This window comes from Leifsonia sp. Root1293 (assembly GCF_001425325.1).
Classification (GTDB): domain Bacteria; phylum Actinomycetota; class Actinomycetes; order Actinomycetales; family Microbacteriaceae; genus Orlajensenia.
In genome coordinates, this window is sequence record NZ_LMEH01000001.1 from 1,206,176 (window position 1) to 1,262,547 (window position 56,372).

The 56,372-nt window shown below is 68.0% G+C and carries 52 protein-coding genes and 1 tRNA gene (2 of these 53 running past the window's edge); 22 read left to right on the forward strand and 31 right to left on the reverse strand.

Annotation, left to right across the window (positions count from 1 at the left end):
• A protein-coding gene (locus tag ASC59_RS05590) for a diacylglycerol/lipid kinase family protein (protein ID WP_055819334.1) crosses the window boundary here: on the reverse strand, positions 1 to 312 show its beginning. It extends 597 nt beyond the left edge of the window; only the first 312 of its 909 coding nucleotides appear in the window; the start codon lies at positions 310 to 312; its stop codon lies off the left edge, out of view.
• A gap of 88 nt (positions 313 to 400) precedes the next feature.
• Between ASC59_RS05590 and ASC59_RS05595 the strand changes: the two genes are divergently transcribed.
• Positions 401 to 1,039: an MBL fold metallo-hydrolase gene (locus ASC59_RS05595; RefSeq protein WP_055819336.1), complete on the forward strand. Its 639-nt coding sequence runs from the start codon at positions 401 to 403 to the stop codon at positions 1,037 to 1,039.
• A 129-nt stretch (positions 1,040 to 1,168) separates the two neighbouring features.
• On the opposite strand, the gene ASC59_RS05600 is transcribed toward ASC59_RS05595, so the two are convergent.
• Positions 1,169 to 2,599 (reverse strand): HNH endonuclease signature motif containing protein, encoded by a 1,431-nt coding sequence (locus tag ASC59_RS05600; protein WP_162243175.1) that lies wholly within the window; start codon positions 2,597 to 2,599, stop codon positions 1,169 to 1,171.
• 444 nt (positions 2,600 to 3,043) lie between these two features.
• Here ASC59_RS05600 and ASC59_RS05605 point away from each other — a divergent pair, with 444 nt between their 5' ends.
• Positions 3,044 to 3,370, forward strand: a complete 327-nt coding sequence (locus tag ASC59_RS05605) for a hypothetical protein (protein WP_055819344.1) — start codon at positions 3,044 to 3,046, stop codon at positions 3,368 to 3,370.
• A gap of 38 nt (positions 3,371 to 3,408) precedes the next feature.
• Here ASC59_RS05605 and ASC59_RS05610 read toward each other — a convergent pair whose 3' ends face one another.
• Together ASC59_RS05610 and ku are read right to left on the reverse strand one after the other, a co-directional pair.
• Positions 3,409 to 4,419: a DNA topoisomerase IB gene (locus ASC59_RS05610; RefSeq protein WP_055819346.1), complete on the reverse strand. Its 1,011-nt coding sequence runs from the start codon at positions 4,417 to 4,419 to the stop codon at positions 3,409 to 3,411.
• Positions 4,420 to 4,486: 67 nt separating this feature from the next.
• A complete protein-coding gene (ku, locus tag ASC59_RS05615) occupies positions 4,487 to 5,476 on the reverse strand; it encodes a non-homologous end joining protein Ku (protein ID WP_055819349.1) in 990 nt (329 codons plus the stop codon).
• A gap of 76 nt (positions 5,477 to 5,552) precedes the next feature.
• Between ku and ASC59_RS05620 the strand changes: the two genes are divergently transcribed.
• The 3 genes from ASC59_RS05620 (at position 5,553) to ASC59_RS05630 (ending at position 9,364) form a co-directional block, all read left to right on the forward strand.
• A complete protein-coding gene (locus ASC59_RS05620) occupies positions 5,553 to 8,027 on the forward strand; it encodes an ATP-dependent DNA ligase (protein WP_055819354.1) in 2,475 nt (824 codons plus the stop codon).
• A gap of 63 nt (positions 8,028 to 8,090) precedes the next feature.
• On the forward strand, positions 8,091 to 8,699 hold the full coding sequence (locus ASC59_RS05625; RefSeq protein ID WP_055819357.1) for an SRPBCC family protein: 609 nt from the start codon (positions 8,091 to 8,093) through the stop codon (positions 8,697 to 8,699).
• Positions 8,696 to 9,364 carry a DUF4166 domain-containing protein gene (locus ASC59_RS05630; RefSeq protein ID WP_055819360.1) on the forward strand — a complete coding sequence of 223 codons (669 nt, stop codon included), beginning with the start codon at positions 8,696 to 8,698 and terminating at the stop codon, positions 9,362 to 9,364. The genes ASC59_RS05625 and ASC59_RS05630 overlap by 4 nt, the downstream gene beginning before the upstream one ends.
• Before the next feature lie 72 nt (positions 9,365 to 9,436).
• Here ASC59_RS05630 and ASC59_RS05635 read toward each other — a convergent pair whose 3' ends face one another.
• Complete coding sequence (locus tag ASC59_RS05635) at positions 9,437 to 11,206, reverse strand: SLC13 family permease (protein ID WP_327063386.1); 1,770 nt, start codon at positions 11,204 to 11,206, stop codon at positions 9,437 to 9,439.
• Here ASC59_RS05635 and ASC59_RS05640 point away from each other — a divergent pair.
• From ASC59_RS05640 to ASC59_RS05665, 6 genes are all read left to right on the forward strand, one after another.
• Positions 11,142 to 12,860 (forward strand): MFS transporter, encoded by a 1,719-nt coding sequence (locus ASC59_RS05640; RefSeq protein ID WP_082513417.1) that lies wholly within the window; start codon positions 11,142 to 11,144, stop codon positions 12,858 to 12,860. The genes ASC59_RS05635 and ASC59_RS05640 overlap by 65 nt on opposite strands.
• Positions 12,857 to 14,380, forward strand: coding sequence for a leucyl aminopeptidase (locus ASC59_RS05645; protein WP_055819366.1), 1,524 nt, complete (start codon positions 12,857 to 12,859; stop codon positions 14,378 to 14,380). The genes ASC59_RS05640 and ASC59_RS05645 overlap by 4 nt, the downstream gene beginning before the upstream one ends.
• Before the next feature lie 4 nt (positions 14,381 to 14,384).
• Positions 14,385 to 15,446 (forward strand): glutaminase A, encoded by a 1,062-nt coding sequence (gene glsA / locus ASC59_RS05650; protein ID WP_082513418.1) that lies wholly within the window; start codon positions 14,385 to 14,387, stop codon positions 15,444 to 15,446.
• A gap of 503 nt (positions 15,447 to 15,949) precedes the next feature.
• Positions 15,950 to 16,750, forward strand: a complete 801-nt coding sequence (locus ASC59_RS05655) for a siderophore-interacting protein (protein WP_055819369.1) — start codon at positions 15,950 to 15,952, stop codon at positions 16,748 to 16,750.
• Between the two features lie 79 nt (positions 16,751 to 16,829).
• A complete protein-coding gene (locus tag ASC59_RS05660; protein WP_055819372.1) occupies positions 16,830 to 17,423 on the forward strand; it encodes a PadR family transcriptional regulator in 594 nt (197 codons plus the stop codon).
• Complete coding sequence (locus ASC59_RS05665) at positions 17,423 to 18,943, forward strand: DHA2 family efflux MFS transporter permease subunit (protein ID WP_082513419.1); 1,521 nt, start codon at positions 17,423 to 17,425, stop codon at positions 18,941 to 18,943. Before ASC59_RS05660 ends, ASC59_RS05665 begins: the two co-directional genes overlap by 1 nt.
• 73 nt (positions 18,944 to 19,016) lie before the next feature.
• Here ASC59_RS05665 and ASC59_RS05670 read toward each other — a convergent pair whose 3' ends face one another.
• The 3 genes from ASC59_RS05670 to ASC59_RS05680 all read right to left on the reverse strand — a co-directional run bounded on the left by ASC59_RS05670 (position 19,017) and on the right by ASC59_RS05680 (position 22,251).
• Entirely contained in the window at positions 19,017 to 20,294 is a 1,278-nt protein-coding gene (locus tag ASC59_RS05670; protein ID WP_055819374.1) for a sugar ABC transporter permease, read from the reverse strand.
• Complete coding sequence (locus ASC59_RS05675) at positions 20,291 to 21,043, reverse strand: ATP-binding cassette domain-containing protein (protein WP_055819377.1); 753 nt, start codon at positions 21,041 to 21,043, stop codon at positions 20,291 to 20,293. Before ASC59_RS05675 ends, ASC59_RS05670 begins: the two co-directional genes overlap by 4 nt.
• A gap of 161 nt (positions 21,044 to 21,204) precedes the next feature.
• A complete protein-coding gene (locus ASC59_RS05680; RefSeq protein WP_235492583.1) occupies positions 21,205 to 22,251 on the reverse strand; it encodes a sugar ABC transporter substrate-binding protein in 1,047 nt (348 codons plus the stop codon).
• Positions 22,252 to 22,793: 542 nt separating this feature from the next.
• On the opposite strand from ASC59_RS05680, the gene ASC59_RS05685 reads away from it, so the two are divergent.
• A complete protein-coding gene (locus tag ASC59_RS05685; RefSeq protein WP_235492584.1) occupies positions 22,794 to 23,015 on the forward strand; it encodes a hypothetical protein in 222 nt (73 codons plus the stop codon).
• 92 nt (positions 23,016 to 23,107) lie between these two features.
• Here ASC59_RS05685 and ASC59_RS05690 read toward each other — a convergent pair whose 3' ends face one another.
• From ASC59_RS05690 to ASC59_RS05705, 4 genes are all read right to left on the reverse strand, one after another.
• The gene (locus tag ASC59_RS05690; protein WP_055819385.1) at positions 23,108 to 24,001 is read right to left on the reverse strand and encodes a DUF808 domain-containing protein; all 894 of its coding nucleotides are present in this window, start codon (positions 23,999 to 24,001) and stop codon (positions 23,108 to 23,110) included.
• Positions 24,002 to 24,191: 190 nt separating this feature from the next.
• Positions 24,192 to 24,263, reverse strand: a tRNA-Gln gene (locus ASC59_RS05695).
• Between the two features lie 108 nt (positions 24,264 to 24,371).
• A complete protein-coding gene (gene gltX / locus ASC59_RS05700; RefSeq protein ID WP_055819388.1) occupies positions 24,372 to 25,889 on the reverse strand; it encodes a glutamate--tRNA ligase in 1,518 nt (505 codons plus the stop codon).
• 41 nt (positions 25,890 to 25,930) lie between these two features.
• Positions 25,931 to 26,848, reverse strand: a complete 918-nt coding sequence (locus ASC59_RS05705; RefSeq protein WP_055822890.1) for a LysR family transcriptional regulator — start codon at positions 26,846 to 26,848, stop codon at positions 25,931 to 25,933.
• A gap of 172 nt (positions 26,849 to 27,020) precedes the next feature.
• Between ASC59_RS05705 and ASC59_RS05710 the strand changes: the two genes are divergently transcribed.
• Positions 27,021 to 28,088, forward strand: coding sequence for an aminotransferase class V-fold PLP-dependent enzyme (locus ASC59_RS05710; protein WP_055819391.1), 1,068 nt, complete (start codon positions 27,021 to 27,023; stop codon positions 28,086 to 28,088).
• Positions 28,089 to 28,171: 83 nt separating this feature from the next.
• Here ASC59_RS05710 and ASC59_RS05715 read toward each other — a convergent pair whose 3' ends face one another.
• The 4 genes from ASC59_RS05715 to ASC59_RS05730 are packed head-to-tail and all read right to left on the reverse strand — an operon-like array spanning position 28,172 to position 31,626.
• Positions 28,172 to 28,942, reverse strand: a complete 771-nt coding sequence (locus ASC59_RS05715; protein WP_055819394.1) for a fumarylacetoacetate hydrolase family protein — start codon at positions 28,940 to 28,942, stop codon at positions 28,172 to 28,174.
• A gap of 53 nt (positions 28,943 to 28,995) precedes the next feature.
• Positions 28,996 to 29,430: a GNAT family acetyltransferase gene (locus ASC59_RS05720; RefSeq protein ID WP_235492585.1), complete on the reverse strand. Its 435-nt coding sequence runs from the start codon at positions 29,428 to 29,430 to the stop codon at positions 28,996 to 28,998.
• A gap of 6 nt (positions 29,431 to 29,436) precedes the next feature.
• On the reverse strand, positions 29,437 to 30,543 hold the full coding sequence (locus ASC59_RS05725) for a branched-chain amino acid aminotransferase (protein WP_055819397.1): 1,107 nt from the start codon (positions 30,541 to 30,543) through the stop codon (positions 29,437 to 29,439).
• A gap of 24 nt (positions 30,544 to 30,567) precedes the next feature.
• Complete coding sequence (locus ASC59_RS05730) at positions 30,568 to 31,626, reverse strand: 3-isopropylmalate dehydrogenase (protein WP_055819399.1); 1,059 nt, start codon at positions 31,624 to 31,626, stop codon at positions 30,568 to 30,570.
• Positions 31,627 to 31,865: 239 nt separating this feature from the next.
• Between ASC59_RS05730 and ASC59_RS17460 the strand changes: the two genes are divergently transcribed.
• Entirely contained in the window at positions 31,866 to 32,027 is a 162-nt protein-coding gene (locus tag ASC59_RS17460; protein WP_200942340.1) for a hypothetical protein, read from the forward strand.
• A 4-nt stretch (positions 32,028 to 32,031) separates the two neighbouring features.
• Positions 32,032 to 32,283 (forward strand): DUF6458 family protein, encoded by a 252-nt coding sequence (locus tag ASC59_RS05735; protein WP_055819403.1) that lies wholly within the window; start codon positions 32,032 to 32,034, stop codon positions 32,281 to 32,283.
• 69 nt (positions 32,284 to 32,352) lie between these two features.
• On the opposite strand, the gene serA is transcribed toward ASC59_RS05735, so the two are convergent.
• A complete protein-coding gene (gene serA, locus ASC59_RS05740) occupies positions 32,353 to 33,945 on the reverse strand; it encodes a phosphoglycerate dehydrogenase (protein WP_055819406.1) in 1,593 nt (530 codons plus the stop codon).
• Positions 33,946 to 34,047: 102 nt separating this feature from the next.
• Between serA and ASC59_RS05745 the strand changes: the two genes are divergently transcribed.
• Positions 34,048 to 34,446 carry a DoxX family protein gene (locus tag ASC59_RS05745; protein ID WP_055819410.1) on the forward strand — a complete coding sequence of 133 codons (399 nt, stop codon included), beginning with the start codon at positions 34,048 to 34,050 and terminating at the stop codon, positions 34,444 to 34,446.
• Positions 34,447 to 34,468: 22 nt separating this feature from the next.
• Here the strand turns inward: ASC59_RS05745 and ASC59_RS05750 are convergent, their stop codons facing one another.
• From ASC59_RS05750 to ASC59_RS05805, 12 genes are all read right to left on the reverse strand, one after another.
• Positions 34,469 to 34,834: a hypothetical protein gene (locus ASC59_RS05750; RefSeq protein WP_055819413.1), complete on the reverse strand. Its 366-nt coding sequence runs from the start codon at positions 34,832 to 34,834 to the stop codon at positions 34,469 to 34,471.
• A complete protein-coding gene (locus ASC59_RS05755; protein WP_055819417.1) occupies positions 34,831 to 35,343 on the reverse strand; it encodes a hypothetical protein in 513 nt (170 codons plus the stop codon). The genes ASC59_RS05750 and ASC59_RS05755 overlap by 4 nt, the downstream gene beginning before the upstream one ends.
• 91 nt (positions 35,344 to 35,434) lie before the next feature.
• Entirely contained in the window at positions 35,435 to 36,166 is a 732-nt protein-coding gene (locus ASC59_RS05760; protein ID WP_055819421.1) for a copper homeostasis protein CutC, read from the reverse strand.
• A gap of 134 nt (positions 36,167 to 36,300) precedes the next feature.
• Positions 36,301 to 37,329, reverse strand: a complete 1,029-nt coding sequence (gene ilvC / locus ASC59_RS05765; RefSeq protein WP_055819425.1) for a ketol-acid reductoisomerase — start codon at positions 37,327 to 37,329, stop codon at positions 36,301 to 36,303.
• A gap of 43 nt (positions 37,330 to 37,372) precedes the next feature.
• Positions 37,373 to 37,882 carry an acetolactate synthase small subunit gene (gene ilvN, locus ASC59_RS05770; protein ID WP_055819429.1) on the reverse strand — a complete coding sequence of 170 codons (510 nt, stop codon included), beginning with the start codon at positions 37,880 to 37,882 and terminating at the stop codon, positions 37,373 to 37,375.
• A 4-nt stretch (positions 37,883 to 37,886) separates the two neighbouring features.
• Positions 37,887 to 39,689, reverse strand: a complete 1,803-nt coding sequence (locus ASC59_RS05775) for an acetolactate synthase large subunit (protein WP_055819431.1) — start codon at positions 39,687 to 39,689, stop codon at positions 37,887 to 37,889.
• 45 nt (positions 39,690 to 39,734) lie between these two features.
• A complete protein-coding gene (gene ilvD / locus ASC59_RS05780; RefSeq protein ID WP_055819434.1) occupies positions 39,735 to 41,429 on the reverse strand; it encodes a dihydroxy-acid dehydratase in 1,695 nt (564 codons plus the stop codon).
• A 126-nt stretch (positions 41,430 to 41,555) separates the two neighbouring features.
• The gene (locus ASC59_RS05785; protein ID WP_055819437.1) at positions 41,556 to 43,781 is read right to left on the reverse strand and encodes a bifunctional alpha,alpha-trehalose-phosphate synthase (UDP-forming)/trehalose-phosphatase; all 2,226 of its coding nucleotides are present in this window, start codon (positions 43,779 to 43,781) and stop codon (positions 41,556 to 41,558) included.
• A 141-nt stretch (positions 43,782 to 43,922) separates the two neighbouring features.
• Positions 43,923 to 45,842 (reverse strand): YhgE/Pip family protein, encoded by a 1,920-nt coding sequence (locus ASC59_RS05790; protein ID WP_055819440.1) that lies wholly within the window; start codon positions 45,840 to 45,842, stop codon positions 43,923 to 43,925.
• Positions 45,839 to 48,751, reverse strand: a complete 2,913-nt coding sequence (locus ASC59_RS05795; protein ID WP_200942393.1) for an MMPL family transporter — start codon at positions 48,749 to 48,751, stop codon at positions 45,839 to 45,841. Before ASC59_RS05795 ends, ASC59_RS05790 begins: the two co-directional genes overlap by 4 nt.
• Before the next feature lie 9 nt (positions 48,752 to 48,760).
• Positions 48,761 to 49,378 carry a TetR/AcrR family transcriptional regulator gene (locus ASC59_RS05800; protein ID WP_055819444.1) on the reverse strand — a complete coding sequence of 206 codons (618 nt, stop codon included), beginning with the start codon at positions 49,376 to 49,378 and terminating at the stop codon, positions 48,761 to 48,763.
• An 85-nt stretch (positions 49,379 to 49,463) separates the two neighbouring features.
• Positions 49,464 to 50,630, reverse strand: coding sequence for an SLC13 family permease (locus tag ASC59_RS05805; protein ID WP_055819448.1), 1,167 nt, complete (start codon positions 50,628 to 50,630; stop codon positions 49,464 to 49,466).
• Positions 50,631 to 50,752: 122 nt separating this feature from the next.
• On the opposite strand from ASC59_RS05805, the gene ASC59_RS05810 reads away from it, so the two are divergent.
• The 5 genes from ASC59_RS05810 (at position 50,753) to ASC59_RS05830 (ending at position 53,598) form a co-directional block, all read left to right on the forward strand.
• The gene (locus ASC59_RS05810; RefSeq protein WP_055819450.1) at positions 50,753 to 50,941 is read left to right on the forward strand and encodes a hypothetical protein; all 189 of its coding nucleotides are present in this window, start codon (positions 50,753 to 50,755) and stop codon (positions 50,939 to 50,941) included.
• A 233-nt stretch (positions 50,942 to 51,174) separates the two neighbouring features.
• A complete protein-coding gene (locus ASC59_RS05815) occupies positions 51,175 to 51,570 on the forward strand; it encodes a hypothetical protein (protein WP_157487926.1) in 396 nt (131 codons plus the stop codon).
• Positions 51,571 to 51,703: 133 nt separating this feature from the next.
• Positions 51,704 to 52,327, forward strand: a complete 624-nt coding sequence (locus ASC59_RS05820) for a biotin transporter BioY (protein ID WP_082513420.1) — start codon at positions 51,704 to 51,706, stop codon at positions 52,325 to 52,327.
• A gap of 3 nt (positions 52,328 to 52,330) precedes the next feature.
• Positions 52,331 to 53,011 carry an energy-coupling factor ABC transporter ATP-binding protein gene (locus tag ASC59_RS05825; protein WP_055819455.1) on the forward strand — a complete coding sequence of 227 codons (681 nt, stop codon included), beginning with the start codon at positions 52,331 to 52,333 and terminating at the stop codon, positions 53,009 to 53,011.
• Entirely contained in the window at positions 53,008 to 53,598 is a 591-nt protein-coding gene (locus ASC59_RS05830; protein ID WP_200942342.1) for an energy-coupling factor transporter transmembrane component T family protein, read from the forward strand. The genes ASC59_RS05825 and ASC59_RS05830 overlap by 4 nt, the downstream gene beginning before the upstream one ends.
• Positions 53,599 to 53,927: 329 nt before the next feature.
• Here ASC59_RS05830 and ASC59_RS05835 read toward each other — a convergent pair whose 3' ends face one another.
• Complete coding sequence (locus ASC59_RS05835; protein ID WP_082513421.1) at positions 53,928 to 55,499, reverse strand: MFS transporter; 1,572 nt, start codon at positions 55,497 to 55,499, stop codon at positions 53,928 to 53,930.
• Between the two features lie 117 nt (positions 55,500 to 55,616).
• On the opposite strand from ASC59_RS05835, the gene ASC59_RS05840 reads away from it, so the two are divergent.
• Entirely contained in the window at positions 55,617 to 56,174 is a 558-nt protein-coding gene (locus ASC59_RS05840; protein WP_055819458.1) for a TetR/AcrR family transcriptional regulator, read from the forward strand.
• A gap of 196 nt (positions 56,175 to 56,370) precedes the next feature.
• On the opposite strand, the gene ASC59_RS05845 is transcribed toward ASC59_RS05840, so the two are convergent.
• Positions 56,371 to 56,372, reverse strand: partial view of a DUF1653 domain-containing protein gene (locus ASC59_RS05845; RefSeq protein ID WP_055819461.1) — a 2-nt sliver only. The gene runs 226 nt beyond the window's last position; a 2-nt sliver of its 228-nt coding sequence is all that appears in the window; its start codon lies off the right edge, out of view; the stop codon is cut by the window's right edge — 2 of its three bases fall inside, at positions 56,371 to 56,372.

A 56,372-nucleotide genomic window follows, 5' to 3' on the forward strand; every position in this document is an offset into this window, starting at 1 on the left:
GAGGCCGCGCGCCATGTCGTTGCCCGTGCCCGCCGCCACGATGCCGAGCGGAAGGCCGGTACCGGCGGCCAGGTTGGCGCCGAGCGAGACCATTCCGTCTCCGCCGACGACGACGAGAGCATCCGTTCCGGCCTCGACGGCATGGGTGGCTTCACGGCGCAGGAGCTCGAAGTTCGGTTCCCGCAGCATCGCCACGTCGTGGCCGGCTCGGAGCAGCGCCTCGACGACCCTGGGCCCGATCTCGCGGTTGCGGCCGAACGACGCGTTGGGGTTGATGGCCACGGTGATCCGCAACGCCGAGGCAGCACTCATACCGCGATTATGGGGGCGTCGGGGCCTTGGTGCCGAAACACCGGTGGTGCGTGTTGCACTGACGCCATCCGGGGTGTTGGCTCGGAGCATGAGACTGACCAAGTTGGAACACGCCGCGCTCGTCCTCGATCAGAACGGCGACAGGCTCTTCATCGACCCTGGTTCCTTCACCACCGCCATCACCGAGTCGTCAGGAACCGTGGCGATCGTCATCACGCACGAGCACCCCGACCACTGGACCCCCGAGCAGCTGAAGCGCATCGTCGATGCGAATCCGGCTGTACGGATCTTCGGCCCGGCCGGCGTCGTCGCTGCGGCGACCGACTTCACGGTCGAGCCGGTGGCCGCGGGCGACACCGTGGAGGTCGGTGCGTTCACGCTGCGGTTCTTCGGAGCGAAGCACGCGGTGATCCACCCGTCGATTCCCGTGATCGACAATGTCGGGGTGCTCGTGAACGACGCGCTGTACTACGCGGGCGACTCGTTCACCATTCCGGAGGGGGTCACCGTCGACACCCTGGCCGCTCCGGCAGGGGCGCCGTGGATGAAGGTGAGCGAGGTCATGGACTACGTCATTGCTCTGGCGCCACGGCACGCCTTCCCCACGCACGAGATGGTGCTCTCACGAGCAGGCAAGGACATGTCGAACGCCCGACTGACCTGGGCTGTCGAGCAGGGTGGTGGAGAGTTCCACGCCCTGGAGCCGGGAGAGTCCCTGGACCTCTGAGCTGGTCCCCCCTGCCCTGACGCTGCTCGCCCGCTCGCTGAGGCCCGGACGCAGTCCGTGGCCGAAGTGCTTCCGTATTCCGGTCGCTGAGGCCCGGACGCAGTCCGCGGTCGAAGCGTGAGCAGAGCTCTACCCCGTGCCGGTGGCAGCCGGTTCGAGCTTGGTGGGGAGGGTGATGGGGTGGGTGATCTCGGCTCTGGTCTTCGGCTTCATCAGGCGGGGTGTTCGGGTGGGGTCGATGTGGGGTGGCGGGATCAGCCAGTACTGGTCGTCGTGATCGCGGGTGATGTCCCAGCCTTCGTTGTGGACGCGGAGGTGGCCTCGGCGGCAGAGGAGGATCCCGTCGGCGACGTCGGTGTTGCCGTGGTCGCGTTTCCAGTGGTTGATGTGGTGGATCTCGGTCCAGGAGGGTGGCCGGTCGCAGTCGGGTTCTCGGCAGCCGCCGTCGCGGATGGTGATCGCGGTGCGTTGTGCTCGGGTGAAGAGGCGTTCGTCGCGGCCGAGGTTCAACGGTTGCCCGGTCGAGGAGAACTGCACGGGCAGATACCCGGCGCACAACCCGCGTTCGACGGTGCCCAGCGAGACAGCGCCCGGGTGCCCTTCGAGGGCTCCGAACCCGGTGCCGGTGGACAGTGCCTGTTCGTTGACGACGATCCGCACCGACGGGGCCTCGGTGTCGAGCAGGCGCATCGGGTTCACTGATGCACCGGCTTTCACCACCTGGATGAGTCCTTCGGCGGCGTGACGTTCCCGGGCAGCCCTGTCGAGGAACGGAGTCCGGGCGGGTGCGGCACCGAAGGGACGTTTCTTCGGGTCAGGGTGCCGTCGGGGGTGGGTGAGTTGATCGTGGACGGTTTGGAGGAGGGCACCGTTCTCGGGGTCGAGGGCGTACTCGCCGCGGTACATGCCGTCGGGGGCGATCCACTGCCGCCAGTACTGCTTCTCCCGCAACACCGCCTCACGCACCGCGACCCCTGAGGTGTCGATGCGGTCCCGCGCCGCCCGGGCCGCAAGCCGGGCTTCGGCAACATGCACCCGGTGAGTGCCGTCGGGGCCGAGGAGGTCGGTGAGCAGATCCACCAGTGCTCCCTGGAGCAGGTCGGCGGTGACAGTATCGGTGGTGTCGCCGACGCCGGCCTGGATCACGTCGGCCACCGGCACCGAGATCCGGCCGGTGGTGACGGCATCCGCCAATCCCGCGTACCAGGGCGCTTCGACCGGAGGCACCATCTCGGCAAGATCCGGGTCAGAGTCCCGGGCGACGGACAGGTCGGTGGCGGCATCGGTGACCGCGATCATCTCGCCCACCCGCGCCAACGAGCGGGCTTCCCCCTTCGATGCCCCGGTCAACGACACCAATAACGTGTCGGCGTCGGCGAACCCTGACCGGCGAGCCAACGACCCCAGACCATGCTCGGGCGTGGAGCGGCGGGCGATCTCCGCAGCCGCCAACGCCGCGAACCGATCCACCTCACGCCGAGCAGCAGCCGCCGCCGTCTGAGTGGCCAGCAGATCCGCATCAGCCAACCCGGCGAACGCCGCCGCACCGGTGCCCGACAAGGCCAAATGCAGCCGCAACCCCGGTGAGCAGATCAACCGGCGCTGGCATGCCTCCATTCTCCCAAAGATGAGGGCCGCTCGGGTCGATCTCGAACAACATTCTGAGATTGGTGACTGGGGAGGAGTCCCGGTCAGGTGGCGATTCCGAAGCCGAGAGAACACCGCTGACGATCGGCTGAAGAGCGGTAGCGTTTGGGGTAGTGACGGTCGGTCTCGATACGCATTCTCGCTGCACTCGACCAACGATTGGCGGGCGGTGCACCCAGGACTCCGAGACGACGAGTTCGTGCCCCTCGGACGTGGGAATTGATGGATTCGCGCTCTCATGACGAGCAAAACGACGGAAATGCTTGCGCTGCCCCCGTTCGGGCGGCATGATTCTCCTGATTGAACCCCCTACTTCATTCACTTCTGCGACCCGAACGCGTAACGAAGGCGAACCGAATGACCGAGTACCTGTACGACCTCTCCGGTGAATGGATCGCCTTCCGGGCGACCACCGAGAGCATGTATCTCTTCGATCCGACAGGCGAGTGGATCGGCTGGTTCCCCTGGGGCGATGCCGAGGCCGTCACGCCCGACGGCGACTACCTGGGCACTGTGATCGATGACCGCCTCGTGCGTGCATACGGGCACGCCTCACGGGGCTACCCCGCGTATCCCGGCGCTCCCGCTTTCCCCGGACTGCCCTACAACCCCGGACAGGCCGCCTTCATCGGCAGCCTCGGTGGCTACGAGGACGCGAACGTCCGGCATTCGCTGAGCGCCTGAGCTGCAGAGCGCCTCGCTGTCCGACGCTCACTCGGCGCTCACTCGTCACTGACCAGCGGCTCCGTGCGCCGAGTCGTACCGGGCTCGGTCCGCTCGTACAGTGCGAGCAGCGCGTTCTCCGGTGAACCCGTGAGGGAGATCGTCTCGCCCGCGAGGTATCGGTCGATGACAGTCGGGTCGATGTAGCTGCCCTTTGCGACGGTCGGCGTGTTTCCGAGCACTTCGGATGCCGCCACCACCGCGGCGCGCACGGCCTGCTTCGCCTGCCTCTCGGTGGCGGCGGGGCCGGCTTCGGCGAGCGCTGTCGCCGCCGCGATGGTGCCGCGCAGGGTGCGGAAGTCCTTGGCCGTGAAGTCCCCTCCTGTGGCCGTACGCACGTAGTCGTTGATCTGCGCACCACCGAGAGCCCGGAAGCGGTCATCGTCACGCCACGCCAGGTAGCGGGAACGAGGCGTGCGTTCCAGCAGCTCCGCGGAGACGGCGGCGAGGGCGGCATCCGTCACCTCGGCCTGCATCTTCTGCCCGCTCTTCGCGGGGAACGCCAGACGCATGATCTCCCCGTCGAGCTTCACGTGGCGCACGAGCAAGGTCGACAGGCCGAAACTCCCGTTCGCCTCGAAGTACGCCTCCGCCCCCACCCTCACGGCAACGAGGTCGAGCAGCCGGAACGATGTCGCGAGAACCCGCTCGCGTGACAGCCCCTCGACGGCGAGATCCCTGGTCACCCGGCGGCGCGCCACGGGGAGGGAGGCCGCCAGTTCCCGCATGCGATCGAACTTGACCGCGTCGCGCGCGGCCGTCCAGTCGGGGTGGTAGATGTACTGCCTGCGTCCGGCGCCGTCGACGCCGACGGCGAGGATGTGCGCGTTCGGGCTGTCGGCGATCCACACGTTGGTCCACGCGGGCGGGATGACGAGAGCCTCGGCGCGTGCGCGCTCCTCGGACTCGAGGGGATTGCCGGCCGCATCCAGGTACCTGTAGCCCTTGCCGGATCGCCGGCGGGTGTAGCCGGTACTGGTGTAGGGCTCGACGCGCTTCAGGCGCGCCATCGTGTCACCTCGCCGTCAGGGGTCAGCGATGTGCCGGTGTACTCCACACCGATCGAGACGCCGGGCTTCACTGCGCCTTCCGCTTCGGGGCGTCGTCAGCATCGGTGTCGGCTTCCGACTTCGAGGATGACTTGGCGGATGCCTTCGTCGACGACTTCGCCGAACCTGAAGCGCTCTTCGTCGCCGTCTTCTTGGCCGGCGACTTCGCTCCCGAGCTCGCGCTCTTCTTCTTCGCCGTCCCCGTCGACTTCGCACCGTCAGCCGACTTCGACCCGCGCGCGCTCTCGACGCTGCGGCGCAGGGCATCCATCAGGTCGATGACCTCGCCGCCCTCCTCCTTCTCGGCCACCTCGCCGAACGTCGCCTCCGTGTCGATCGCATCTCCCTGCTCGAGCTTGCGCTCGATGAGCAGACGGAGCTCCTTCTGGTACTCGTCGACGAATTCGTCGGGCGTGAAGTCGCTGGCGTAGGAATCGACGAGGCTCGACGAGAGCTCCAGCTCCTTGCTCGAGATGCGCACGGTCTCGTCGAGTGCGGGGAATACCGCCTCGCGCACCTCGTCGCTCCACAACAGCGTCTGGAGGACGAGCACGTCGCCGCGAACGCGCAGAGCGGCGAGTCGCGTCTTCTGGCGCAGAGCGAAGCGCACGATGGCCGTGCGGTCCGTCGACTCCAGGGTGCGGCGCAGCAGCACGTAGGCCTTGGGAGAGGCGCCATCCGGCTCGAGGAAATAGCTCTTGTCGAACATGATCGGGTCGATCTGCTCGTTCGGAACGAACTCGACCACCTCGATCTCTCGCGATCGCTCAGCAGGCATCGCGGCCAGGTCGTCGGCCGTGAGCACCACCGTGCGCTCTCCGTCGTCGTAGGCCTTGTCGATGTGGGCGTACGGCACGATCTTGCCGCAGACGTCGCAGCGCCGTTCGTAGTGGATTCGACCTCCGTCGGCGTCGTGCACCTGATGCAGTCCGACGTCGTGATCCTCCGTGGCGCTGTACAGCTTCACCGGCACGTTGACGAGCCCGAACGAGAGCGCGCCCTTCCAGATGGACCTCATCTGATCAGTACACACCCGCAACACCCGTATCGGCTAGGTTTGCCGCGTGGGTTGACAGGCTCGGCTGGAGGGTGAGATGGCGAAGTCATCGGCGTCGCAGCTCGTCAGCGTCGACGGGCATCGTCTGAAGATCTCCAATCTCGACAAGGTGCTCTACCCCGAATCCGGCACGACCAAGGCCGATGTGCTCGGCTACTACGCGGCCATCGCCCCGGTCATGCTCCCGCACGTGATCTTCCGTCCGGCTACCCGCAAGCGCTGGGTGCACGGGGTCGGGACTCCGGATGCCCCCGGGGAGACGTTCTTCCAGAAGGACCTCCCGGCCGGCACGCCCGACTGGGTTCCGCGAGCCGTCATTCCGCACTCCGATCACGACAACACCTACCCCCTCGTGAACAATGCCGCCGTTCTGGCCTGGCTGGCGCAGGCCGCCGCCCTCGAGATCCACGTGCCCCAGTGGCGTTTCACGGCGGAGGGCGCCCGCCGCAATCCCGACCGCATCGTGCTCGACCTCGACCCGGGCGAAGGCATCGGGCTCCCCGAGTGCGCCGAAGTCGCCCGCCTCGCCCGCACCATTCTCACCGGCATGGGCCTCGACCCCCTGCCGGTGACCAGCGGCAGCAAGGGCATCCATCTCTACGCCCAGCTCGATGAGCGACAGACCTCCGACCAGGTGAGCGCCGTGGCCCGCGAGCTCGCCCGGGCGCTCGAGGCCGATCACCCCGACCTCGTGGTCAGCGACATGAAGAAGACCCTGCGCACGGGCAAGGTGCTCGTCGACTGGAGCCAGAACAACGGCAACAAGACCACCATCGCGCCGTACTCGCTGCGCGGGCGGTTCCGCCCGACGGTGGCCGCCCCTCGCACCTGGGAGGAGCTGTCGTCGCCCGACCTCGCGCATCTGGAGTACGGGGAGGTCCTCGCGAGAGTGACGAGAGACGGCGATGCCCTCGCCGCCATCGATGCCGGCGTCGGGCCGGTTCCGGATGCGGGCATCCGTGGTGGGCGTGCGACGGCGGCTGCGGCATCCGGCAGTGATCGGCTCAGCGAGTACAGGGCCAAGCGCGACGCCTCGAAGACACCGGAACCTGTTCCGGATGCGGTGGGCACGCAGGCCGACGGTCGGAGTTTCGTCATCCAGGAGCACCACGCCCGTCGCCTGCACTACGACCTGCGCCTCGAGCATGACGGCGTGCTCGTGAGCTGGGCGGTGCCCAAAGGTGTTCCCGCCGACCCGGGACGCAACCACCTCGCCGTGCAGACCGAGGACCATCCCCTCGAGTACGGGTCGTTCGAGGGGACGATCCCCGCCGGCGAGTACGGCGCTGGAACGATGCGCATCTGGGACTCGGGCAGCTACGAGCTCGAGAAATGGCGCGACGACGAGGTGATCGTGACCCTCACGGGTTCACCGTCCGGCGGACTGGGAGAGCCCGTGCGCCTCGCACTGATCCGCACGAGTACCGACGGGACCAGCGACGCCGGCCGGACTGGCAGCACGCAGAAGTCGAACTGGTTGCTGCACCGCATGAAGTCCACGACTCCGCACTACTCCCCCGCAGCCCGACGCCGCTACGCTCCGGTGCCGCCGGCCGCTCACCAGGCGATGCTCGCGCGGGCGGGCACCCTCTCTGACCTCGGCAACGGGCCGGAGTGGGCGATGGAGATGAAGTGGGACGGCATCCGTGCCATCGCGTCGATCGAGGGCGATGCCGTGCGCCTCATGACACGCAACGGCAACGACGTGACCGCCGCCTATCCGGAGCTCATCGCCCTGACCGACGTCGCCCACGTGCGATCCGGGGTCTTCGACGGCGAGATCGTGGCGACGGATGCCGCGGGCCGACCCGACTTCGGACTGTTGCAGGAGCGCATGAACCTCGTCAAGCCCGGCGAGATCGAAGCTGCGAGGAAACGGCGTCCCGTGCGACTCTTCCTCTTCGACGTTCTGGAACTCGATGGCGAAGACCTCACCGGGCTCGCCTACTCGGCCCGGCGGACACAGCTGGAGAAGGTGGTCGACGCTCCCCGCGGCTCCCCCATCGCGGTTCCCGACGCCTTCGACGGCGATGCGGAGAGCGCGATCGAGTTCAGCAGGAACCTGGGACTCGAGGGCATCGTCGCCAAGGAGAAGGATTCGCTGTACGAGGAAGGGCGCCGATCCGGCGTCTGGATCAAGATCAAGCACCTCGCAACCCAGGAGGTGGTGATCGGCGGCTGGCGGACGGGCAAGGGTCACCGAGCCGGCACCTTCGGATCCCTGCTCGTCGGGCTGCCGACACCCGAGGGCCTGCGCTACATCGGCCGAGTCGGCAGCGGCCTGCGCGACCAGGACCTGCAACGCGTCATGAAGCAGCTCGAACCCCTCGGCCAGACCGACAGCCCCTTCATCGCCGTGCCCCGCGAGGAGTCGCGTGACGCGCACTGGGTGGCGCCGAACCTCGTGGGCGAAGTGGAGTTCTCCGGGTGGACGCGCACCGGGAGCCTCCGGCATCCGACCTGGCGTGGCATCCGTCCGGACAAGAACCCGGACGACGTCAGTCGCGAGTAGTCGCGCGCTTGCCGGGCGGCGAGCCGTGCTCGCTGCAGCCGTTCTACCGGGCAGGATGAACCCGTGTCGTCGCGAGGAATCCACGTGGAGATCCTCATCCGTGCCGAGCTCGACGTCGTCTGGGAACTCACGCAGGATGTGTCGCTGCATCCGCGCTGGGACCTGCGGTTCAGTTCCATCGAACCTCTCGAGGAGCTCAGTGGAGGCGGGTACAGGTTCCGCTACCGGCGCGCACTGCCCGGGCACGTCATCGAGGGAACGGGAACGTCTTCCGGTGAACGGATGCGGCCCGACGGCACGCGTACATCCGCCCTGCGCTTCACTACGACCGATCGACTCTCGCCTCTCGGCGGCGGTCGTGGCTACTGGCGCTACAACCCCACCGCGAACGGCACCGTGTTCGTCACCGGATTCGACTACACGCCGGGATGGGGCCGGGTGCTCGATGCTCTGCTGCTCAGACGTCTCATCGGATGGATGACCGCCTGGAGCTTCGACCGTCTGCGCATCTGGGCTGAGACCGGTGTTGAACCCGAGGACTGGCCGCTGCGCTCGGTTCTCTGGGTCTGGCGGCCCGAGCGACCCCGCGCGGCCAGATGTCGGCGCGTGCCGACCCGCGGCCGCAACCCGAACACGGCACCGGAGATCCTCGCCACGCTGGAGGAACCGTGAGTTCGATCTTCGAGCAGGCCATGGGTGCGGACTTCTCGAAGCTGCATCCGATGCTGCAGCGACGCTTCGGCGTGGGGATCGAGGCCGGATACGGCTGCATCGGCACCGGCACCATGGCGAGCATCCGGCGCGGACCATGGTGGACGGTGCCGTTCCTGCACATCGGCCGCATTCGGAACATCCTCGTCCCCGACATGGGAACCGGGGTTCCATTCACCATCGAGAACTTCCCATATCTGGATCCACTCGGGCGCGAGACCGTCACCTTCGTTCGCGAGTACAGGGTTCGCAGTCGGCCGAGCCGCTTCGATGCGACCATGATCATCGACGAGGGCCGCATCGTCGACTATCTCGGTTCTCATCAGCACCTCGCGGTCGATCTCGAGTTGACCGCCCAGACCGACGGCTCGCTGCTTCTCCGCTCGGGAGAGCAGAGGTTCTACGAGGGACCGCTCGCCTTCCGGTTCCCGATGCTGTTCAGCGGCAGAGCGGAGTTGCGGGAGTCGTTCGACGACGAGGCTCAGGTCTTCCGTATCGCACTGGAGGTGCACAACGAGGTCTTCGGGTTCCTGTTCGGCTACGAGGGCGCATTCAGTTGCGAGTTCCCGGAGGCAACCGACGCACCTGTGAGACTCAAGCCGGTGCGACACGAGCAGCGCACCTGAGACAGCGGGCCGGAGTCCTCGAGATCCATCGTCAGTCGTGACCGAGCAGATCAGTGCGGCGACCGGCGGCGCTCAGAACGGCCAGACCAACGGCACGATTCCGACGGCCACGGCGAAGAAGACCACCATGACGGGCAGGCCGAGCCTCCAGTAGTCGCCGAAGCGCAGGCCGGCCGGTCCCTGGATCATGAGGTTGGCCGGTGTTGCCACAGGAGTTAGCAACGCGGCCGCAGACACCACGGCCACTGCCATGAGGAAGGGCAGCGGCGACACCTGCATCTCCGTCGCCACCGAGATGGCGATCGGCAGGATGATGAGGGCGGTCGCTGTGTTGCTGATCAGCTGGCCGAAGACCAGGGCGACCAGGCAGAGTGCACCGAGCACGAGGAGCGGACCGGAATCGCCGACGACGCCGATGAGGCCGGTGGCGATCATCTCGGCCGTGCCGGTCTGCGTGATGGCTGTCGACATCGGGATCATGCCGGCCACGAGCAGCAGGGTCGTCCAGGAGATCGAGCGATGGGCTCGCTCGACTGTCACCGTGCGAGTGAGCACCATCGCGCCAGCGGCCAGGAGGCCGGTGACCGCCGGCGGAAACACGCCCGTGGCCAGAGCGACGACCATGAGCACGAGGATGACCAGTGCGGTCCACGATCGGGGTCCGAGAGGAGCAGCCTGACGGCGCACGGCGTTCGGGTCGTCGACGACGACGACTGACGGGTCGGCGAGGTTCACGTCGAGCGCGTCCCAGTCGCCCTGCAGCAACAGCACATCGCCCACTTCGAGCACGATGTCGCCGCCCTCGAGGTGCTCGCCGGCGCGCTGCACGGCGAGCACGACGAGGTCGCCGCTCTCCGTCACCATGCCGGGGAACACCGTCGCTCCGACGAATGCCGACCGCGGGGGCACGAGAACCTCGGCAACGCCGGACTCCGCATCGAGCAGTGCCGCGCCTCCGGCATCCGTGCGCAGTCCCGGATAGTCGCGCAGGAGCACCCGGGCCTGGTCGCTCAGGTCGCGCGGCATCGTGGCCGGAATGCGGTCGGGGATGATGAATCGCTGCAGCACCAGCACGAGGAGAACCGAACCGACGACGATGGGCAGGCCCGCCACGGCGAAGTCGAAGAAGCCGAACGGATGCCCGGTGGCGTCGCCGGCGTACTCGGAGGCGAGCACATTGACCGGGCTGCCTGTGAGGGTGAGCAGCGATCCGGCGTGCGCACCGAAGGCCAGGGGCAGCAGCAGCCTGCCCGGCGCCACGAGCACGCGCGAGGCGATGACGACCACGACGGGCAGCAGCGCCGCAACCGCCCCGTTCACGCTGATGAGGGCGGAGAGCACGGCCACGACGACCATCACGAGCACGGTGACCCTGCGCACGTCGCCGCCGCCGCGGCGCACGAGCTGCTGGCCGGCCCACGCCGTGAGGCCGGTGCCGTCGAGGCCCTCCGCCACGACGAACAGTGCGGCGATGAGGATGACGGCCGGGTCGGCGAAGCCGGCGAAGGCCTGCGGCAGGTCGAGCACCCCCGTGGCGAGCAGGGCGAGTGAGACGCCTATGGCGACGAGTCCGGTGGGAACGCGGCCGCTGATGAAGGCGATCACGGCGAGCGCCAGGATGGTGAGCGTCAGCGCGGAATCGGTCACAGGGCCGACTGTAGCCCACGGGTGTCGGGCGAATTCGGCCTCCATGGACGCGTCGCTGGCACGCGGGCCACCCCGTGGGCCAGACTGATCCCGCACGGGTGCCCACCCGCACCCTGCAGATGGAGGTCTCATGAGCGTTCCGGCGAGCCAGGCGGAGAGGCCATCCACCCGAGCGACGAGTTGGCTGCCGCTCATCGTGGTCGTCCTCACGCAGATCCAGGCGTCGTTCGCCGTCAACGCACTGACAGTGTCGATGCAGGGAATCACGACGGATCTCGACACCCCGGCCACGTCGGTCGGGACGGCCATCACCGCCGGCACCTTCGCCATGGCGGCATTCATCCTTCTCGGCGCCAAACTGGGTGCCCGCTTCGGCAGCAGGCGCGTGTTCCAGATCGCCGTGGTCATCCACGCTGTCGCGATGCTCGCTGTCGCGCTGAGCGTGAGTCCGGCCATGCTGTTCGTCGCGCAGGCGTCATCCGGCGCCGTCATCGCCCTCATCGCCCCGGCGCTGGTCGTTTTCATCGCCAGCAACTACAACGGCAAGCAGCAGGCCCAGGCCATCGGCCTCCTGGCTGCCGCCATCCCCGCCGCCGGCGTCCTCGCACTCCTCATCGCCGGAACCTTCGCCTCCACGATCGGATGGCGCTACTCCTTCGCCCTCGTTGCCGCTCTCGGCGCCGTGAACCTGTTGCTCAGCTTCAGGCTCAGGAAGGTCGATTCCCAGCCGCTGCTGCAGATCGACTGGACCGGCGCCGTGCTCGCCGCCATCGCGATCATCCTGCTGAGCTTCGGCTTCAGCGGTCTCAACTCGTGGGGCCTCGTGCTGGCCACCGATCAGGCGCCATTCGACATCCTCGGCGTCTCGCCGGCCCCCATCCTCGTCGTGCTCGGCCTCATCGTCGGCCAGGCGTTCTTCCTCTGGCTCCGACGGCGTCAGTCGGCCAGGCTCCCGCGCATCTTCGACCTGCGTGTTCTCGCCACAGGTTCGGAGCGGGCCGTCACGGCCTGCATGGCGATCATGCTCTTCGTCGGAACGGCCGCGAACTTCCTCATCCCGCTCTACATCCAGGTCGTCCAGGGCCGTTCGAGCATCCAGACGTCGTTCTCGATCATCCCGTACACGCTGTCGATCTTCGTGGCGAGCACGTTCGTGGCCACCTTGTACTCCCGGTTCCCTCCCCGCCAGCTGGCACGAGCCGGCTTCATCGTCGTGGCAGCGGCCCTCACACTGCTCGCGTTCACCATTCGCAACGACTGGGGGCAGTTCCTGGTCGTACTCGGGCTCATCCTCCTCGGGCTCGGACAGGGAGCCATAGTGGCGCTCGTGTTCAACACGCTGCTGTCTGCGGCACCGAAGGAACTCGCGGGCGACGTCGGCGCCTGGCGCGGTCTGGTGCACAACCTCTCGGGCAGTGTCGGCATCGCCGTCATCAGCGTCTTCGCGGTCGGCGTGCTGAGTGGCATCGTCGCCACATCCGCCGATGAGCACCCGGAGCTCCCGCCGGCCCTCATCTCGCAGGTCAACCTCGACAACGCCAACTTCGTGACGAACGAGCAGTTGAAGGACGTGCTGTCGCAGACCTCCGCGTCTCCGCTGCAGGTGGTCGCCGCCTTGGCGGTCAACGCGGATGCCCGCCTCCGCGCCCTGCAGATCTCCCTCCTCGCGCTGGCCCTCCTGGCCTTGCTGGCGATCATCCCCGCCGGACGCATGCCCGGACGGATGCGGGACGAACTGCCGGAGCGACTGGAACCCGACGATCCCGATGCGATCGTCGATGACACGATCTCCGATGCCGACGAAGACGCCGCTGCTGCGGCCTTCACCACACGGGAGGACGGCGCATGACCCCCAGCGCGTACAAACTCATCCCGGCAGGCTTCACGGCCGTCCCGTCGCTCGAGGCCTGGCGCGCCATCACGGTGACCGCCGTCGAGACTCCGGATGCCACCCTCGACGCGATCGGCTATGTCGTCGGAACGGGCGGCGACGTGCCCGGGGCGCTCGGCCTGGACCGGGCGGCGCTCAGTCGCGCCGGATTCACGGGAAAGGCCGGCGAGACCCTGCTCGTACCCACTCGTGACGGCGCCGAATTGATCGCCGTGGGTTCCGGCGACGGAACGCTCACGACGTCGAACCTGCGCGACGTGGCAGCTTCGTTCGCACGGGCGGCGAAGTCGTCGGCCAGGATCGGGGTGCTGGTGCCCGGCCTGGACGAATCGACCCCGGCAGTCGACGCCGCAGCCGCCATCATCGAGGGCATCCTGCTCGCGCGGTATCGCTTCTCCGCTCTCCAGTCGGCCCCGAAGGACACGGCCCTCTCCGCGATCGAGATCGCACTGACCGGGGCACCCGAAGACGACGTCACCGCGGGCATCCATCGCGGAGTCGTCACCTCTCGGAGCGCCGCCCTCGCCCGCGATCTGGCGAACGCACCGCCCAGCCACCTGACGGCCGCAGATCTGGCCGTCATCGCGGCACGGCTCGGCGGCGAGTTCGGGTTCGACGTGGAGTCGTACGACAAGGAGCAGCTCATCGAGATGAGGTGCGGCGGCCTGCTCGGCGTCAATGCCGGCAGCGCGGAGGAGCCGCGCATGATCAAGCTCAGCTACACGCCGGATGCCTCGGATGCGAACGGTCGACACGTCGCCTTCGTCGGCAAGGGCATCATGTACGACTCCGGCGGCATCAGCCTCAAGCCGTCGGACCCCATGCACCTGCTCATGAAGATGGACATGGGCGGCGCTGCCGCTGTACTCGGGGCGGTATCGGCGCTCCGCGACCTCCGCTCCCCCACTGCCGTCACGGCATACCTCGCCTGCACGGACAACATGCCGTCCGGATCGGCCTACAAGCTCGGCGACGTCCTCACCGCGCGCAACGGCACCACGATCGAGGTGAAGAACACCGATGCCGAGGGCCGACTGGTCATGTCGGACGCTCTCGTGCTGGCCAGCGAGGCCGGGCCGGACGCCATCGTCGACATCGCCACCCTCACCGGTGCCGCCCTCATGGCCCTCGGCGGGGCGACCGCCGCACTTCTCGGCAACGACGAGAGCGTCATCGAGGGGGTCAAGGCCGCCGGGGCGTCATCGGGGGAATCGGTCTGGCAGCTTCCGTTGGAGAAGAGCTACCGCAAGCAACTCGACTCCGACATCGCCGACATCTCGAATCTCGGTGGCCCTCATGCCGGTGCGACCACGGCCGCGCTGTTCCTCGCGGAATTCGTCGACGGCATCCCGTGGGCCCATCTCGACATCGCCGGAACCATGCAGTCGACCACCGACGACGCCTGGCGGTCCAAGGGTGCGACGGGGTTCGGAGCCCGGCTGCTCATCGACTTCACCATGAACTACGGATCGGAGTAGAGGGATGACGGCGACGGAGCGGAACGAGGCCAGAGCACAACTGCATGTCAGCGGTCGGGACACCGAGATCCCGAGAGGGGTGCCCCGCGAGGTCTCCACGGGCTCGCTGCCGGGGGCCGAGCGCGTTGCCGAACTCCTGCAGCGCGCCCACGATCAGTTCTCCTCGCTCGACGACGGCGCCGTCGCCGACTACATCCCCTCGCTGGGCACGGCGGATCCGGCGCTGTTCGGACTGGCCATCGTGGGGGTCAACGGCGAATCCCGATCCGTCGGCGATGCCGACCACCTGTTCTCGATCCAGTCGATCTCGAAGGCGTTCGTCTTCGCTCTGGTCTGCGAGGCCGTGGGCCACGAGCAGGTCTGGCGCGCGATCGGAGTGAACAACACCGGGCTGCCGTTCAACTCCGTGATGGCGCTCGAGCTGAACGGCGGCAGGCCCATGAATCCGATGGTGAACGCCGGCGCTCTTGCCACAACAGCCCTCGTGCCGGGTGAGACGGCCGTCTCACGCTGGGCCTTCATCCGCGACGGGCTCTCGGCGTTCGCCGGCCGTCAGCTGGAGCTCGACACGGCAGTCTACGAGTCCGAGGCTGCAGCCAATCACCGCAATCAGGCCATCGCCCGCCTGCTCCAGAGCTACGGGCACCTGCCCGGCGATCCGCTCGAGGTCACCGACGTCTACACGATGCAATGCTCGCTGCTCGTGTCGGCTCGAGACCTCGCGGTCATGGCGGCGACCCTCGCGGACGGCGGGGTCAATCCGATCACCGGTCGTCGCGTGGTCGGCGAAGAGGTGTGCGCCGACACTCTGGCCGTCATGGCGACCACGGGCCTCTACGAGATGTCCGGCGAGTGGCTGTTCGAGGTCGGCATGCCCGGCAAGAGCGGCGTCTCGGGCGGCATCATCACCATCGCTCCCGGCAAGGGAGGATTGGCGACGTTCTCTCCCCGCCTCGACGCAGCAGGCAACAGCGTGCGAGGCCAGAGCGCCACCCGATTCCTGTCGAAGGCGCTCGGCCTCAACCTGTTCGCATCGAAGCCGGCGGACGGAATTCTCCTGGCCTGAGCCCGTCGTCCGCCCGTGTCGTCGGCCGCGATCAAGGGCCCGGCCCCTGGCTGCCGATCAGACGCCCCGAAGTGGGGTCGAGTACCCGGTTGTCCTCATTTTGGAGGACACGTATCGTGACTGCTACGAGCCGCACCGGATCGGTGTTCCTCACCCCCGCAAGGCTCGTGAGCATCGTCGCTCCGGTTCTCGCGACGGTCCCCGGCGCGAGCTGGAGCTCGAGCGGCCTGGCACCGTCGATGGTGGCAGTCGTGTGTGCGGGGCCACCCCGCACGACCTCTTCTGGGCTGTCGACTGGAGAGTGGTACGACTGACCCACGCCGGTGCACGGTCCGTGGGTCGGGGGTGACCCGAACTCTCCCGACCACGGACCGGGTCGCATCCGGCGGACGGGCGCTCTCCTGGTCGGCACCCTGCACCGGGCATGATGGAAGGAACGTCGGCGCCGCCAGTGTCGCTGCAGCCCATCGGGCGGCGTGACACACCAGTATCAGAGAGCCGAGATGCCGACCACTCGCTTCACCGTGACAGCCACCTCGTGGATCACCCCCTCGCTTCGCCGAGTCAGCCTGCGCACCGACGACCTCTCCGGCTTCACCGGCAGCGTCTTCACCGATCGCTACGTGAAGCTCGTGTTCCCGAAGCCCGGAGTCGAGTATCCCGACCAGATCGACGTGCGCGAGCTCCGCGGAACCATGGCACCTGAAGACCTCCCCGTGGTTCGCACGTACACGGCATTGCACCCGGATGTCGCATCCGGCACCCTCGACATCGATTTCGTGGTGCACGGCGACGATGGCACTGCCGGGCCGTGGGCCGCAGCGGCCGAGATCGGCGACACACTGCTCGCGAACGGTCCCGGCGGAGCGTACCGGCCAGACCCTGAAGCCGACTGGCACCTCCTCGTCGGCGACGAATCGGCAGTGCCCGCCATGACGGCTGCGCTCGAGGTCTTGCCGACCGATGCCGTGGCGCACGTCATCGTGCTGATCGAATCTGAGGAGTACGAGCCGCACCTGCCCGCGCCGGCCGGTGCCGCCATCACCTTCGTGCACAGGAACGGCGGAACCGGGGACGGACTGCTGACAGCCGCCGTGCGCGCCCTCGAGTGGCCTGGAGGTCGCGTTCACGCGTTCGTGCACGGCGAGGCGCAGGAGGTCATGCGCGGGGTGCGCCCCTACCTGCGTAGCGAGCGCGGCCTGCAACGCGACCAGCTCTCGATCTCGGGGTACTGGCGTCGTGGCGAAAGCGAGGAGGGCTTCAGGGAGTGGAAGTCGGAGTTCGCGCGCGCCGAGGACGACTGAGGACGACAGCGCGGATTGACGTGGTGATTCATCCGGGCGTAATATTCCATCTGGAATAATCGATCTGGAAGAACCCGGCATGGCTGAACTCACCCCGCTCGGCATCGCGGCACTCGCGCTGCTCGCCGAGCGACCCATGCATCCCTACGAGATGTACCAGACGCTCGTCCATCGCCGGGAAGACCGCAACGTCAAGGTGAGGCCCGGCTCGCTGTACCACGCCGTCGACAGACTCGCCCGTGCGGGACTGGTCGACGCGGTCGGGGTGGACCGCGAGGGCAATCGGCCCGAACGGACGAGTTACGCCATCACGGATGCCGGACGACATGCGCTCGACGACCGCGTCGCCGCGATGCTCGCCACGCCGGCCGAGGAGTACCCGGAGTTCCGCCACGCGGTGGCCCAGGCCCACAACCTCCCCGTCGACGAGGTGCTCGCCCTCCTCCGTTCCCGCCGCACAGCCCTCCACGACGACCTGGACGCCCTGGGTCTCGCCACGGCGTCCATCGACTCGAAACGGATCCCCGAGAGGTTCTGGCTGGACGTCCACTACCAATCGACCATGCTGCGTGCCGAGCTCGAGTGGCTCGACACGACCATCGAACGCATCGCGAACGGCCAGATCTCCTGGACCGAAGCGATCCCGCACAATCTCACAGAAAAGAACCATTGATGGAGAACGTCACCAAGCCATGGCCCGCCCTCTGGGCACTCGTCATCGGCTTCTTCATGATCCTGGTCGACTCGACCATCGTCTCGATCGCCAACCCGAGCATCCTGCGCGACCTGAACACGGACATCACCGCCGTGCTGTGGGTGACGAGCGCGTATCTGCTCGCCTACGCCGTGCCGCTGCTCATCACAGGACGTCTGGGTGACCGCTTCGGTCCGAAGCGGATCTACCTGATCGGTCTGGTGGTCTTCACGGCCGCTTCGCTGTGGTGCGGGCTCTCCGGAACGATCGAGATGCTCATCGCGGCACGCGTGCTACAGGGGCTCGGCGCCGCTCTGATGACACCTCAGACCATGGCCGTGATCACGCGCATCTTCGCTCCCGACAAGCGCGGCACCGCCATGGGCCTCTGGGGCGCGGTCGCAGGCATCGCGACTCTCGTCGGCCCGATCCTGGGTGGAGTGCTCGTCGACTCGCTGGGCTGGGAGTGGATCTTCTTCGTCAACGTGCCGGTCGGCGTCGTCGCCTTCGTGCTGGCCTGGCGTCTCGTTCCCAACCTCACGACCCACTCGCACAGCTTCGACTGGCTGGGCGTGGCTCTCAGCGGCATCGGCATGTTCCTCGTGATCTTCGGCATCCAGGAGGGTGAGACCTACGAGTGGGGAACCATCACCGGGCCCATCACCGTCTGGAGCCTCATCATCGCGGGCGTCGCGTTCCTCGTGGCGTTCGTGGTCTGGCAGCGCTTCAACACGAAGGAGCCGCTCCTTCCCCTGGATCTGTTCACCGACCGCAACTTCGCGCTCTCGAACACCGCCATCACCCTCGTCGGTCTCTCGATCGTCGCCATGCCCCTCCCCCTCGCGTTCTACTACCAGGTCGCCCGCGGCCTCGAGCCGACTCAGGCCGCTCTGATGCTGGTGCCCATGGCCGTGGTCTCCGGAGTGATGGCTCCGTTCATCGGCCGCCTCACCGACCGCATCGATCCGAAGTGGATCGCGTTCACCGGCTTCACGATCGTCGCGCTCGCGCTGGCCTGGATGGCTCTGATCATGACGCCCGACATCGAGCTCTGGATCCTGCTGATCCCGAACGCGTTCCTCGGGCTCGGGTTGTCGGGCATCTGGGCCCCGCTGGCGTCGACCGCCACCCGCAACCTGCCGCCACGGCAGGCCGGTGCCGGATCGGGCGTCTACAACATGACCCGTCAGGTCGGATCGGTGTTCGGCTCCGCCGCCATCGCGGCCATCCTGAACGCTCGCCTCGCCGCGAACCTTCCCGGCTTCGACACGGGAGCCGCCGAGCAGTCGAGCGGTGGTGGGCAGGCGCTGCCCGCGCAGATCGCCGACGGCTTCACGACCGCGATGTCGCAGTCACTGTGGCTGCCGATCGTCGGATTCGCCGTCGGAGCGATCGTCGTGCTGTTCTTCGCCAAGCCGAAGCAGACCATCGCGTGGGACAGGCCGCGCACGGGCTCGGTTCCGGCTACCGAGGCCGCCCCCGCCGGCATCGCCGAATAGCCACCGGCCAGACCGGGAGGGGCGGTCCGCGGGCATCCGCCGCGTACCGCCCTTCTTCTCGCTCGAGCTCTCGCTAGGTGCGTGTCAGGCTGCCACCGGCACGTACCCGGGAGACCGCATCCACTGTTGCTGCGAGGATCAGAACCCCGCCGGTGACGACGTAGTTGACTCCCGCCGGGAGGTTGAGCAGACCGAGGCCGTTCGTGATGACCGCGATCACAAGAGCGCCGATGGCGGCGTGGATCAGGCGGCCGCGCCCTCCGAAGAGCGAGACGCCGCCGACGACCGCCGCCGCCACGCCGGAGAGAACGATGTCTCGTCCGGCCGCTGCATCGACCGATCCGACCTTGGACACACTGAACAGGCCGGCGACGACAGCGAGAGTGGAGCAGATGATGAATGCCGACCAGCGGATCATCACGACCTTGATGCCGGCGCGGCGCGCGGCTTCGGCATTGCCGCCGATGGCGTAGATGTACCGGCCGAATCGTGTCCTGTCGAGCACGAAGGTGCCCAGCCACAGGATGGCCAGCACGAACGGCACGACGATCGGGACACCCTGCACGACCCCCACCGACTGCCCACGGTTCTGGTTCAGCAGCCAGACGACATAGCCGCCCACGGCCAGGATGACTCCGAGCTTGATCCAGACCAGGGCTATGGCCCGGTTGGGAACACCCGCACGCCTGCGACGGGCGCGGTCCCAGAACGACGTGCCGCCCGAGACTCCCAGCACGACCGCGAGCATCACCCAGCCCGCCCACACCGGCATGTTCGAGTTCTGGATGGCGAGGATCTCGGGTGTCTGGATCCGATAGAGGCCGCCGGAGCCGATGATGATCAGCTCGAGTCCCTGCAGCCCGAGGAACAGGCCAAGGGTCACGACGAATGACGGGATGCCGACGCGTGCCACGAAGAATCCGATGAACGTGCCGATCAACACGCCGGTGGCGAGCGAGATGAGCAGCGCCAGCATCCAGTTGATGTGCACGGTGTTCACGAGCACCACGAAGATGCACATCGTGAGACCGCTCGTGACGCCGGCCGAGAGGTCGATCTCACCGAGCAGGATGACGAAGACGAGCGCCATTCCGAGCATCACCAGCGTCGCTGCCTGGGTGAGGAGATTGGCGAAGTTGCGCTCGGTGAGGAAGTAGGGGCTGAGGAAGGTGAACAGCACCATGAGCACGACGAAGCCGGACAGCGCAGGCAGCGCTCCCATCTCTCCGTTGCGCACACGGCTGACCCATGCCCGCACCTGATCGCGGACACCGCCTTCCTGTCCGCTGCCGATCAAGTCGCCCGAGAGCGGATCCGGAGAGGCGTTCGTCGTGCTGATCGTGTCGGTCATGCGTTTGCTCCCGGGTATGTTCTGCTGCCTGTGATGTACCCGACGACGTCGTCGTAGTTCGTCTCGTTCGCTGGCACCTCGGCGACCATCTGGCCGAGGAAGAGAACGTTGATGTAGTCGGCGACCTTGAAGACGTCGGCGAGGTTGTGGCTGATGATGATGACGGCGACGCCCTGCTCGGCGAGCCGCGTGACCAACTGCAGCACCTGCTCGGTCTGCGCGACGCCGAGGGCGGCTGTCGGCTCGTCGAGGATGACGACCTTCGCCTTCTTCAACACGGCGCGTGCGATCGCCACGGTCTGACGCTGACCCCCGGAGAGGCTGGACACCTTCTGCCGCACGGACTTCACAGTGCGCACCGAGAGCGAGCGCAGGGTGTCCGACGCATCCTTCTCCATGCGCCCCTCGTCGAAGGTGCCGAAGCGGGTCTCTTCGCGGCCGAGGAACATGTTCTGCACGATGTCGAGATTGTCGGCGAGTGCCAGGTCCTGGTAGACGACCTCGATGCCCAGATGTGCCGCTTCCCGAGGATTGTGCAGGGTGACGGGTTCCCCGTTGAATCGCACCACGCCGTCGTCGTAGGGCTGCACCCCTGCCAGGCCCTTGATGAGTGTCGACTTGCCTGCGCCGTTGTCGCCGACCAGTGCTGTGACCTTGCCCGGGTATGCCTTGAGGTTCACACCCTTGAGCACGCTGACCGGACCGAAGCCCTTCTTGACGTCCGTCAACTCGATGATTGGCACATCCATGCCGGGTTCCTTTCGTACCGCCGGGGACGCAGCGTTCCGGCACCGGTGGGGCACTGCGAGCGGGCGAGCGGAGAACGTCTGCCTTCCACGCCACGGCCCTCGTGCGAAACGGAGACGGCCTCGCGCACCACCGGTGTCGGTGGTGCGCGAGGCCCGGGGTGCTACTTCACACCGTGCTCGTCGCACGCTGCCTTGACATCCGCGGTGCAGATGTCGGCCGCGCTGGCGTCGCCGGCCGTCACGACACTCTGGACCTCATCCGGTCCGACCAGGATCGGAGTCACGGCGATGTAGGGGGTGCCGTCGTCCAGCTTCTTGTCGACGCTCGGCTTCTCTCCCTTCAGCAGCTGGATGGCGAGCTCGGATGCGGCGTCAGCCTCGAGCGTGAACGGCTTGTAGACCGTGGCGGTCTGCTTGCCCAGGAGCACGTTCTGCAGGCCGGCCGTCGAGGCATCCTGTCCGGACACGGGGACCGTGAGTCCGTTCTTGTCGAGGATGGTGATGACGCCGGCTGCGTTGGTGTCGTTGGCGACCCACACTGCATCGACCTTGCCGCCCAGAGCAGTCAGAGCCTGCTCGAAGTTGGTGGCGCTCTTGTCGCCGTCCCAGATGCCGGCAGGCTCCTGCGCGGGCTTGATGCCGGCAGCGGCCATCACCTCGTCTGCGCCGTCGTGGAACATCTTGGCGTTGCCGTCGGCCGGGTCGCCGCCCATGTAGACGACCACCGCTGAAGCCGGGTCCTTGCCCGCGGCCGCGAGGCCGTCGACGATCGACTGGCCCTCCAGCGCACCCACCTGCTCGTTGTCGAACGAGACGTAGTAGTCGGCGCCCTCGATCGGACGGTCGTAGGCGATGACGGGGATGCCCTCCCCCTTGGCCTTGTCGGCGACGGCGACGGCCGCGCCGTTGTAGTCGACCAGGAGCATGACACCGCAGCCCTTGCTGAGCTGCTGGTCTGCGATGGTGGCGTACTTGTTGGTGTCGCCCTGGGCGTTCTGGATGTCCGCCTCGAAGCCGGCGTCCTTGATGGCCTTTTCAAGCGCGGGCCGGTCGCCGTTCTCCCAACGCGGCGAGCTGGTCGCATCGGGGAGGATGACGCAGGCACGTGACGCGGACGTGTTCTCGGTCGAGCCCCCGCCTCCACCGCTCGACGAGCAGCCAGTGAGCAGGAGCGCGGATGCGCCTGCGATTGCAGCGATTGAGATCAATGAAGATTTCTTCACTACTCTCCCCTTCTGTCGTTGAGGCTTCCTTGCCTCACCAGGGTCCACTGTCGGCGTTGAACAGCGGGCACCCCATAGTGCCCCCTTTCGATTCTGGCGATCGCAATTTGTTGCCAAATACCTCATAACGGTTTGGTAACGCCCCCACGGTCCGATGGGCGCCTCCGATCACCGCATCTTCGGGGCCTTCCACGGAGATGTACCCCGTCGGAACCGGCGGGAAGCAGGCGGTCGGACTCCTCGCCTCTGCGGCCGAAAGAGGCGACAGGAGCGGCGGAGAGCAGCGGCCCCGTCGCGCATCGCCGGGGTCCGTGCCACACCGTGTCGGCACGAGCTCGGGCGTCGGATGCAGCCCCGCGTACCCCTCACCGCGGTCGCAAGCTTGTCTCACATGGGGTCGCAGTGAGGCTCGCGGGCTCGGGGGCCCGCCGGCGTGCGTACCCACCGCATCCCGCATCGTCAACCCAGTGCCGTTACCGCCGACCATGAGGCAACGTGGGAACAAGCGATCACTCGAGGAGGACCCCATGTCACCAGATGCCACGGATGACGAACGCAACAACGTGTCCCCGACCGCCGAGTCGGCCGAACAGGCTCCGGAATCAGAGGTGCCGGACGACGAGGAACTCGACGAGCCGAGCACGGAGAACGAGCCGGGCGAGGAGCCACGAGCGCCGAAGCCCGACGACTCGGAACCCGACCACGAGGCCATCGGCATCGGCGTGATCGATGGGCCATCCGAGCCCTAGGCAGTCGCTCCCGACAGAGCACCACGCTCGAGCGCCGTCCGAGGCGCCGGCGCTTCCGGTGTCCCGGTGCAACGCTTCCTGAGCAGGTCGATTCAGTGATCTGTGTGGGCAGGTTCGTTCCGCCTCACCAGGCTCGACACTCCGGCGATGAACGCGACGACGGCAAGGCCGAGAACGAGTCCGAAGACCGCTGACGCAGCTGTGTCGGCCAGCCAGACGACGATCGGACCTGCCGGCTCGATCGCGTGCGTCATGGACTCGAGGATGTGGTGAGGCGTGGTCCAGAAGGTCTCCCCCAGGTTCGCGATCACCAAGTGTCCGCCGACCCACAGCATGGCAACAGTGCCGACGATGCTGATCACCCGGAACACGAGGGGCATCGACGCCACGATGCGCACGCCGGTGCGCCGGACGCCTCGCGCGGGACTCTTCATCAGTCTCAGTCCGATGTCGTCGATCTTGACCAGCAGACCCACGGTTCCGTAGACCAGCACCGTCATGCCGAGTCCGATTGCCGCCAGGGCTGCGAGCGTCATCCAGATTCCGAGATCGGGACCGAGACTGTCGAGTGCGATGAGCATGATCTCGGTACTGAGAATGAGATCGGTGCGGATGGCGCCGAACACGAGCTTGCGCTCGTCACGCGGCTCCGCCGTCTCACTGGCGTGATGCGCGCCGAACCATTCGGTGACCTTCTCCGCACCCTCGAAGCACAGGTACGTGCCGCCGATGATGAGGAGGAAGGGCAGCACCCAGGGCGCGAACGCGGAGAGCAGGAGTGCGAGCGGGATGATGATGACGAACTTGTTGAAGAGGCTGCCGAGTGCGATGCGCCAGACGACGGGCAGTTCGCGCGCGGGCGTGAGGCCCTGCACGTATTGCGGTGTGACGGCGGCATCGTCGATGACGACGCCCGCAGTCTTGGCGCTCGCCTTGAGGGCGGCGGTGAGGACGTCGTCCACGATCGCGAGCAGACCGACTGACATTGTTCTCCTTCGACGAGCGTGCTGACATCCATCAGAGCGGGGCGACGCGTCCGCAGCAACGGCAGGCGTGGGTGCAGCATCCGTTTGCCATACCCGGTCTACCGCGTCGCTTCTGGTCGCAGAGCCAGAGATCGACATCGGAAGGAGAAGAGGCGCGGGAGTCTCGCCGAGAATGCGGCGCCTGTCAGTGCTGGGGTACCTGGACTCGAACCAAGAACAACGGTACCAGAAACCGCCGTGTTGCCAATTACACCATACCCCACCAGCCGCAGGCGAACCCCCGGCCGACATGCAACTCTAACCCACGGCCGGGCGCCCCTCCAAATTGAGGAACGCTCGCTCCGAAGGCCGGAGTCGCACCGCTCGACGCCTAGGCGCCGAGCTCCTCCTGCAGGCGGACGAGACGCGCGATGGTGTCGTCCTTGCCCAGGATCTGCATCGACTCGAAGAGCGGCGGCGAGACCTTCCGGCCAGACACTGCAACGCGCAGCGGCGTGTAGGCGACGCGCGGCTTGAGACCGAGACCGTCGATGAGTGCGGCCGAAAGCGCCTCCTGGATGACCTCGTGCGTCCATTCCAGAGGCGGAATACGGTCGAGCACGTCGACGGATGCCGCCAGCACCGCCGAAGCGTCGGCCGGGAGCCCGGCCACGACGCCGTCGTCGTAGCTCAGGCTCGCGGCATCGGTGAACAGGAAGCCCAGCATGCCCGGCGCCTCGCCCAGCAGACCGATGCGCTCCTGGACGAGCGGCGCCGCCTCGGCGAGGATCGCCTCCTGCGCAGGAGAGATCGGCCCGGTCAGCACGCCGGCGGCCTCGAGGTAGGGCACCGTGCGTGCCGCGAAGTCCTGCACGCCGAGGAGGCGGATGTGGTCGCCGTTGATCGACTCGGCCTTCTTCAGGTCGAAGCGCGCGGGGTTCGGGTTGACGTCGACGACGTCGAATGCCGCCACCATCTCGGCGACGGTGAAGACGTCGCGATCGTGCGACAGCGACCAGCCGAGCAGCGACAGGTAGTTGACGAGGCCCTCGGGGATGAAGCCGCGGTCGCGGTGGTGGAACAGGTTCGACTCCGGGTCGCGCTTGGAGAGCTTCTTGTTTCCATCGCCCATGACATACGGCAGGTGACCGAACTGCGGCACGAAGGTCGTCACTCCGATGTCGATGAGCGCGTGGTACAGCGCGATCTGGCGCGGAGTCGACGAGAGGAGGTCCTCGCCGCGCAGCACGTGCGTGATCTGCATGAGAGCGTCGTCGACCGGGTTCACGAGCGTGTAGAGCGGGGCACCGTTGGGGCGCACGACCACGAAGTCGACGAAGGAACCGGCCGGGAAGGTGATCTCGCCCCGTACGAGGTCGGTGAACGAGAGATCGTCGTCGGGCACCCGCAGGCGCAGAGCCGGCTCCCGACCCTCGGCACGGAAGGCTGCCCGCTGCTCGTCGGTGAGGTCGCGGTCGAAGTTGTCGTACCCGAGCTGCTTCGGTCGTCCGGCGGCGTCGTTGCGGGCGTCGATCTCCTCGGCGGTGGAGAAGCTCTCATAGACGTGCCCGGACTCCTTGAGTCGCTCGATCACGTCGAGGTAGATGCCGCCGCGCTGGGACTGCCGGTAGGGCTCATGGGGTCCGCCGACGCCGATGCCCTCGTCCCAGTCGAGGTTCAGCCAGGTGAGCGCGTCGAGCAGCTGCTCGTAGCTCTCCTCGCTGTCGCGGGCCGCATCAGTGTCCTCGATGCGGAAGACGAGCTTGCCTCCGGTGTGCCGGGCATAGGCCCAGTTGAAGAGAGCCGTGCGCACCAGGCCGACGTGCGGCGTTCCGGTGGGCGACGGGCAGAAGCGAACGCGAACGTCGCTCCCGGTGGCAGAGGAGAAGGGGTGCGCGGTGTCAGACATCGCCGTCAAGTCTAGCCAGCGGCATCCGGTGCCGCGGCCGATCAGCCGTCGCGGTGCTCGCCCGTCCACTCGGAGCGGTCGATCCCGCCCAGCACGCGCAGACTCGCCCCGATGGCCGGCACCCTCTCGGCGCCCTCTGCGGTGACCACGTGCAAGGTGCGGTGGTCGGCATGCGTGGTCGGAAGAGCGACCACGCCGGCTGGCAGACGCGTCGAGGCCAGCGCCAGGCGCGGCAGCGTCGCAACCCCGAGTCCTGCCGCCACCATGCCGAGCACGGCGACGAAGTTGTCGGTCTCGTAGCCGATCCGAGGCACGAAGCCGCTCGCCGCGCAGAGCTCGACGAGGTGTCCGCGGCACCGCGGACATCCGGCGATCCAGCTCTCGTGGCCCAGAGCCGCGATGTCGACGGATGCCGCAGCGCCCTGGGGATGCGATTCCGGCAGCACGACATGGACGGGCTCACGGCCGACCGTGCGCACCGACAGACCGCGGGCGCTCTCGCGGTGGGGGTCATCGTGGTCGCCGGGATAGCTGAAGGTGATGGCGATGTCGGCACGGTTCTCGCGCACGGCCGCGACAGCCTCGGGCGGTTCCGCCTCGAGGTAGCTGATGGCGACGGCGGGATGCCGCTCGGCCATCGCGGCGAGCAGCCGCGGCACGATCGTCGCCGAGGCTGAGGGGAACGCCGCGATGCGCACGCGGCCGGTTCGCAGACCCTGAAGCTCGGCGATCTCGCCGGCAGCGGCATCCAGAGCCGTCGCCACAGTCTGGGCGTGGCGCGCGAGCACGGTGCCGGCCTCGGTGAGGCGCACCGAGCGACCCGTGCGCTCGAGCACCGGCATGCCCAGGCGAGACTCGAGCCGCCGCACGTGCTGGCTCACCGCGGGCTGACTGTAGCCGAGGGCCTCGGATGCCGCCGTGATCGACCCGTGCTCGGCGATGGCGAGCACCATCAGCATCGAATGCGAGTCGAGGTCGAGGTCCTTGCCCACTGTGGCCACGGCGGGTCTCCCGTTCTGCGTTCTCTGATTCCCCGCGCGATCCAGGGTAATCATAAACATAACGGTTTGTTATGGATGCCAGTACTCTTCGGCGATTGTCGAATGTGAGCCCCGACAGCACCATTGAGGCATGACAGATGTCACGACGCGCCTCACGGTGACCGACGCACGCCAGCAGTTCGCGGCCGGTCGCGGCTACCTCGCGGCCTGCACCCTCGGGCTGCCTGCGCTCGAGACCACCAGGGCCATGCGCGCCGACGCCGAACGGTGGGCCAGGGGCGAGGCCTCAGCCGTCGACTACACCGCCATCGTGGAGCGCACCCGCGCCTCCTACGCCGGGCTCGTGGGCGTGGCCGTCGACAGGGTGGCGATCGGATCCCAGACCTCGGCCATGGCCGCCGTCATCGCGGCGAGCGTGCCTGACGGCGCCGAGGTGCTCTGCGTCGACGGGGACTTCAGCTCGATCGTGTTCCCGTTCCTCAGTCAAACCCACCGAGGCGTCACCGTGCGCAGCGTGCCGCTCGCCGAGCTCGCTGCATCGGTCACGACGTCCACCTGGTTGGTCGCGTTCTCGCTGGTGCAGTCGGCGACGGGGGCTGTCGCGGATGCCGCGGCGGTCGTGGCGGCCGCTGCCGTCAACGACGCCCGCACCCTGTGCGACATGACGCAGGCGGTCGGCTGGATGCCGGTGGATGCCGCGCTCTTCGATGCCACCATCTGCCACAGCTACAAGTGGCTGTGCGCCCCGCGCGGAGCTGCGTTCCTCACCGTCTCGGCTGCGTTCGCCGCCGACATCGCCCCGACGCAGACCGGCTGGTACGCGGGCGACGATCCCTGGTCGTCGTGCTACGGGCCGACGATGACGCTCGCTGCAGATGCCCGCCGCTTCGACGTCTCCCCCGCCTGGCCGGTCTGGGTGGGCGCCGAGACCGCCATCTCACTGTTCGCGCAGCTCGACCTCCAGGAGGTGAGAGCCCACGTGACCGGACTCGCGGCTGCTTTCACCGACGGGCTCGGGCTCGAGCGCCGACCCGGTCAGGCCATCGTCACGTGGCCGGATGCCGAGGGCCTCGACCTGGCACGCCTGACGGCATCCGGGATCACTGCGTCGGGGCGGGCTGGCTGCGCCAGAGTCGCCTTCCACCTCTGGAACGACGAGCAGGACGTCGCCGACGCTCTGGCTGCGCTGGGTCGCTGAGGCCTGCACAGCGAGCACAGGCCGAATCGCCGAGTACAGGCCGGACCGGCCTGTCTTCGAGCCGATCGAGCGATCGGGCCTGCTCAGCCGCGCGGACGCACCACGGGGTTCGTCAGGATTCCGAGGCCGGTGATCTCGACCTCGACCGTGTCGCCGTTCTCGATCGGGCCGACGCCGGCCGGCGTTCCGGTCAGGATGATGTCACCGGGCAGCAGCGTGAACACGCTCGAGGCGTAGGCGATGATCGTCTCGACGTCGTGCACCATGTCGGTGAGCGGAGCCCGCTGCTTGACGACGCCGTTCACGCGGGTTACGAGCTCGGCCGACGGGAAGTCGAACTCGGTGTCGACGATGGGGCCGATCGGGCAGAAGGAGTCGAAGCCCTTGGCCCGAGTCCACTGTCCGTCGGACTTCTGCAGATCGCGGGCTGTCACGTCATTCGCGATGGTGAAGCCGAAGACGTGCTCCATCGCCTTCTCCTCCGTGACGTTCTTCGTGATCGTGCCGATCACGATGGCGAGCTCGCCCTCGAACTCGACCTGCCGGCTCTGCTTCGGCAGCACGATGTAGTCGCCGGGACCAGACACCGACGTGTTCGGCTTGAGGAACAGCAGCGGTTCCTCGGGAACCGCCGTTCCCATCTCCGTGGCGTGGTCGCGGTAGTTCTTGCCGACGCCGACCACCTTCGATCGCGGGATCGACGGCGCGAGCAGGGTGGCATCGGCGATCGGAACCCGCTCCCCCGTCGTGTCGTAGCCCGCGAACATCGGGTCTCCGGTCAACACCACCAGGTCGTCGTCATCGACGATTCCGAAGGCGATGCGATTGTCGTGGCTGAACCGTGCGATCTTCATGCCTCAACGCTACCCGCAGCGTGGGGAGCAGCACGAACGCCGCCGGCCGTGCCTCAGTCGTCGGGGATGAGCCTCTTGCCGAGGCTGATGGCGTTGTCGGGCGCGTAACCGATGGCCTCGTAGAACCCTATGGCCTCGGTGTTCGTTCCGCGCACCTGGAGATTGAGCTTGGGGCATCCGCGCGCCGTCAGCATCCGTTCGGCCTCCCGCACCAGGGAGCGGCCATGCCCGCGGCCGCGTTCCGCAGGGTCGACGGCGAGATAGTTCATCCAGCCACGATGCCCGTCGTAGCCGATCATCACCGACGCGACGACGGCGCCATCGCGCTCCCCCACGAGGAAGAGCTCGGGTTGCTCGGCGACCTTGCGCTCGATGTCGCGATGCGGGTCATTCCACGCCACGACGAGGCCGCAGGCATGCCAGAGCGCGACGACACTCTCGGTGTCGTCGCGCTCGAAGGCCCGGAGCCGCAGCTCGGCGTCGGTCACGCGCGCTCAGGCGTCGAGACGCACGAGCCAGCCATGGCGGTCCTCGACACGGCCGTACTGGATACCGGTGAGTTCCTCACGGAGCGACAGGGCGAGCTCTTCGGACTGCGGTCCGTTGTGCACGATCTCGAAGTCCTCGCCGAGCAGTCGGCCGATCGGCACGATCACCGCCGCCGTTCCGCAGGCGAAGGCACCCACGATGTCGCCGGATGCAGCTCCGTCACGCCACTCGTCGAGAGTCACCCTGCGCTGCTCGATGAGGTGCCCGCGGTCGGCGGCCAGGCGCAGCACGGAATCGCGGGTGATGCCCTCGAGGATCGACTCGGACTCCGGCGTGATGAGGGTGCCGTCCTTGCGCACCAGCACGATGTTCATGCCGCCGAGCTCCTCGAGGTACTTCCCCTCGTCGAGGAACAGCACCTGCTGGCAGCCGTGCTCGTAGGCCTCGGCCTGGGGCAGCAGGCTCGACGCGTAGTTGCCGCCGGTCTTGGCGGCGCCCGTGCCGCCCTTGCTGGCCCGGGCGTACTCGCTCGACAGCCAGATGTTGACCGGCTGCACTCCCCCGGTGAAGTACGCACCGGCGGGGCTGGCGATCAGGTAGTAGGCGACCTTCTTCGCCGGGCGCACTCCGAGGAAGGCCTCCTTGGCGAACATGAAGGGCCGGAGGTAGAGGCTGGTCTCCGGGGCCGTCGGCACCCAGTCCGCGTCGACGGCGACGAGCTGCTTGAGCGAGGCGATGAAGTGCTCAGAAGGGAGCTCCGGGAGGGCGAGGCGGTGCGCCGACCGCTGCATCCGCGCGGCGTTCTCGTAGGGGCGGAAGGTCCAGATGGATCCGTCAGCATGGCGGTACGCCTTGAGGCCCTCGAAGATCTCCTGGGCGTAGTGCAGCACGGCTGCGGCGGGGTCGAGCTGGATGGGACCGTACGGCGAGACGCGCGGGCGGTGCCAGCCGCCGCGCTCCGACCAGCACACGTCGACCATGTGGTCGGTGAAGTGGTTGCCGAAGCCCGGGTCGGCGAGGATCGCCTCGCGCTCCTCGGGAGCGACGGGGTTCTCGTTGCGGACTGTCTGCCAGATGAGGCTCTGACTCGCGAGGGGAAGCTGGATCGTCATGGGCTGCTCTTTCTTCGAGTACGTCTAGTGTGCGCGAATCCGGTCGGAGATCGCAGTGCCGATCTCCGAGGTCGACCTGGAGGCCTCACCACGTTCGGCGATGTCGGCTGCGACGGCCGCCTGCACTCTGGTCGCGGCATCCGCGAGCCCGAGGTGGTCGAGCAGCAGAGCGACGGAGAGGATGGCGGCAGTCGGGTCGGCGATGCCCTTCCCGGCGATGTCGGGCGCGGAACCGTGCACCGGCTCGAACATGCTGGGGAATCGGCCGTCGGGGTTGATGTTGCCCGAGGCTGCGAGGCCGATGCCGCCGCTGATCGCGGCCGCAAGATCGGTGAGGATGTCGCCGAAGAGGTTGTCCGTGACGATGACGTCGAATCTAGCAGGATTCGTGACGAGGAAGATGGTGGCGGCGTCGACGTGCAAGTAGTCGACCGTGACGTCGGGGAACTCGGTGGCCACCTCGTCGACGACGCGCTTCCAGATCCCGCCGGCGAACACCAGCACATTGGTCTTGTGAACGAGGGTCAACTTCTTGCGCGGGCGGGCGGATGCCACCCCGAAGGCATGCCTCACGACACGCTCGACGCCGTAGGCCGTGTTGACGGACACCTCGTTGGCGACCTCCTGCGCGGTCCCCTGGCGGATGGAGCCGCCGTTGCCGACGTACGGCCCCTCGGTGCCTTCGCGCACGACGACGAAGTCGATGGCTCCGGGGTCGGCCAACGGGCTCGAGACCCCGGGGTGGAGCACCGACGGACGCAGGTTCACGTAGTGGTCGAGCGAGAACCGCAGCTTGAGCAGCAGCCCGCGTTCGATGTTCGCTCCGGCCAACCGCGGGTCGCCCGGGGTGCCGCCGACGGCGCCGAGGAGGATGGCATCGTGGCCTGAGACGGCTGCCAGGTCCTCATCGGTGAGGGTGTCGCCGGTCTCGAGGTAGCGCGCGGCTCCCAGGGAGAACGACGTCTTCTCGAAGGTGACGTCTCCACCCTCCGTCACAGCATCGAGGACCTTGAGAGCCTCGGTGACGACTTCGGGTCCGATGCCGTCACCGGGGATGACGGCCAGGGAGATGACACGCGACATTTCGCTCCTCGCAGGCGGTGGAAGGGTGTCGTTCCAGCGTAGTCGCCGGTTCAGCCGGCGACGCGCAGGGCTAATCACAGATCCGCCACGCCCGCAATCCTCTACCTGCGCGGTCCGAAGCTGAGTAATGTCTGGGTTGCCCCGAACAGGGGCCGATGTGTCGAGCATCCTGCGAGCCGGGGTCATCTCCGATCGTGATTCGACGCAGAAGCGGAATCCCGACGAAAGGATCCACCACAATGAATCTCCTCTTCATCATCATCATCGTCGTCGCCGTCGTTCTCGCCATCCTGGGTGGCCTGAACAGTGCGCTGAGCTGGCTGCTCTGGGTGGGAATCATCCTCGCGGTGATCGCGATCATCGCCTGGCTGATCCGGGTCATCTCGGGCAACAGGGCCTGAGATCATGAGCATCGGTCTCGGCATCTTCCTCATCGCCGTCGGGGCGATCCTGGTCTGGGCGCTCAACGTCGAGGTCGAATGGATCAACCTGGACATGGTGGGCTACGTGCTCATGATCGCCGGGGCCGTCGTCGTGATCATCGGGCTCGTCCTGATGTTCCGTCGCCGCCAGTCGACCTCGGTCACCGCGACCTCGGTCGACCCGGCGAACGGCAGCCAGGTCACGCGCAACGAGAGCTCCTCGCCCGAGCTGTAGCGCACCACCTCGCACGACGACGAAGGCCCCGGATGATGCATCCGGGGCCTTCGTCCTGTCTCCAGCGGACTACTCGGTGATGTCGATCTCGATCATCACGTCTGCCGCGATGGCGTCGCGAACGGCGGCGAGGATCTCGGCGGGGACGGGCGAGTCGACGGTCAGCACGCTGAGCGCCGGGCCGCCGGCCGAGTGGCGGGCGATCTGCATGCCGGCGATGTTGATGCCTGCCTCGCCGAACTCACGGCCGTACACGGCGACGATGCCCGGGCGGTCGGTGTACTGCATGACGATCAGGTTCTTCGCGATCGGCACCTCGACGTCGTAGCCGTTGATCTCGACGATCTTCTCCGTCTGCTTGGTTCCCGTCAGCGTTCCGGAGACCGAGACCTGCGTGCCGTCGGCGAGGGCGCCGCGCAGGGTGATGACGTTGCGGTACTCCTCGGACACGGCATCGGTGATCAGGCGCACGGCGATGCCGCGCTGATCGGCGAGCAGCGGCGCGTTGACGTACGAGACGGTCTCACTGACGACGTTCGTGAACACTCCCTTGAGGGCTGCGAGCTTCAGCACGCTCACGTCGTAGTCGGCGAGCTCTCCGCGCACCTCGACGTCGACGCTGGTGAGCGGGCTCGAGTGCGCCAGGCCCGAGAACACCTGGCCGAGCTTCTCGAGCAGCGGGATGCCGGGACGCACGTACGGGTCGATGACACCGCCGGCCACGTTGACAGCATCCGGAACCAGCTCGCCGGCGAGGGCGAGCCGCACCGACTTCGCGACGGAGACGCCGGCCTTCTCCTGGGCCTCGTCGGTCGAGGCGCCGAGGTGCGGTGTGACGACGACGTTGGGCAGCGCCAGAAGCGGAGAACCCTGCGGCGGCTCGCTCACGAACACGTCGAGTCCGGCACCGGCGATCTCGCCGGCCACGAGCGCGTCGTGCAGGGCGTCCTCGTCGATGAGGCCGCCGCGGGCGACGTTGACGACGTACGCCGTCTTCTTCATCCGCTTGAGCTGCTCGGTGCTGATCATGCCCGTGGTCTCGGGCGTCTTCGGCATGTGGATGGTGATGAAGTCCGACTGCTCGAGCAGTTCGTCGAGGCTGACGGGCTGCACGCCGAGCTGCTGGGCGCGGGCGCTGGTGATGTATGGGTCGTAGGCGATCACCGTGGTGCCGAACGCCTGCAGGCGGGCCGTGATCAGCGCGCCGATGCGGCCGAGGCCGATGATGCCGACGGTCTTCTCGTAGAGCTCGGTTCCGGTGTACGCCGAGCGCTTCCACTGGCCCTGCGCGAGTGCGCTGTGAGCCGCCGGGATGTGGCGGGCCAGGCTCAGGATGTGACCGACGGTGAGCTCGGCGGCCGAGATGATGTTCGAGGTCGGAGCGTTGACGACCATCACACCGGCCGTGGTGGCCGCCTTGATGTCGACGTTGTCGAGACCGACGCCGGCGCGGGCGATGACCTGGAGCTTCGGCGCCGCTGCGATCGCCTCGGCATCGACCTGGGTGGCGCTGCGCACGAGGATGGCGTTCGCGTCGGCGAGGCCGGCGAAGAGGGCCGCGCGGTCGGTTCCGTCGACCTGCCGCACGTCGAAGTCTGGACCGAGGGCATCGATCGTGGCGGGCGAGAGGATTTCAGCGATCAGCACGACCGGCTTTGACACGACGAATCGATTCCTTTGCAGCAGAGGGGAGGATGCGCGTCGCCGTCACTGGGACGCAATCATGTGAAACTCTAGCCGAGGCCGTACAGCCGGAAGGAATACATGACGACGCACGACATCTTCGAGATCGCACAGTGGGTCGTGCGCATCCTGCTCGCCATAGTGTTCGTCGGAATGGGCGTCAATCACTTCCGCCCTGGCGCCGCCAGGATCATGGCGAAGATGATCCCGCCGCGCATGCGACGGGAGGGCCTGCTCGCTCCGGTCAACCTGGTGCGCTTCACCGGGGTGTGCGAGATCGCCGGTGGCATCGGACTTCTCATCCCGGCCACCCAGTTCGCCGCCGGCATCCTGCTCGCCGTGTTCCTGGTCGCGGTCTTCCCGGCCAACGTCTACGCCGCGCGGCATCCGGAGATCTTCCGGTCCCTCTCGATCCCGCTGGTTCCCCGTTCGATCGCCCAGATCGTGCTGATCGGTCTGTGCGTCTTCGCCGCTGTGTAGGCGCCGGGCCGTGGAGCCCGGGTCAGCCGATCGGGATCCAGCGCGCGAACGCTGCGATGATGTCGAGGCTGAGCACGGCAGAGAGACCGAGTCCGACGGCGTAGAAGGCGATCTGCGCCAGGGGTCCGCGGTTGCGGCCCAGCGTGAAGGCGATGGCGAACAGCACCAGCGGCAGCACGAGTCCGAGCACGAGCAGCGCCCAGCCGAATCCGTTGATCGAGGCGTCGAGCTGGTTCGCGAAGTCTGAGATGCCGATCAGGTTGCCCAGAGCCTCGAAGACGTCGTAGGCGTAGAACAGGCCGAAGAGCACGGCCAGGGTCACGGCCAGCCAGAGCGGGGTGCGCGCAGCGGCCTCGGCGGCCGGGACTGCAGTGGCATCGTCGGTCATGAGGCCAACCCCGTTCCGAGGAGGAAGGGCAGGGGAACGAGCAGCACCACTCCGGCGAAGAGCCAGAGCAGCCGGGTGCGGGGGCGGCCCCGCGTGAGCCAGAGCGTCACGGCGAACCACAGCGGCACGGCGAGGATCGCCAGCCACGTACCGAGCCCGAACATGAACTGCGCAACGGGGTCGAGAGCTCCCGTCGACATGCGCGTCGCGACCACTCCCCAGCCGATCATGTAGATGAGGTAGATGCCGCCGAGCACACCGAGCGTGATGAGCGTCGCCGAGCTGGTCTGGGAAGGGGCGTCATTCTCGTCGTGAGCCGCATCCGTCGCGGTGTCCGGAGTCGTCACGCGACCGGGCTCGCCGACCGGGACCCATCCAGGACGCAGCTCGGAACGACCGGCCGTCTCGGATGACCCGATGCCATCGACAGCGCGATCGTCCTTCGCCACGAGCGTCGGATCGTCGTCGCCCGCCCAGTTGAGTGCGTCGTCGTCGCGTGCTGCTGCCATGCACTCAGACTACCGGGGGCCGCTGCGCGGGTTAGCGCGGCGCGGGTCAGCGCGGCGCGGGTCAGCGCGGCGCGGGTCAGCGCGGCGGGGGTCAGCGCGGCGCGGCTCGAACCGCCTCGACGGCCGCGCGAACGAGGCCGCGATCCGTCACGTCGTAGCCGACCGCTCCCCCGCCTGGACCACTGGCGCCCCCTCCGTCCGAGCGCCCGCGGGCGGAGAGGTGCACGGCGTCCACTCCGGCCGCGACGAGGACGCCGATGTCGTCGACGCGCACGCCGCCGCCTGCCATGACCTGCACCGTGCCGCCGGCGTGCCGCATCCGTTCCAGCACGGATGCTCCCGCCCGGCAGTCTGCTGCGCCGCCCGAGCTCAGCACCCTGGTCACGCCGAGGGCACCGAGGGGTCGGAGCGCGACGATGGGGTCCGGCGTCGCGTCGACGACGCGGTGCACGGTGACCGTCATGCCGTCGGCAGCCTCGACGAATCGGGCGATCGCCGTCTCGTCGAGCGTGCCGTCATAGTGGGCGGCGCCGACCACGACTCCGTCGGCACCGGCGGAGAAGACCGCGCGGATGTCGCGCTCGATCACCGCGAGCTCGCTCTCGTCATAGACGAAGCCGCCTCCACGGGGCCGCACGAGAACGTGCACGAAGTCCGTGGCCCGGGCTTCGGCTGCCGCCGCGACTGCGGCCTCGACCAACCCGATCGATGGCGTGAGCCCGCCGAGGTCGAGGGCGACGCACAGCTCGATGCGGTCGGCGCCCTCCTCGAGCGCGACGCGCACTCCGGCCAGGTCCTGCACGGCGATCTCGACGGCTGTCATCGGGCTCCTTCGGAGGATGTCATCGGGCGAGAACGCAATTCCCGCGAGTGGTTCAACGCGAGAACGCAGTTCCTGCGGGTGCGGAGTGCCCGCGACCCGCAGAAACTGCGTTCTCGATGGAAAGGGGTAGCGCTTTAGCGCGCGACCTCGCCATCCACGTAGTCGTCGTCGTTCGACGCGTTCCAGGCGAACAGCTTGCGCAGCTCGCGACCGGTGGCCTCGATCGGGTGGGCCTCGCCCTTGGCACGGAGCGCGAGGAACTCGGGCGCTCCGGCGTCTTGGTCGGCGATGAAGCGCTCGGCGAATGCGCCGGACTGGATGTCGGCGAGAACAGCCTGCATGTTCTCCTTGACGCTCGGGTCGATGACGCGGGGTCCGGAGACGTAGTCGCCGTACTCGGCGGTGTCGGAGACGCTCCAGCGCTGCTTGGCGATGCCGCCCTCCCACATGAGGTCGACGATGAGCTTCAGCTCGTGCAGCACCTCGAAGTAGGCGACCTGCGGCTGGTAGCCGGCCTCGGTCAGAGTCTCGAAGCCGTACTGGACGAGCTGCGAGACACCACCGCAGAGAACGGCCTGCTCACCGAACAGGTCGGTCTCGGTCTCCTCGGTGAAGGTGGTCTTGATACCGCCGGCACGCAGGCCGCCGATGGCCTTGGCGTAGCTGAGGGTGGTGGGCCAGGCGTTGCCGGTCGCGTCCTTCTCGACGGCGACGATGACGGGAACGCCACGGCCGGCCTCGTACTCGCGGCGCACGGTGTGGCCGGGGCCCTTGGGGGCGACCATGATCACGTCGACGCCCTCAGGAGCCTCGATGTAGCCGAAGCGGATGTTGAAGCCGTGTCCGAAGACGAGCGTCTTGCCGTCGGCCAGGTTGTCCTTGATGGACTCCGCGTAGATGTGACGCTGGAACTGGTCGGGGGCCAGGATGACGATCACGTCGGCCCAGGATGCGGCCTCCGCGACGCTCAGCACGCGGAATCCGGCCTCTTCGGCCTTCGGCTTCGACTTCGAGCCGTCCTTGAGTCCGATGACGACCTCGACACCGGAGTCGCGGAGGTTCTGCGCGTGGGCGTGGCCCTGCGAGCCGTAGCCGACCACGGCGACCTTCTTGCCCTGGATGATCGCCAGGTCGGCGTCCTTGTCGTAGTAGATCTCAGCCATTGGTGTTTCTCTCCTTGTGTTCGTACAGCTAATTCGTGAAGCGCTAGTTCTTGAAGACGCGCTCGGTGATGGACTTCGAGCCGCGACCGATGGCGAGCAGGCCGGACTGGGCCAGCTCCTTGATGCCGTAGGGCTCGAGAACCTTGAGGAACGCGGTGGTCTTGCCGGAGTCGCCGGTGACCTCGATGACGAGGGCATCGGTCGCCACGTCGACGACGCGTGCCCGGAACAGGGTGACGGCCTCGAGCACCTGCGAGCGGGTCGTGTTGTCGACGCGCACCTTGATGAGCAGATGCTCGCGCTGCACTGACTGCGAGGTGTCGAGCTCGACGATCTTGATCACGTTGATCAGCTTGTTGAGCTGCTTCGTGACCTGCTCGAGCGGCAGCTCCTCGACATCGACCACGACGGTGATGCGCGACAGGCCGTCGATCTCGCTCTTGCCGACCGCGAGGCTCTCGATGTTGAAGCCGCGACGCGCGAACAGACCGGCGACGCGAGTCAGCAGGCCGGGCTTGTCCTCGACGAGGAGGGACAGGACGTGGGTGCTCATGCTCTTATGCCTCCTCGTCGAATGCCGGGCTGTGGTCACGTGCGTACTGCACGTAGTTGTTCGAGACGCCCTGCGGCACCATCGGCCACACCATGGAGTCCCGGCTCACGACGAAGTCGATGACGACCGGTCGGTCGTTGGTCTCGAGCGCGAGCTTGATCGCCGCATCCACTTCCTCCTCCTTCGTGACACGGATGCCGAGGGCACCGTACGCCTCGGCGAGCTTCACGAAGTCGGGAACGCGGATGGTGTCGGCACCGGTGTTCAGGTCGGTGTTCGAGTAGCGACCCTCGTAGAACAGGGTCTGCCACTGGCGCACCATGCCGAGCGAGGAATTGTTGATGATCGCGACCTTGATCGGGATGTCGTTGATCGTGCAGGTCGCGAGCTCCTGGTTGGTCATCTGGAAGCATCCGTCACCGTCGATCGCCCAGACGTGGCGGTCGGGCTGGGCCACCTTGGCGCCCATGGCGGCGGGGACCGCGTAGCCCATCGTGCCGGCACCGCCGGAGTTCAACCAGGCGTTGGGGCGCTCGTACTTGATGAACTGCGCCGCCCACATCTGGTGCTGGCCGACACCGGCAGCGTAGACGCCCTCCGGTCCGGTGAGCTCGCCGATGCGGCTGATGACGTACTGAGGAGCGAGCGCGCCATCGGTGGTCGGCGCGTAGCCGAGCGGGAACTCCGTGCGGAGCCCGTCGAGGTACTCCCACCACTCCTTGATGTCGGCCGGAGCATCGCGCACGGCTTCGCTGTAGGCGGCGGTGAGATCCACGATCACGTCGCGGGCGTCGCCGACGATGGGGACGTCGGCCACGCGGATCTTCGAGATCTCGGCAGGGTCGACGTCGACGTGGACGACCTTGGCGTTCGGCGCGAACAACGACGCCTTGCCGGTGACGCGGTCGTCGAAGCGGGCGCCGAGCGAGATGAGGAGATCCGCCTCCTGCAACGCCAGCACCGCCGGGACGGTGCCGTGCATCCCCGGCATGCCGAGGTGCTGCGGGTGCGAGTCGGGGAACGCGCCGCGGGCCATGAGCGTCGTGACGACTGGGGCGCCGGTGGTCTCGGCGAGGGCGAGGAGCTCCTCGGATGCCTTCGACCTGATGACGCCGCCTCCGACGTACAGCACGGGCTTCTTGGCCTCGGCGAAGAGCTGCGCGGCGGCGTTGATCTGCTTGCCGTGCGCCTTCATGACCGGGCGGTAGCCGGGCAGGTCGATCTTGGGCGGCCAGATGAACGGCACGGTCGCCTGCTGGGCGTCCTTCGTGATGTCGACGAGCACGGGGCCGGGTCGACCCGTCGTCGCGATGTGCATCGCAGCGGCGATCGTCGAGGGGATGTCGGCTGCGTCGGTCACCAGGAAGGAGTGCTTCGTGATCGGCATCGTGATGCCCACGATGTCCGCCTCCTGGAAGGCATCCGTTCCCATGAGGGTCGAGAAGACCTGGCCGGTGATGGCCAGGACCGGTACCGAGTCCATGTGGGCGTCGGCGATGGCGGTGACGAGGTTCGTCGCTCCCGGGCCGGAAGTGGCGATGCAGACGCCGAGCTTGTTGCTCGACGACGCGTAGCCCTCGGCCGCGTGACCGGCTCCCTGCTCGTGACGCACGAGGATGTGGCGGAGCTTGGTGGAGTCCATCAACGGGTCGTAGACCGGGAGGATGGCTCCGCCGGGCAGGCCGAAGACATCGGTGATGCCGAGCAGCTCGAGAGAGCGCACGACGGCCTGGGCCCCGGTCAGCAGTTCAGGCCCCTTCTGAGAGGGGGCAGCGGGCGATGGCACGGGGAAGGTTTCCGTGGACATGCGTGTGTGGTCCCTTGATTGCGTGTGGATGATCTGGCGCGAGACTCAGCCTGTGACGGCGCCGACAGCGGCGGAGTGCACGAGCTTGGAGTACTTCGCGAGGACGCCACGGGTGTAGCGCGGGGGAAGCGGAGCCCAGCCTTCACGGCGAGCAACCAGCTCAGCCTCGTCGACAAGTAGGTCGAGCGAACGAGCTGCGATATCGACCCTAATGAGATCACCATCGCGCACGAAGGCGATTGGACCTGCGTCCACCGCTTCGGGTGCTATGTGGCCGATGCACAGTCCGGTTGTGCCGCCTGAGAATCGACCGTCCGTCAAGAGTAGTACATCTTTTCCGAGCCCTGCGCCCTTGATGGCCGCGGTGATCGCGAGCATCTCGCGCATGCCCGGTCCGCCCTTCGGACCCTCGTAGCGGATGACGATGACGTCGCCGGCGGTGATCTCGCCGTTGGTGAGAGCGTCCATGGCTCCGCGCTCGCGTTCGAACACACGCGCGGGGCCTTCGAAAACGGAGGCGTCGAAGCCGGCGGTCTTGACGACGGCACCTTCCGGGGCGAACGTGCCCTTCAGGATCGTGATGCCTCCGGTGGCGTGGATCGGGTTGTCGAGGGTGCGGATGACCTCGCCGTCGAGCGGCATCGGGTTCAGCGCCTCGAGGTTCTCGGCCACGGTCCTGCCCGTGACCGTGAGGGCGTCCCCGTGGATGAGCCCGGCGTCGAGGAGGGCCTTCATGAGCACGGGAATGCCGCCGTGGCGGTCGACGTCGTTCATGACGTACTTGCCGAACGGCTTCATGTCCGCCAGGTGCGGAACCTTGTCGCCGATGCGGTTGAAGTCGTCGAGGGTGAGTTCGACCTCCGCCTCGTGCGCGATGGCCAGCAGGTGCAGCACGACGTTCGTCGATCCGCCGAGGGCCATGGCGACGGTGATGGCGTTCTCGAATGCCTTCTTCGTCATGATGTCGCGGGCGGTGATGCCGAGGCGCAGCATGTTGACGACGGCCTCGCCAGAGCGGTGCGCGAAGTAGTCGCGGCGACGGTCGGCCGAGGGCGGTGATGCCGAGCCCGGGAGGCTCATCCCGAGCGCTTCGGCGACGGATGCCATGGTGTTGGCCGTGTACATGCCGCCGCAGGCACCCTCGCCCGGCGCGATGGCGCACTCGATGCGCTTGAGGTCCTCTTCGCTCATGGTGCCGGCCTTGCAGGCACCGACGGCCTCGAAGGAGTCGATGATGGTGACCTCCTTCTCGGTGCCGTCGCTGAGCTTGACCCAGCCCGGAGCGATGGAGCCGGCGTAGAGGAAGACCGAGGCGAGGTCCAGTCGGGCTGCGGCCATGAGCATGCCGGGCAGCGACTTGTCGCATCCGGCCAGCAGCACCGAACCGTCGAGGCGCTCGGCGTTCATGACGACCTCGACGCTGTCGGCGATGACCTCGCGCGACACCAGCGAGAAGTGCATGCCCTCATGGCCCATCGAGATGCCGTCCGAGACGGAGATGGTGCCGAACTGCAGCGGATATCCGCCGCCGGAGTGCACGCCCTCCTTGGCGCCCTGGGCGAGTCTGTCGAGGCTCAGGTTGCACGGCGTGATCTCGTTCCACGAGCTCGCGATGCCGATCTGGGGCTTGTCCCAGTCCTCATCGCCCATGCCGACGGCCCGCAGCATGCCGCGGCTCGTTGTGGCCTCGATGCCATCGGTGACTACTCGCGAACGTGGTTTCAGATCGATCTCCGCCATGGTCCAAAGTCTAGGACCAGTCAACATACCCATTTCGCATACGACGGATGCCGCGGGCCTGCCTCCGCCCGTCGGACCGAGCCGGACGCGACCTTGCTCCCCCGAGCGCGGCCAGTCCCAGGACCGTCAGCCCCCGACGATCGGGTGGGATCCCGTGTTGGCGCGTTCGCGCTTCTGGGCCTCGAGGTGCCCGGCACGGAAGTCGGCCAGCAGGGCCAGCACCTCGGCGACCTCCTCGGGTCCGCGCACCCTGTGCCCGGCGGCCGAACGCCCCTGCCCGATCTTCATGCCGAGGTCGTCTGCGCCCAGGGCGACGAAGGCGTCCTCATCGGTGACGTCGTCACCGGCGTAGAAGACGCTCGTGGCTCCGGTGTGCTCGCGCAGCTTGGCGATGGCGTCGCCCTTGTTCCCCGGACGCAGGGCGAACTCGATCACGTTCTTGCCCTCGCGCACGGTGAGGCCCGGCTCGGCCGCCCGCACCCTCGCCTTGGCGCTCCGCTGCATGGTCTGGCCGGCAGCGGGTGAGAGCTTGCGCGTGTGCAGGGCGAGGCCGGCCGGCTTGCGCTCGACCCAGGCGCCCTCGGTGGTGCCCGCGATGCGCTCGAGGATCAGGGTGACGCGCTCGAGCCTGTCGATCTCGCTCGAGAGCAGGTCGAGGGTCACGTCAGGCTGGTCCAGCTTCAGCTCGACCCCGTGCGAGCCCGTGAGGAGTACGTCGTCGGGCGGGTCGGCGACGTGCTGGAGGCTGACGAGAGCTCGTCCGGAGACGAAGGCCACCCGGGTGTCCTCGAGGCGGATGAGCCTCAGGACGGCGGCGCGTGCGCTGTCCAGGGCGCGCGCCTCCTCCGGCTGGTCGACATGAGGAGCCAGCGTGCCGTCGAAGTCCAGGGCGATGAGGAGCTGGTCGGCAGCCGCCAGCTCGCGAAGCGCGTTGACGAGGGTCTCGGGAATGCCCCGCGGAACCGCCGCCCGGCCGGTGAGGGTGTCGAGGAAGGACTTCGACCAGTCGTTGACGGTGTTCTCGTGCACCCGCTTGCGCAGGGCGCGCATCCGCCTCGCCTGCTCGCGTTCCGGCATCTCGACGGCAGTGACGATCGCGTCCTTGAGACCGGCGATGTCGTGAGGGTTGACGATGATCGCCTGGCGCAGCTCGTCTGAGGCCCCGGCGAACTCGCTCAGGACCATCGCCCCGCTGTTGTCGGTGCGGCAGGCCACGTACTCCTTGGCGACGAGGTTCATCCCATCTCGGAGAGCGGTGACCAGCATCACGTCTGCGGCGAGGTAGAGCGCCACCATCTCCTCGCGCGGATATCCGTGGTGCAGGTAGGCGATGGCGCTGTGGCTGATGGTGGAGTACTCGCCGTTGAGGCGTCCGACCTGCAGTTCGATCTCGTCCCGGAGCGCCATGTAGGTCGCGACCCGCTCACGACTCGGGCTCGCGACCTGCACGAGGGTGACGTCCTCGACCTGGAGCCGGTTCTCGGCGAGCAGCTCGCCGTATGCCTTCAGCCTGTGGCCGATGCCCTTGGTGTAGTCGAGCCTGTCGACACCGAGCATGACGACCTTCGGGTCTCCGAGATCGTGCCGGATCTGGCGTGCGCGCTCCTGGACCTCTGGTCTGGCTGCGATCTCCTCGTAGCCGGCGACGTCGATCGAGATCGGGAAGGTTCGTGCGACGACGTGGCGCACCTCTCCGTCGTCGCCGATGACCTCGACGACGTTGCCGCGGGTCGTGAAGCCGAACAGCCGCCGCACGGCGCGCGTGAAGTTGCCGGCATCCGCCACGCGCTGGAATCCGATGACGTCGGCGCCGAGGAGACCCTTGAGGATCTGCTTGCGCCAGGGCAGCTGAGAGAAGATGCCGTAGGGCGGGAACGGGATGTGGTCGAAGAAGCCGATGACGAGGTCGGGGCGGAGTTCGCGCAGCATCTGCGGAACGAGCTGGAGCTGGTAGTCCTGCACCCAGACGACGGCTTCGGTGGCGGCATAGCGCGCCGCGGCCTCGGCGAACCGCCGATTGACCAGCACGTAGGTCTCCCACCACTCGCGGTGATACTGCGGGGGTGCGATCACGTCGTGGTAGAGCGGCCAGAGGGTGTCGTTGGAGAAGCCCTCGTAGTACTGCTCGACCTCCGTGGCGCTGAGCGGAACGGCGATGATCTCGATGCCGTCGTTCTCGAAGGGCTCGAATTCGGTGTCGGCGACGCCTGCCCACCCGATCCACGCACCTTCGGCCGCGCGCATCACTGGCTCGAGAGCTGTGACGAGGCCGCCTGGCGACGACCGCCACCCCGAGGAGCCGTCGGGGTTCACGACGTGATCGACGGGCAGGCGATTGGACAGCACGACCATGGTGTAGGACTGGTCGCGGTTCGGGGTCTGAGTGGGCTGCGAGATGGCGACGATCCTTTTCCGACACCGGCCTTCGGCCAGCGCCTCCTTGCGTTCTCTCAGGCTAGCAGCGGGCGGGCGGCGCGCACCCGGGGGTTGCGATCACCCCCGGGCCAGTGCAAAGCCCCACGAGCGGGCGCCGCGCCGCCTCGCCACCGCCACGAACGACCCGAGGAGAGCGAGCAGTCCGAGCGCCGCGAGACCCGCGGCCGCTGCGGCGACGGATGCTCCCCCGACTCCGGCGATGATCTGCTGCATCCCCTGCACAGCCCAGGTGAGCGGCAGGTAGGGGGTGATGACCTGATACGGCACGGCGAGGATCTCGACGGGGTAGATCCCTCCGGCGGATGTGAGCTGCACGATGACGAGCAGGAGCGAGATGACGATGCCCACCCGGCCGAACGCGACGGTCAGGAACTGATGGATGGCGGTGAAGGAGAGCGCCATGAGCATGGCAAACGACAGCGTCGCCGGGAGGGTCGTCCAGGTCACCCCGAGCACAGTGTGCAGGAGGGCGACGACGAGAGCGGCCTGCACGAGCGCCAGACCGGACGCTCTGGCCAGCGAACGCATGACGAGACGTCTCGTCGACGCCGTGCTCTGCAGGGCAGTCGCCGTGAGGGGACGGAGCAGCAGGAAGATCGCCAGCGCGCCGATCCAGAGCCCGACGGGGACGAACACCATGCCGATGACCTCGCCGATCGTCTCGATCGGGTTGTCCCGATCGGTGCTGACCGTCACCGGCTGCGAGACCACGCTCGCGGCCTTGTCGGCATCGATGTCGCCGATCGCCGAGGCCTGGGTGGCCCCATCGCTGAGGCCGGTGGCCAGGGTGCCGGCACCGTCGGCGAGCTGGTGGGCGCCCGTCGCGCTGGAGGCTGTTCCCGTCGACAACGTCGACAGGCCGTCGGAGAGGGAGCCCACCCCGTTCGCGAGGTTGTCGGCGCCGTCCCGCAGAGCGGCGGACCCTCCCGAGAGCTGGCTCGCGCCGGTGGCGAGAGACGCGATGCCCGACTGCAGGCCGTCGATCCCGCCGCCCGTCTGCTGCGCGAGGGTCTGACCTCCCGCTGCGAGAGCCTGAAGGCCGGCGTCGACGTTCGCGAGCTGCGACCGCAGCTCGTCTCCCCCGGGTCCGACCGGAAGGGCGGCGGAGACAGCGGCGTTCAGCTGGGTGAAGCCGGCGGCCGTCGCGCCGACGTTGTCGACGTACGAGCTGACGCCACTCGTGATCCCGTCGAGTCCGCCTGCCTGGTTGTTCAGCTCCCCGATGCCGCCGGCGAGCGAATCGACTCCGGACGTGTAGTCGGAGACTCCGCTCGAGAACTGCTGGGCGCCGGATGCCGCATCCGCCGCCCCGGTCGCAGCAGAGGATGCTCCCGATGCGAGCTGGTCCAGGCCACCGGCCAGGCTGGCGACCCCGTCGGACACCTTGGTCGCTCCATCGGCCGCAGACGACAGCGAGCCGCCCATGCCCGCCAGGTTGGCATAGAAGCCCTTGAGGTACTGCTCGGTGATGGCTCGGCCGAACGCGTCGGTCATGGCCCCGCCGACGGACTGGGCGGCTGAGCCGGCCAGATAGGAGTGGGCGTCGTCGGTGCGGATGTTGAGGTCGGCCTGCTTCGGATCGCTTCCCGAGATGGAGTTGATGGAGGCGGAGAAGTCCTTCGGAATGGTGAGGACGGCGTAGGCCGTGCCAGCTTCGAGGGCCTCCGCCGCCTCATCGGTGTTGGAGAGCTGCCAGTCGAATCCGGCCTCGTCGGGGTCGGTCAACTGCGTCACCAGCAGTCGGCCGGCGAGGATCTGCGTCTCCGTGCCGTCTGCAGCCGTCGCTGTGACCATCTCGTCGTTGTTCACGATGAGGGCTGGAACCGTGTCGAGGCGGTCATCGGCGCTGGCGAGCCCGCCGGTGACCAGGCCCGCGACAGCGAGGGGTACGACGAGCACGCCGACGATGACGGCTCCGAGGCGCCACCGGCGCTGGCTGTGGGTGCGTCCGAAGAGGCTGTCGAGTCGCGCGCTCATCGCAGCACGGCCTTTCTGTTCGAGAGGGAGGATGACGAGGGGGCGTCGGCGAGCGCCACGGCGTGAACCGCACGGGTGCCGAGACCCACGGGCGCATCGACGCCGGCGGCCGTCAGCACGATGGTCGTCGCCACCGGGGCGAGCGCGCCGATCATGAGCATGAGCTCGTCGGCACCGCCCTCGGCTGGGAAGTCATCGCCGAGCTCCACGACGATCGCTCCCGGTCGTTCGGCCAGACCGGCCGCCACGAGCACTGCGGAGCGTTCCAGGCTGTCGAGTGAGGAGATCTGCGTCTCGGCACGCACCCTGTCGGTCCTCGGATCGTCGGCGAGAGCGGAGTGGATCTGGGCGATCCAGCGGCGCACCTGGGAGTCGATGGTCCTCGCGCGGTACCAGGGCTGCCCCAGGTCGATGCGCTCGGAGAGCACTTCGCCCACCGTGCGGTCGGCGAAGGCCGCCTCGCCGGCGGCGATGTCGACGAGCGCCACCCGGCGCAGCGCCCTGCCGCTCTCCGAGGGCAACGGGGCGCCGAGCACCTGCACGCGTCCGGAGACCGGAGCGAGGCGACCGGCCAGGGTGGCCGAGACCACACGGCGGTTTGCCGCGTCGCCGGTGACCAGCAGCACGTCCCCCACGGGGACGGAGAGATCCAGTGGGCCGATGGGGGCGTCCTCGATGCCGAAGGTCGCGTCGACCGCGGAGATCGCGGCGTCCTCCGTGCGCGCCCAGGCGGCATCCGTCAGGTGGTGGCGCAGGTGCTCCCCCTCGATGTCGACATCGGGAAGGATGCGGTCGAGCCACTTCGGCAACCACCAAGCCGCGCGTCCGGCGAGCGCCATGGCAGCGGGCACGAGCGTCATACGCACGAGGAAGGCGTCGAACGCGACCCCGACGGCGAGGGCGAGGGCGATGCCCTTGATCGGTCCGCTGCCCTCCGGGACGAAGGCGAAGAACACGAAGAACATGATGAGCGCGGCCGAGGTCACCACTCGGGCCGAGTGCTGGAAGCCGTGCACGATCGATCCGCGCGGATCCTTCGTCTTCACGTACTCCTCGCGCATGCCGGACACGAGGAACACCTCGTAGTCCATGGCCAGTCCGAACAGCACAGCCATCAGCAGGATCGGGAGGAAGCTCAGGATGGGGCCTGTCGTCTCGACGTGCAGGAGGTCGGCGAACCAGCCCCACTGGAAGATCGCTACCGAGACGCCGATGGCCGCGAACACCGAGAGAAGGAATCCGAGCGCAGCCTTGATCGGCACGAAGACCGAGCGGAACACCATCATGAGCAGCAGCACGGACAGCCCGACCACGACGAGGGCGAACGGCACCAGGGCATCCGTCAACCGGTTGGAGATGTCGATGGACACCGCGGTGGCCCCTGTGACGGTGATCGGGGTGCCGTACTCGTCATCGATGCGGGGAGCCAGGTCGCGGATGTCCTGCACCAGCTCCTTGGTGGCGGGGTCGTCGGGCGCGGTCTCGGGGATCACCCGGATGATCGCCGTGTCGACCGAGGCGTTCGGGATGCCCTGTCCCACCTCGGCCACGCCGTCGAGTTCGCCGAGCTCCGTTCCGATGGCATCGAGGTCGTCGAGGATGTCGGTCGTCTGCGTGATGTCGACCGAGACGATGAGCGGCCCGTTGTAGCCCGGACCGAAGCCATCGGAGAGCATCTCGTAGGCGTCTCGCGTCGTCGACCCCTCTGGCTCGCTGGCTCCCGACGGCAGGTTCAGGTCGAGGCTGAGCGCCGGGATGGCGAGTCCGCCCAGAATGCCGACGACGAGCACGACCGCGACGATCGGGGCCTTCAGCACGAGGTTCACCCAGCGCCGCCCCATGGTGGGTTTGGCGTCGTCGGCGGCCACGGCGCGCCGCGCGGCACGGCTGGACGGCTTCGGAATGAGCCTGCCCGCGAAGATGCCCATCACGGCTGGAAGCAGGGTGACGGCTGCGATCATGGCGACGAAGACGGCGAAGGCCGCCGCGATGCCCATGGTGCTGAGGAACGGGATGCCGACGACGAGCAGGCCGAGCAGCGCGATGATGACCGTCACGCCGGCGAAGATCACGGCCGAGCCGGCCGTGGCCACGGAGGTCGCTGCGGACTCCTCTGGCGTCTCCCCCCGTGCGAGCTGGGTGCGGTGCCGCGACAGGATGAACAACGCGTAGTCGATGCCGACGGCGAGGCCCAGCATCACCGCGAGCATGGGCGCGGTGCTGGACACGGGGGTGAACGCTGAGACCACGGTCACGCCGGCGACGGCGACGCCGACTCCGATCAGGGCCGTGAACAGAGGCATGCCCGCCGCGAGGAGGGATCCGAACGCGATGAACAGCACGACCCCGGCGAACAGCACGCCGAGTCCCTCGGTGATGGTCAGCCCGAAGGTCTGGTCCTGGAAGACCTGCCCGCCGAAGGCGACATCCAGGCCGGCGTCCTCCCCGATCCCGGCAGTGTCCTGGATCGCGGTCAGCGTTGCCGGAGCGACATCCGTCGAGGGCGAATCGAGTTGCACCTGGGTGTAGGCGGTGCGCTCGTCATCGGAGACGGCGTTGCCCGCGTACTCGTCGAACGGGTCGAGTACGGACTCGACGCCGTCGATGTCCTCGAGTTCGGTCGCCATCGATTGGATGGCGGCCTTGTGCGCGTCGTCGGTGACGGTCTCACCCTTCGGCGCCTGCATGACCACCTGGACGGATGCGCCCGCTGTCTGGGGGAACACGGCGGCGAGCTTGTCGATGGCCTGCTGCGACTCGGTGCCCGGGATGGCGTAGGACTCCTGGGTCTGGCCGCCGAGGGCGAGCCCGCCCCCGAGGATGCCGACCAGGAGCGCCACCCAGACGGCGACGACGAGCCAGGCTCGGCGGAAGGCGAAGTGTCCGACGCGGTAGAGGAAGGTGGCCACGGGAGTGTCCTATCGGGTCGAAGCGGGCACGGCGTGCGCCGGTACCGGGGAGAGGAGTTCGGAGATGATGTGCACCAGGGCCGGCCGCAGCTCGACGTCCGTGGCCGTGTCGGCGGTGATGCCGCTGCCGAAGGTGAGGTCGGCCGTCAGGGTGTAGGCGGCTCCGCCCAGGGCGATGCCGAAGCGCAGGCGGTCCTCGACACTGGCCTCGGGCGGGCAGACCGCCTCGGCCATGCGCAGGATCGTCGCGTTGGCCCGGGCGACGACGGGTACGTCCTCGAGGGACTGGCCCTGGCTGATGAAGGTGTGCACCTCGAGTCGGTAGCGCAGCAGGAGGTCCACGAAGGCCTCGAGGAACGCCCGCCTGGCGGCATCCGTCGACCCCTCGGAGATCCAGGCATCCAGGATCCGCCCGAACTCGTCGATCGCCGGGGTCAGCACCGCGTCGAGCAGGGCCTCCTTGGAGGCGAAGTGGTAGAGCACGCTCGACTTCGAGTACCCCGCGACGTCGGCGATCTGCTGCAACGAGGTCCCTGAGAACCCTCGCGTGGCGAACTGCTCGAGGGCGACGGCCTGAAGCTCGTCGCTGGGTCTGGCGCGCGAAGATACCGGGGTGTCAGCAGGCATGATCCGACGGTAGTTGACCGATCGGTCAGCAACTGCACGATCGGTCAGATTTGCGGCGATCTCCCAGTGATCGGCAACGCGATCGTCACCGGAGGGCCAGCGCTGCCGTCGACGCGAGCACGGCGAGGGGAGCGAGCACCACGCCGAGGAGCACGTACCGCGACCAGCGGAACTCCACGCCCATGGACGTGAGGCGATCGTGCCAGAGCAGCGTCGCCAGCGACGCCCACGGCGTGATGAGCGGGCCGACGTTCACGCCGATGAGCAGCGCGATCATGCGGGCCGGCGAGTCGACGGACGGTTCGAGCGCCAGGTAGGCGGGGAGGTTGTTGGCGATGTTGGCACCCCCGGCCCCGATGCCCGCGAGCTGCAGCAGGCTCAGCGGGTCGTCACCGGTGCCCGAGACTGTGGCCAGCGCATCGCCGAGCCCGAGGGCGTGCGCGGTCTCGAGTACGAGGAACAGGCCGGTCACGAGCAGCAGCAGCGGCCACGGCACGAGGCTCGCCCGCAGAACGATGGGCCGCGACACGGCGAAGGCGATGACGAGGGTCACGGCCGCCACGCAGGCGGGGATCCACACGGGCAGGCCGGAGAGCAGTCCGGGGATGAGGATGACGACGGCGACGGCGCTCGCGATCAGCAGGGTCGGATCCGTGATCCTCTCCGGTCGTTCGATGACGTACCGGGTGAAGAGGCTGCGGCGGTGCAGCAGCCCGATGACGGCGACGGGCACGACGATGGCGACGAGAGCCGGTGCCCAGGTCAGGGAGGCGAACTCGATCGGGCTCACCGGATGCCCGACGATCTGCTCGAGCTTCGACACGGCGAGCAGGTTGGTGAGGTTGGAGACCGGCAGAAGCATCGACGCCGTGTTGGCCAGCCACACCGTCGTCAGGACGAACGGCACCGGGCTGATCCCGGCATGCCGCGCCATCACGATGACCACGGGCGTGAGCAGCACCGCAGTCGTGTCCAGCGACAGGAAGATCGTGCAGACGGTGGCGAGGGCGACGACGATGAGCCAGAGCAGCCAGGAGCGCCCGTGCGCCCACGTACTGGCGTGCTGCGCGAGCCAGTCGAAGAGTCCGGCCTCGGCCGCCAACTCGGTGACGACCGTCATCGCCAGCACGAAGAGCAGCACCGGCCACACACGATCCCACAACGCGACCGCTTCGTCGACGGGCAGCACACCCGTGGCCAGCGCGAGGGCTCCGACGCCGAGGAGACCCGCTCCGATGAGCGCCGTCCGCATGTGGGAGCCTCCGTTTCGGCCCGCCCCATTAGACGATATGCCTCGCAAAGAATACCCCTGCTGCACCGGAGCATCGGGCGCTAGCGTTGACCTCACGAGTTGACCCACGAAAGGGAAGCATCATGCGCAAGTACCTGTTCAACGGATCCGTGATCGGCAGCGTCATCGGCGGCTGGGCCGTGGTTCAGCGCACCCGCAACGGCCCCCGCGACTGGAAGCTCCTGCTCACCTGGATCAGCTGGGGACTGACCCTCGCCATCGCGATCGGCACTGTGAAAGAGGAGTCCGACGAGAAGGGCATCGGCAGGTAGCCGATGCTGACGAGTGGTTCGACGCGCGTCGATCTACTCGGCCACGCACGGTTTTCGACTCGTACCCCCTCGATCCGCGGAAATCCGCCGATTGCAGCGCTCTTCTGCGGCGTGTCCCCCGCCCACCCGGCCCACCCTGAACGAGACTGTGGGTAGCATCCGCGGCACGAAAGGGCACCAGCATGGCGAAGGGCACCGGAATGTTCCGGCGACGGAGGCACGATGCTCCGGTCGTGGCGAGTTCCACCCCGGAGCTCACGCCTGAACAGGTCTTCGATCTTCTCAACAGCCGGCTCGCCGATGTGATCGGCGCTCACGGTTCGTGGACCCTCGTCCGGCGCACCGACGCGGACACCGACGAGATCTTCCACGCCATGCTCACGCACCAGATCGCGTCGGAGCTCACCCAGGCCCTCCTCGCCGAGAGGTCGGCACTGCGCGGCGAGCCGGTTCCCGAACCCGCTGCCCTGTCGTGGATCCCCGCCCCGATCACCGAGTGGGCGGAGCGCGACGGCGTCGTCATCGCCGAAGCGCCGATGGCGGAGCTGCTCGACACCACCGACACCGACTCGACCGAGATCGTGCCCGCGCGCCACGTCTCCGCGGAGCCCGCACGCCTCGTCGCCTGACGGTCGCCGGGACGCCCGTACAAAATCCGGGCCGTGATCTTGTAACCGGATGCCCGCGCGGGCCGACCGTGCCTTCCTAGTCTGGTGTCACCCGGCCGCGCAGAGCGGCCCTCGACGCCCCCGGAGTTCGCCCATGGCATCCGCCCGCATTTCAGCCCGCGACCTGGCCCAGATCGCAGTCTTCGCAGCTCTCATCGCCGCCCTCACCCTTCCCGGGGCGATCCCGACGGGAGCGCTCGGACTGCCCATCACCCTCCAGACGCTCGGCGTCCTCCTGGCCGGTGCCATCATCGGGCCCAGAAACGGCACGCTGGCCGTGGTCGTGTACGTGGCGCTCGGTGCGATCGGGCTTCCGATCTACGCCGGCGGAACCGGAGGCCTCGGCATCCTCTTCGGGCCGACAGGAGGCTTCCTGTTCGGTTTCATCCTGTGCGCCTTCGTCGTCGGCTGGATCACGGCGCGTCTCCTCCCCCGGTACCCGTTCTGGCCGGCTCTGGGCCTCACCGCCGTCGGCGGCATCCTGTCGGTCTACCTGATCGGAATCCCCTGGCTCGCCGTGACGACGGGCACACCGGTCGGGGCGGTCGCCCTCGGCATGGTCGCCTTCCTGCCCGGCGACCTGATCAAGGTGCTGCTCACCGTCTCGGTCGCGAAGGCCGTGCACCGCGCCTGGCCGGGTCTCATCCAGCCCCGGCCGTGGGGACGCAAGCGCGCCGGCTCGTCTACCGACACGAGCACCGCCGCCGTCGACGCCTGACGCATGGGTGACATCCGCTTCGAGGCCGTCGACCACCGGTTCGGCGACGATGCCGTTCTGCGTGACATCGACCTGAGGCTCACCGAGCAGCGCATCGGCGTGGTCGGAGCCAACGGATCCGGGAAGTCGACGCTCGTGCGACTCGTCAACGGCCTCGTGTCACCGCAGCAGGGTCATGTCCTCGTCGACGGTCTGGACGTCGCGAAGCACGCCCGTGAGGTTCGCCGCCGCGTCGGCTTCATCTTCACGAATCCCGACACCCAGATCGTCATGCCCACCGTGCGCGAGGACGTCGCGTTCTCCGTGCGCCGCCTGAAGCTCCCGGCCCCGGAGGCCGCAGCCCGCGTCGATGCGGCACTCGAGCGCTTCGGCCTCGACGCGCTGGCGGACCGCGCCGCCCACAAGCTCTCGGGAGGGCAGAAGCAGCTGCTGGCCCTGGCTGCCGTGCTCGTCACGGAGCCGGCCATCGTCATCGCCGACGAGCCGACGACGCTGCTGGACGGTCGGAACGCCCGCATCGTGACCGAGTACCTGCGCACCCTCGAGCAGCAGCTGATCGTGGTGACGCACCAGCTCGAGCTGCTCGAGGACTTCGACAGGGTCATCGTCATGGACGAGGGACGGGTCGTCGCCGACGGAGCGCCGGGCCCGGCGCTCGAGCTCTACCGGGCGGCGATCCGGTGAACGGCTTCTACCATCCGGGTCGCTCGCCGCTGCACCGGATGCCGGCGGTGGCCAAGCTGCTGACGCTGATGGTGGCCGTCACCGTCGTGGCCTTCCTGCGCTCACCGGGGGTGCTCGCCTGCGCCCTGCTCGTGACGGGGCTGCTCTACCTCGTCGCAGGCATCCCCCCGAGGTTGGCCCTGCGCGCCGTCGGCCCCATCTTCTGGGTTCTGCTCATCGCCGTCCCTCTGAACGGCTGGCTGGTCGGCTGGGAGTCCGCCGTCTCCATGGGGCTGCGAGTCGTGACAGTGGTGGCACTCGCCGGGCTGTTCACGCTGACGACCACGGTCTCCGCAGTGCTCGGCGCCGTCGAGGCACTCCTGCGGCCTGTACCCCGCGTGGATGCGGACAGGGTCGGCCTGCTGCTGGCCCTCACGATCCGGGCGATCCCCCTCCTCAGCGAGATCGTGGGCTCTGTGCTCGAGGCGCGGCGAGCCCGCGGTGTCGACCGCTCCCTCCGCGCCATCGCCGTGCCCGTCATCGTGCGTTCGCTGCAGTCGGCCGACGAACTGGGCGACGCGCTCATCGCTCGCGGCGTCGACGACTGAACTTATTGGCTGAAATGCCATGCGGAAAACCTGGGCGACGAAGGGTCGGCCACGTTTTCCGCATGACATTTCAGCTGGCGAGCTCCGCTCGCGGCGGCCCGACGACGACGGGTCGGCCACATTGCCGTGCGACATTTCAGCCGGCGAGCTCCGGCGCAGGAATCGCTCGCTGAGGCCCCGACGAAGTCGGCGGCCGAAGCGCTCACCACTGTCGGGCACAGGCCCGATCGCCGAGAACAGGCCGGATCGGCCTGCGTCCGCGGGATCAGGCAGATCCGGCCTGTTGCGCTGCGGTCAGGCCAGGCGTGCGCGACACCGTTGCGCCAGGCTCAGCGCGCCCGACGCAGCGTGGTGGCAGCGACGACGGCGGCGCCCAGCACGACCGCGAAGCCGATCCACGCCGTGAGCCCCACTCCGCTGCCGAACGCCTCGCTGGCCGAGGCCAGCAGGCTGGCGGCATCCGTCGACGGAAGCTCCCCGGCGATCGCCACGGCCCCGCCAAGGGTCTCGCCGGCCGCCTCGCGCTGGGCGGCGTCGAGGGCCCCAGGAAGCACCACCGTCGCCCTGTAGGACGCCGTGAGGATCGTGCCGAGGATGGCCGTTCCGAGCACAGCGCCGACCTCATAAGCGGTCTCGGACACCGCCGAGGCGGCGCCGGCCTTGGCGGCGGGCGCGTTCGCCAGGATCAGCTCGTTGGACACCGTCTCGGCGGCCCCGATGCCGATGCCGAGGGCGACGAACGCCACCGCGATGCCGACGGCGTCGATGCGTCCACCCGAGAGCGCGACGGCAAGGTAGCCGCCGGCTGAGATCACGAGCGCCACGGGTACGAGGCGCGATGGCCGCACCCGGCGGGCGATGGGCACCACGACCAGTCCGGAGACGATCATGGCGATGAGTCCGGGCACCAGCACGAGCCCCGCGGTGAACGGTGACAGGCCGAGCACGAGCTGCAGGTGCTGGGAGACGAAGTACAGGCCGCCGACCAGCGCCAGCACGCTGAGGAGGTTGACGCCGATGGCACCGCTGAACGAACCCCGCCGGAACAGTTCCATGTCGATCATCGGGCTCTGGATGCGGTTCTGCCGACGCACGAAGACGAATCCGGCCGCCAGTCCCACGATCATCGACGCGACGCCCAGCACGTCGATGCCGCGCTCGGCGAGAGTCTTGATGCCGAACACGATCGGCACCATGGTGAGCAATGAGAGCAGGATGCTCGGGATGTCGATGCGGCCGGGGTTCGGGTCCTTCGACTCCGGAACGAGCAGTGGCAACAGGATGACGAGCGGAAGCAGCAGGGGAACCGCGAGCAGGAAGACGCTGCCCCATGCGAAGTGCTCGAGCAGGATGCCGCCGACGACCGGCCCCAGGGCGCTTCCGGCGGCGAATCCCGTCGCCCAGATCGCGATGGCCAGGCGGCGCTCATCGCGGTCCGTGAACACCGAGCGCAGGAGCGACAGGGTCGAGGGCATGAGCATCGCACCGAAGAACCCGAGGAGCGCGCGCGACGCGATCAGCCACTCTCCGCTCGGGGCGAAGGCAGCGGCGACCGACACGAGGCCGAAGCCGACCGAGCCGACGAGCAGCAGCCGACGACGACCGATGCGATCGCCGAGACTCCCCATCGAGACGAGGAGTCCGGCGAGCACGAGCGGATAGATGTCGATGATCCAGAGCAGCTGCACTCCGCTCGGCTGCAGGGCCTCGGAGATGGCCGGCAGGGCGAAGTTGAGCACGGTGTTGTCGATCGAGACGAGCAGCACCGGAAGCATGAGAGCCGCCAGGGCGAACCAGCGGCGGCGTCGGGCGGCCGGAGTCCCCGTGCCGGAGGGCACGCCGGCCGGGTCGGAGGTGATCACGACGGATGCCGTGGATGGCGTGCTGTTCTGCGTGGTCATGGGTCTATTCGGTCTCGGCGTTGCGTGCGTTCCATTAGTGTACCGTCTACCCGGTACAGTAGCCAACTCCCGGCCTGCCACGCTCGCGGGGCACCTGACCATCGTTACGATTGCGCCATGCCCCCGACGACCAGAGACCGCATCCTCGATGCCTTCCAGGACCTCCTGATCGACGGTGGAGAACGCGCGGCGACCCTCGATGCCGTGTCGGCGACCGCCGGCGTCTCCAAGGGTGGACTGCTCTACCACTTCGCGTCGAAGGACGCCCTGGCAGCCGGCCTCCTCGACAGGCTGCGCGAGCTGGCGGCACTCGATGCCGCGACGATCCGCACGGCTCCGTCCGGCGCCGTCGACCACCTGATCCGCAACTCCGTCGACACCGGTTCCCCCCTCGACCGAGCGATGATCGGCGCCTATCGTCTGGCGCAAGGGCGCCACGAGGGAGCCAAGGCCGCCATCGCCGCAGTGAACTCCGACTGGCTGGAGGCCATCGAGGATGCCGTCGGCGACCCTGCCGTGGCGCAGCTCATCATGCTCGTCAGTGACGGGCTGTACTACAACTCGGCCATCGGTGACGCCGAACTCGCGGCATCCGTCGCAGTTCCCACCGACCTCGATGCACTGCTCGCGGTCATCCGCAGGCTGGCGCCCGAGGCGCCGACCACGACGGACTGATGCGCTGCAAGCTCAGTCGCCGAGCTCAGCGTCCGCCGCCGCAACGGCCGCCAGCTGCTCTGCGATCAGGATTGCCAGATCGATCTGAGTCGCCATCGTCTCCCCCGTTCACTCGGGTCCCCCGACCCGTGTGGATCGAGTATGCCCCCGACCGGGGGGCGAGGGAAGTGCCCGACGGTTAACATTCGGCAACGCTTC

Coding starts and splice junctions, on each gene's coding strand:
- ASC59_RS05595 (WP_055819336.1), top strand. CDS start 401: ATGAGACTGACCAAGTTGGAACACGCCGCGCTCGTCCTCGATCAGAAC.
- ASC59_RS05605 (WP_055819344.1), top strand. CDS start 3,044: ATGACCGAGTACCTGTACGACCTCTCCGGTGAATGGATCGCCTTCCGG.
- ASC59_RS05610 (WP_055819346.1), bottom strand. CDS start 4,419: ATGGCGCGCCTGAAGCGCGTCGAGCCCTACACCAGTACCGGCTACACC.
- ku (WP_055819349.1), bottom strand. CDS start 5,476: ATGAGGTCCATCTGGAAGGGCGCGCTCTCGTTCGGGCTCGTCAACGTG.
- ASC59_RS05620 (WP_055819354.1), top strand. CDS start 5,553: ATGGCGAAGTCATCGGCGTCGCAGCTCGTCAGCGTCGACGGGCATCGT.
- ASC59_RS05640 (WP_082513417.1), top strand. CDS start 11,142: ATGAGCGTTCCGGCGAGCCAGGCGGAGAGGCCATCCACCCGAGCGACG.
- ASC59_RS05635 (WP_327063386.1), bottom strand. CDS start 11,206: ATGAGCGGCAGCCAACTCGTCGCTCGGGTGGATGGCCTCTCCGCCTGG.
- ASC59_RS05645 (WP_055819366.1), top strand. CDS start 12,857: ATGACCCCCAGCGCGTACAAACTCATCCCGGCAGGCTTCACGGCCGTC.
- glsA (WP_082513418.1), top strand. CDS start 14,385: ATGACGGCGACGGAGCGGAACGAGGCCAGAGCACAACTGCATGTCAGC.
- ASC59_RS05655 (WP_055819369.1), top strand. CDS start 15,950: ATGCCGACCACTCGCTTCACCGTGACAGCCACCTCGTGGATCACCCCC.
- ASC59_RS05660 (WP_055819372.1), top strand. CDS start 16,830: ATGGCTGAACTCACCCCGCTCGGCATCGCGGCACTCGCGCTGCTCGCC.
- ASC59_RS05665 (WP_082513419.1), top strand. CDS start 17,423: ATGGAGAACGTCACCAAGCCATGGCCCGCCCTCTGGGCACTCGTCATC.
- ASC59_RS05670 (WP_055819374.1), bottom strand. CDS start 20,294: ATGACCGACACGATCAGCACGACGAACGCCTCTCCGGATCCGCTCTCG.
- ASC59_RS05675 (WP_055819377.1), bottom strand. CDS start 21,043: ATGGATGTGCCAATCATCGAGTTGACGGACGTCAAGAAGGGCTTCGGT.
- ASC59_RS05685 (WP_235492584.1), top strand. CDS start 22,794: ATGTCACCAGATGCCACGGATGACGAACGCAACAACGTGTCCCCGACC.
- ASC59_RS05690 (WP_055819385.1), bottom strand. CDS start 24,001: ATGTCAGTCGGTCTGCTCGCGATCGTGGACGACGTCCTCACCGCCGCC.
- gltX (WP_055819388.1), bottom strand. CDS start 25,889: ATGTCTGACACCGCGCACCCCTTCTCCTCTGCCACCGGGAGCGACGTT.
- ASC59_RS05705 (WP_055822890.1), bottom strand. CDS start 26,848: ATGCTGATGGTGCTCGCCATCGCCGAGCACGGGTCGATCACGGCGGCA.
- ASC59_RS05710 (WP_055819391.1), top strand. CDS start 27,021: ATGACAGATGTCACGACGCGCCTCACGGTGACCGACGCACGCCAGCAG.
- ASC59_RS05715 (WP_055819394.1), bottom strand. CDS start 28,942: ATGAAGATCGCACGGTTCAGCCACGACAATCGCATCGCCTTCGGAATC.
- ASC59_RS05725 (WP_055819397.1), bottom strand. CDS start 30,543: ATGACGATCCAGCTTCCCCTCGCGAGTCAGAGCCTCATCTGGCAGACA.
- ASC59_RS05730 (WP_055819399.1), bottom strand. CDS start 31,626: ATGTCGCGTGTCATCTCCCTGGCCGTCATCCCCGGTGACGGCATCGGA.
- ASC59_RS17460 (WP_200942340.1), top strand. CDS start 31,866: ATGAATCTCCTCTTCATCATCATCATCGTCGTCGCCGTCGTTCTCGCC.
- ASC59_RS05735 (WP_055819403.1), top strand. CDS start 32,032: ATGAGCATCGGTCTCGGCATCTTCCTCATCGCCGTCGGGGCGATCCTG.
- ASC59_RS05745 (WP_055819410.1), top strand. CDS start 34,048: ATGACGACGCACGACATCTTCGAGATCGCACAGTGGGTCGTGCGCATC.
- ASC59_RS05750 (WP_055819413.1), bottom strand. CDS start 34,834: ATGACCGACGATGCCACTGCAGTCCCGGCCGCCGAGGCCGCTGCGCGC.
- ASC59_RS05755 (WP_055819417.1), bottom strand. CDS start 35,343: ATGGCAGCAGCACGCGACGACGACGCACTCAACTGGGCGGGCGACGAC.
- ASC59_RS05760 (WP_055819421.1), bottom strand. CDS start 36,166: ATGACAGCCGTCGAGATCGCCGTGCAGGACCTGGCCGGAGTGCGCGTC.
- ilvC (WP_055819425.1), bottom strand. CDS start 37,329: ATGGCTGAGATCTACTACGACAAGGACGCCGACCTGGCGATCATCCAG.
- ilvN (WP_055819429.1), bottom strand. CDS start 37,882: ATGAGCACCCACGTCCTGTCCCTCCTCGTCGAGGACAAGCCCGGCCTG.
- ASC59_RS05775 (WP_055819431.1), bottom strand. CDS start 39,689: ATGTCCACGGAAACCTTCCCCGTGCCATCGCCCGCTGCCCCCTCTCAG.
- ilvD (WP_055819434.1), bottom strand. CDS start 41,429: ATGGCGGAGATCGATCTGAAACCACGTTCGCGAGTAGTCACCGATGGC.
- ASC59_RS05785 (WP_055819437.1), bottom strand. CDS start 43,781: ATGGTCGTGCTGTCCAATCGCCTGCCCGTCGATCACGTCGTGAACCCC.
- ASC59_RS05790 (WP_055819440.1), bottom strand. CDS start 45,842: ATGAGCGCGCGACTCGACAGCCTCTTCGGACGCACCCACAGCCAGCGC.
- ASC59_RS05800 (WP_055819444.1), bottom strand. CDS start 49,378: ATGCCTGCTGACACCCCGGTATCTTCGCGCGCCAGACCCAGCGACGAG.
- ASC59_RS05805 (WP_055819448.1), bottom strand. CDS start 50,630: ATGCGGACGGCGCTCATCGGAGCGGGTCTCCTCGGCGTCGGAGCCCTC.
- ASC59_RS05810 (WP_055819450.1), top strand. CDS start 50,753: ATGCGCAAGTACCTGTTCAACGGATCCGTGATCGGCAGCGTCATCGGC.
- ASC59_RS05820 (WP_082513420.1), top strand. CDS start 51,704: ATGGCATCCGCCCGCATTTCAGCCCGCGACCTGGCCCAGATCGCAGTC.
- ASC59_RS05825 (WP_055819455.1), top strand. CDS start 52,331: ATGGGTGACATCCGCTTCGAGGCCGTCGACCACCGGTTCGGCGACGAT.
- ASC59_RS05835 (WP_082513421.1), bottom strand. CDS start 55,499: ATGACCACGCAGAACAGCACGCCATCCACGGCATCCGTCGTGATCACC.
- ASC59_RS05840 (WP_055819458.1), top strand. CDS start 55,617: ATGCCCCCGACGACCAGAGACCGCATCCTCGATGCCTTCCAGGACCTC.